This window comes from Ramlibacter sp. (assembly GCF_028291745.1).
Lineage (GTDB): Bacteria > Pseudomonadota > Gammaproteobacteria > Burkholderiales > Burkholderiaceae_C > Ramlibacter.
In genome coordinates this window covers 1-43,552 of sequence record NZ_JAQGNQ010000033.1, presented here as the reverse complement: position 1 = coordinate 43,552, position 43,552 = coordinate 1, and the positions used below count along the sequence as shown (strand labels likewise).

The following is a 43,552-nucleotide window of genomic DNA, read 5'->3' as shown; positions in this document are numbered from 1 at the left end:
CTGAGCCTGTCTCTCTTCGAGCGCACCCCACTGCCCGATCTATTGGCAGCGATCACCCCCGAAGAGGACGAACAAGCGCCGTCGAGCCAGTTTTCACTATTCGAAAAAATCTCCGGACAGTAGTGGGCTTGACCCGCAATCCATGCGGCGGTCGATCGGCCGCCGCGTGGATCCCGGGTCACGGCCGGGATGACATCCTTCCTCAGACCAGCTTGACGACCTGCTTGCCGAAATTGCGGCCCTTGAGCATCCCGAGGAACGCCTCCGGCGCAGCCGCCAGACCCTGCGCCACCGACTCGCGCGGCCGCAGCTTGCCCGTGCCCACGAGCGTGCCCAGTTCCTGCAGCGCCTGCGGCCACACCTCCATGTGCTCGCTGACGATGAAGCCCTGCACCAGCAGGCGGTTGGTCAGGATCAACTGGGGCTGCGCCATCGGGATCGGCTGGCCGTCGTAGCCGGCGATCATTCCGCACACGGCGATGCGGCCGAACGCGTTCATGCGCAGCAGCACGGCGTCCATCACCATGCCGCCCACGTTCTCGAAGTAGCCGTCGATGCCGTCGGGGCAGGCTTCCTTCAGCGCCTTCGACAAGGACTGCGCGTCGCGATGCTGCTTGTAGTCGACGCAGGCATCGAAGCCGAGTTCTTCCGTCACGTAGCGGCACTTGTCCGGCCCCCCGGCAATGCCCACCGCGCGGCAGCCACGCGCCTTCGCCAAGGCGCCGAGCGCGCTGCCCACCGCGCCGCTCGCGGCACTCACCGCGATCGTCTGGCCTGCCTTGGGCTGGATGATTCCGTTCAGCCCGTACCAGGCGGTCACGCCCGGCATGCCGACCGCGCCCAGGTAATGCGACAAGGGCACGTGCGTGGTGTCGACCTTGCGGATGCCGCCCGGCTGGTCGCCGGCGACCACGCTGTACTCCTGCCAGCCGCCCATGCCCACCACCTGGTCGCCCACCGCGAACTTCGGGCTGCGGCTCTCCACCACCTCACCTACCGTGCCGCCCTGCATCACCTGCCCCAGCGGCTGCGGTGTGGCATAGCTCTTGGCGTCGTTCATGCGGCCGCGCATGTAGGGGTCGAGACTGAGGTAGTGGTGGCGCACCAGCACCTCGCCCTCCTTCAAGGGCGGCGTCTCGCTGTCGACCAGCTTGAAGTTGCTGGCCGTCGCTTCGCCTTGCGGGCGGTTGTCCAGCAGGATCTGCTTGTTGGCGGGCATGGGAGTCCTCCTCAGTCGGTAGAGATGGTATTGGCCGGTGCACTGGGCGCCGGCCGCTTGACGTACTTGAAGGTGCCGGTGGCGTGCGCGCACGCGCGGCCCTGTTCATCGTAGACCGTGCCTTCGGTGAAGGCCATCGACTTGGTCCGGTGCATCAGGCGGCCCTTGCCGGTCAGCAATCCCCTGCAGGGCTGCATGAAGCTGGTCTTCATCTCGATGGTGACCACGCCGGTCTCGATCTCCACGCTGCGCGCGGCGGTGGCCATCGTCACGTCCAGCAGCGTCATGATCGCGCCGCCATGCGTCACCAGAAAGGAATTCAGGTGCTCGTGCCCCGGCAGGAATTTCAGTTCCGAGGCGCCGCCTTCCATCATCACCAGCTCGAAACCGAGATGGCTGACAAACGGGATCTCGACGCCGAAGAGAGTGGGAGAACTTGCCACGCGATTCAACCCCCGGTCACCACGGACACACCGCCATCCACCGCGAGCCACTGGCCGGTGATGTGCTTTCCGGCCTCGGAGGCATAGAGCAGCGTCACGCCCTTGAGGTCCTCGTCGTCGCCCAGGCGATGCAGCGGTGCGTTGTTCTTCAGGTTCTCCACGCCGATCTTCTCCAGCGTGCCGCGCGTCATCTTGCTCGGAAAGAAGCCCGGGCAGATCGCGTTGACGTTGATCCCGTACTTGCCCCACTCGCAGGCCAGCGCCTGCGTGAAGGTGATGACCGCGCCCTTCGACGTGTTGTACGCGATGGTCTCGTGCCCCGGCGGATTGCCGCCCAGGCCGGCGATCGAGGCGATGTTGATGATGCGCCCGGACGTGCGCGGGATCATGCTGCGCTTGGCGATCTGCTGCGCCAGCAGGAAGTAGCCGCGGACGTTGAGGTTCATCACCTTGTCCCAGGCCTCCAGCGGATGGTCTTCGGCCGGCGCGCCCCAGGCTGCGCCCGCGTTGTTCACCAGGATGTCGACCTGGCCCATGCGCTGCAGCGTGTCGTCGGCGAGCCGGCGGATGTCGTCTTCCCTGGCGCAATCGGCCGCGACCCAACGGGCGTCGATGCCCACCGCCTGCAGGTCGGCCACCGCCTCCTCCAGGTCGCCCGCCTTGCGGGAACTGAGCATGATCCTGGCGCCCGCCTCGCCGAGGGCATGCGCCATCTGCAGGCCGAGGCCGCGCGAGCCGCCGGTGACCAGGGCCGTCTTGCCCTGGAGGTCGAACAATTGCTGGATGCTGCGTGTCATCGCTATCTCTCCTGTGGGCCGCATCATGCCGAAGTCGCGGCGCGGCCGCCGCCTCCTGAGGGACAGTGGCCGTGTTTTCAATTCCGTGGCAAGGGCCCGAGCAGCACGATGCCGCGCTCCTCGAACAGCCGCGGCCGACCGCCCGCATTGCCGGGTGGCAGGCGATCGACGCGGCTCAACACCATCTCGTCGGGCCGCGGTTCACGGCGCGGCACCAGGCCTTGCAGGTAGACCGAGAAGCTCGGGTAGTGCACGTCCCACTGCACGACCCGGCCGCCGTGCGCCACGGCCACCGCGGCGGCATGCCGGATCGGCGCCTGCAGCGTCGCGCCCAACCAGGGCAACAGCCAGGCCGCGGCAAACAGCGACAGCACGCCGCCCGCCGCTACCAGGCGCAGCGGCGCGCCCTCGATGCGGGTCGGCCAGAAGGCGATCGCGGCGATCACGATGACGGCGATCACCGCCGGCAGCAGCGGCGCCGCGGGCGCCCCGGCGATCAAGGCGTGATAGAGCGGATCGCGCACCTGGTCGGCGAATGCGCCGAGCAGCGAAGGCACGGCCGCGAGCAGGCCCACCCAGACGACGATGACCGCCCCCACCACCAGCACCAGCCGACGCGAAGCCGTGGCCAGCAGCCGCGCCATCAGCAGCACCAGCGGCGGATAGCCGTACAGCATGTAGTGCGGCAGCTTGGTGCCCGACATCGAGAAGAACAGCAGCACGAAGGCCGCCCACAACAGCAGGTAGCGCCCGACCGGTTCCGCCCAGAACTTGCGCGCGCGTGCGACCGCCAGCACCAGCAACGGCGCCCACGGCATCGCCAGCAATGGCAAGACGGCGACGTAATACAGGAAGTTGCCGCGGTGGCCGCCGACCGTGCCGGTGAAGCGCTCCACGTTGTGCTGCAGGAGGAAGCCGTTGACGAAGGCCATGCCATGCCGATGCAGCGCATAGGCATACCAGGGCACTGCGATGACCAGCAGCAAGGCCCACCCGGGCAGGTCGAGCGCCGCCTTGCGCAGCAGCGTCCAGCGCCGCTCGAACAGGCACCAGAGCACGAAGGCCGCGCCGGGCACGAGCGCGGCGACCGGTCCTTTCACCAGCAGGCCCAGGCCGACCCACGCATAGGCGCGCCGCAGCGCGGTGCGCGACTCGCTCTCGGCAAAGCGCCACAGGTCGAGACCGGCCAGTGCCAGCAGCAGATTGAGCAGGCTGTCGGCCGTGGCGCCCCGCCCGATCGCCAGCGGGCCGAGGCTAGTAACCACCAGCGCGCCGGCCAGCATGCCGGCCAGGTCGCCCCAGCGCCGGCGCGCGAAGGCAGCGAGCGCGAGCGCCATCGCCCAGCAACTGAGCACCGAGGGCAGGCGCAGCGCGAATTCGTTCAGCCCGAACAGCGAGGTGCTGATCGCCTGCAGCCAGTAGACGCCGATCGGCTTGTCGAAGCGCGGGGCGCCATTGAGCGTGGTGTGCAGCCAGTCGCCGCTGGTGAGCATCTCGCGCGTGGCTTCCGAGAAGGCGCCCTCGTCGACGTCGAACAGCGGCACGCTGCCCAGCATCCACAAGAGCGGCAGCGCCAGCAGCAGCGCCCAGACAATCCGCCGCACCGCCGGCGTGGCCACCCAGGAGCGGGCGCCCGCGCGCGCCGCCGCATGCTCAGTCATGCCAGCCCGCCTCCTGCGGCAAGTCCTCCGGCGGCAGTTCGGCCGGACGCAGGCGGTAGGGGCGCGCGCGACCGACGTCGTAATAAACCCGCATCAGCAATTCGGCCAGCACTCCGGTGGTGAGCAACTGCACGCCCGCCATCACCAGGAAGAAGCCGAGGAACAGCAGCGGCCGCGTGCCGATCGACTCGCCCAGCATCTTCAGCAGGGTCAGGTAGCCCAGCATGATGAAGCCGACCAGCGAGACCACGAGCCCGATGCCGCCGAAGAAGTGCCCCGGCCGGGTGCCGAAGCGCAGGAAGAAATGCACCGACAGCAGGTCCAGCAGCACGCGCGCCGAGCGCCCCGGGCCGACCTTGGAGACACCGGCCACGCGCGGATGGTGCAGCACCGGCTCCTCCGCCATGCGGCCCGGGCTGGTCACCGTCGCCAGCCACGCCGGGATGAAGCGATGCATCTCGCCGTACAGGCGCACTTGCCGCAGCACCGTGGTGCGAAACACCTTCAGGCTGCAGCCCAGGTCCTGGAACTGCAGGCCGCTCACCTTGCGGATCAGGCGGTTGGCCATGCCCGAGGGCAGCTTGCGCCAGAGGAAGCCGTCCTGCCGCTCGCGGCGCCAACCGGCCACCATGTCGAGGTCTTCGGCCAGCAGGCGCCGCACCATGCGCGGGATGTCGATCGGGTCGTTCTGCAGGTCGCCGTCGAGCGTGGCGATGACGTCGCCGCGGGCCGCGTCGATGCCGGCCTGCATCGCCGCGGTCTGGCGGAAGTTGCGCGAGAGGTGCAGCACGCGAACGTGCGGCCCGACGCTGCGCGCCGCCCGGTCGAGCGCGGGACCGGTGCCGTCGATGCTGCCGTCGTCGACGACGATCAGCTCCCACGGCGCGGGATAGTCGGCCAGTGCGGCCTGGATGCGATCGACCAGCGGGGCGGCGTTGTCGACCTCGTTGTACATGGGCACGACCACCGAGAGGCGATGCGGCGGCAGCGGCGGCTCGCTGATCGGAGTTGCCGGCGTGGTCAGCGGCAGGTCGTCCACGGGGGGATAGGTGGCGGAACTCAAGGACACGGCTCCTGCGTGAAGCGATAGGAAGAAGGAAGGGCGACCTGGGTCAGGCCGGCGGCGACCAGGGCGACCGAGAGACTGAAGGCGTGCACCGCCAGCGCGGCGGCGATCACGCTGGCCTGCCACGACGACGGCAGGCCGGTGGCCAGCCAGATGCCGCCCTCGTAGGTGCCGAGGCCGGCGGGCGGCTGCAGCGGCTGCACGCCGGCCAGTTCGCCGCCGAGGCCGGCGCGCAGGGCGATGTGCAGCGGCAGGCCGGCGAGCGCCGCAAGCAGTCCGCCGTTGGCCAGCACCTTGAAAGTCCAGTTGGCCGCGCTGGCGCCGGCGCCGCTCCAGAAGGCGCGGCCGCCGGGCACGCGGGCACTGCCCTGCCCCATGCGCGCGAGCAGCCAGCGCCACACCGGCGGCAGCAGGAAGAACAGCAATGCGGCAGCAGCGATCCACAGCAACGCGCGCTCGGGCAGCGGCAGCGGCACCAGCAAGGCCACCGCCAGCAGCAGCAGCACCGCGATGTCCTGCAAGCGCCAGCGCATGAGGCCCACGCCGGCGGCGCGCCAGTCGACGCCCCACTGGCGGCGCACGGCCCACAGGTAGCCGGCCTCGCCCGAGCGCAGCGGCAGCATCAGCACCAATGCGTTGTGGCCCAGCACGATCCGCAGGCAATGCAGCCAGGGCACCTGGCCGGCATGACGCCACTCGTGCTGGAGCCGCAGCGCTCGCAGGCCATGGCCCGCGAGCAGGCCGAGGCCGGCGAGCACCCAGGCCCAGGGCGGCAGCCGGCCGACCTGCGCGGACAAGGACTGCAGATCGGCATGCCGCAACAGCCAGGCCCAGACCAGCACGCACACCAGCAGCGTGGCGAGCACCTTGGCGCGGCGCACCCACGGTCGGCGCGGTTTCGCTGGCGCGATCGGTTCCGGCAACTCGGTGGTCGCGGTCACGTCGGCTCCACGGGGGCGGGCTCGTCCGGGCGCGCAGCCTTGCGCAGTCCGCCCGCCGCATGCAAGCGCCACGCCGCACTGGCAAACGCCACGATCGCGAGCAGGATGACCATGGCCCGGCCGTCGGGATAGCCCGTGTGCTCCCGCAACAAGCCGATGGCGGCGACGATTTCAAGGACGCCCACCCAACGCTGGCCCGCACGCGACTGGATGCGCGCGACGAAGCGGTGATGCACGCGCTGCGTCGGACCGAGCGCGGCGGCGATCACGAGGCCGACCGACAACAGGCCCACCCCACTGCCGACCAGCACGTCCGCGGGCCAGTGCGCGCCGACCATCACGCGCGACCACGCGATCAGCGCAGCGGCAAGCAGCAGGAGCGCGCCGCCCACCAAGGCCCGCGAGCGCGGCAAGGCAACGCACAGCAGCGCCGCCATCGCGCCCGCCGCCACCGAATGGCCCGAGGGCATCGACACGGAGCCGCGGAAGGCATCGCCGATCACATGCAGGTGCGGCAGGATGGCCGTGCCTGCCGGACGCGGCGAGGCCAGCAGCACCTTGGGGACGTGCGTCAGGAGGCCGGTGAGGATGAAGGCCGGCGCCAGCAGCGCGGTGACGCGGCCGTCGCCGCGATCCGCCGCCAGCACGAGGATCACCGCGCTCCAGCCGAGGCCGACGATGGTGGCGCTGGACCAGAAGACGCTCGCAAAGGCTCCGCGTGCCTCGGCATGGGCGCGCAGCATCCAGGGCGTGTTGAAGCCGGCGAGTTGCACCACTGCGCCGGCTGCGATCAGCAGCACGGCCAGGGCCAGCAACGGCGGCACGTCGCGCCGGCGCAGCAGGCCGCGGTCGCTTGCGGGGCTTGCACTCACGCGCTGCCTCCCGCCTGGCGCCAGGGCAGGTACCAGTCGACGAAGCGGCGCAGGCCCTCTTCCACCGGCGTTTCAGGCGCGGTGCCGATCCAGTCGTGCAGGCGGTCGGGGCTGGCGCCGGTCGCCAGCACGTCGCCGGCTTGCATCGGCATCAGCGTGCGGCGGGCCTTGCGCCCGAGGATGCGCTCCAGCGTCTCGACGACTTCCAGCAGCGGCAAGGGCCGGCCACCGCCGACGTTGAAGACGCGGAAGGGTGCGTCGCTTTCCACCGGGTCGGGGTTCAGCCGGTCGAACTGCGGCGCGGGCGTGGCCGGTTTGTCGAGCAAGCGCACGATGGCCTCGACCACGTCGTCGACGAAGGTGAAGTCGCGCACCATCTGGCCTTCGTTGTACAGCTCGATCGGCTGGTCTTCGAGGATGGCGCGGGTGAACTTGAAGAGTGCCATGTCGGGCCGGCCCCAGGGGCCATAGACGGTGAAGAAGCGCGCGCCCGTGGTCGGGATGCGGAACAGGTGGCTGTACGCATGGGCCATCAATTCGTTGGCGCGCTTGGTGGCCGCATAGAGGCTCACCGGATGGTCGACCCCATGGTCCTCCACATAAGGCAGCTTCGCGTTGGCGCCATAGACGCTGGAACTGCTGGCGTAGACCAGGTGTTCGACACGCAGGGCGCGGCAGCCTTCCAGGATGTTGACGAAGCCCTGCAGGTTGGAGGCGGCACTGCTCTGCGGTGCGCGCACGGAATGGCGCACCCCGACCTGCGCGGCGAGGTGCACCACGCGCTGCGGGGCTTCGCGCTCGAACAGGGCGGCCATGCCGGCCGTGTCCTCGACCGCCAGCCGCTCGAAGGAAAACGCGGCGTGCGGCCGCAGCTGGGCCAGCCGCGCGTGCTTGAGTGCGGGGTCGTAGTAGTCGTTCAGGTTGTCGATGCCGACGACCTGGTCGCCGCGGGCAAGCAGGCGAGCCGCGACCTGCATGCCGATGAATCCGGCGGCGCCGGTGACGAGGATTTTCATGTCGAGGCTGGAGGCCCCGGGACGTGGTCCGAAGGAACCGCATGACGCCCCTGGAGCTGCAGGCTGGCCCAGCCGGTGCCGGGCTGCCAACCCGCTATTGTGAACCAATGGAAGGCAGGGGCTGTGTCGCGCGGGTATGCGCAAGCGGGCTGGCTCAGGCGGCGAAGGTCAGGACGGGACCCGTTCGCCGAAATAGCTACCGCTTTGTCATCCTCGCCCGCACCACGATCAACACCACACCGGCCACCGCTGCCAACACACCCAGCACCGACAAGCTCCAGCCGCCAATCGCCGTCTGGCCATGCGACGCGATCCCGAGGATCAATGCGAACAGCCCGCCGTAGATCAGGATCCAGGCGATCGTGTCCATTCGCGCCAGAGTGCGCTCAGCCGTCATCAGAAAGCCTCCTCGGGCATCGTGGCGCATGTGGGGTCGCGCGTTTCCACCGGGCGCAGCCAGGCGCCGATCTTCGGCAGTTCGTAGTGGAAGAAGTAACGCGCCGCGCGCACCCTGCCCTCGTCCGCCGGCCGCGTGCTTGCCGCCGGCAGCGCCAGCACCACGTCGAGCCAGGTCCACGCGATCACCAGGTGGCCGAAGGCCTGCATGTAGGGTACCGCGTTGGCCAGCGCCTCGCCGGGATTGGCCGTCGCCCACGCCGCTTTGGTTGCAGCGCCCACCTTCTGCAGCGCCTGGCCCAGTGCATTGGCATCCTCGGCGAACTGCGCTTGCTGGATGGCGCGCTCGATCGTGGCATTGATGCGATGCGCCAGCAGCAGCAGGCCCTTGCCGCCCTCCATCACCACCTTGCGCCCCAGCAGGTCGGCGGCCTGGATGCCATGCGTGCCTTCGTGGATCATGTTCAGGCGGTTGTCGCGCCAGTACTGCTCCACCGGAAAGTCGCGCGTGTAGCCATAGCCACCGTGGATCTGGATCGCCAGCGAATTGGCTTCCAGGCAGAACTCGCTGGGCCAGCTCTTGGCCACCGGCGTCAGCACTTCCAGCAGCACGCGCGCTTCTTCGGCAGCCTCGGGCGTGCCGGTGTGCTGTTCGTCGACCAGCCGCGCGCATTGCAGCAACAGCGCCAGCGCGCCTTCGCAGTACGACTTCTGGGCGAGCAGCATCCGCTTGATGTCGGCGTGCTCGATGATGCGGATCTGCGGCTGGGTCGGGTCCTTACCGGCGGGCCCGACGGGTCGGCCTTGCGGTCGGCTCTTCGCGTAATCCAGCGAGGCGTAATAGCCCGCGAGTCCCAGCGAGGTGGCGGCCAGGCCGATGCCGATGCGCGCCTCGTTCATCATGTGGAACATGCAGCGCAGGCCTTCGTGCGGCTTGCCGACGAGATAGCCGATCGCGCCAGCGCCGCCGCGCACGGGGTACTTGCCCTCGCCGAAATTGAGCAGCGTGTTGGTCGTGCCGCGCCATCCCAGCTTGTGATTGAGACCGGCGAGTGCCACGTCGTTGCGTTCGCCCGTGAGCTGTCCGTCCAGGCCCACCAGCTTCTTGGGCACGATGAACAGCGAGATGCCGCGCGTGCCCGGGATCAGCTTGCCGTCGGGGCCGGGAATCTTGGCGAGCACGAGATGCACGATGTTCTCGGCCAGCTCATGCTCGCCGGCCGAGATCCACATCTTGTTGCCCTTGAGGCGATAGCGCGGCCCGAGCGGATCGCTGTCGAAGTCGGCGCCAGCGGGCGTGGCGCGCGTCGTGATGTCCGACAGCGACGATCCCGCCTGCGGCTCCGACAAGGCCATCGTGCCGGAGAAGCGGCCCGCGAACTCGTTGCGCGCGAAGACTTCCTTCTGCGCCTCGGTACCGTGCACCAGCAGCAGGTTGGCGTTGCCCTTGGTGAGCATCCCGCTGCCTATGCTGACCGACGCAGTGGCGAAGAAAGTGCCGGCCGCCGCCTCGATGGTGTAAGGCAGCTGCATGCCGCCCTCTTCGTAATCCTGTGCGGCGCTGAGCATGCCGGAGGCGACAAAGGCCTCGTGCGCTTCGTGCGTGGCGCGCGGCAGGATCACCTTCTCGCCGTCGAACCGCGGCTCCTCGGTATCGACCAGGCGATTGAAGGGCGCGTACTTGTCGCGGGCGATGCGCTCGCAGGTATCGAACACCGCATCGAAGGTCTCGCGCGAATGATCGGCAAACCGGGCGCGCTCGTTCAGGCGCTCGGCGTGCAGCCACTCGTAGAGGAGGAAGTCGAGCGTGGGGCGGAGGGAGGACATTTGGAACTTCAGGGCGGTAGTGAGCGCCGTGCATGCGACATGCAGATTGAACGCAGAAGTCGCGGAAATGATGCAGAAGTCGCAGAAAAGTCAGAAGGAAAACCTTTGATGAATTCCTTCTGCGATTTCTGCGTCACTTCTGCGTCTTCTGCGTTCAAGACTGTTCGCGAATTCACAGCACTTCGAAAACGCCCGCCGCCCCCATCCCGCCCCCGATGCACATCGTCACCACCACCCGCTTCGCTCCGCGGCGCTTGCCCTCGATCAGCGCATGCCCCGTCAATCGCTGCCCCGACACACCGTACGGGTGGCCGACCGCGATGGCGCCGCCGTTGACGTTCAGGCGGTCGGCGGGGATGCCCAGCTTGTCGCGGCAGTAGAGCACCTGCACCGCAAAGGCTTCGTTCAGTTCCCACAGGTCGATGTCCTGCACCGTCAGCCCCAGGCGCTTCAGAACCTTGGGCACGGCGAACACCGGGCCGATGCCCATTTCGTCGGGCTCGCAGCCGGCGACCGCGAAGCCCAGGAAGCGGCCCATCGGGGTGAGCTTGTTGCGGGCTGCGTACTCCTCGCTCACCACCACGCAGGCGCCCGCGCCATCGGAGAACTGGCTCGCATTGCCGGCGGAGATCACGCCGCCCGGCAGCGCCGGCTTGATGCCGCTGATGCTTTCCTTGGTCGTGCCTTCACGCAGGCCTTCGTCCTTGCTCACCGTCACTTCCTTGGTGATCAGGCCCATCACTGCATCGGCCACGCCGGCCTTGACCGTGATGGGTGCGATCTCGTCCTTGAACTTGCCGGCTTCCTGCGCCGCGCACGCCTTCTGCTGGCTGGCGGCGCCGTATTCGTCCATCTGGTCGCGACCGATGTGGTAGCGCTTGGCCACCTGTTCGGCCGTCTGCAGCATCGACCAGTAGATCTCCGGCTTTTTCCGGTCCAGGGACAGGTCGCGCAGCATGTGCTGGTTCATCTCCTGCTGCACGCAGGAAATGCTCTCGACGCCGCCGGCCACGTACACCTCGCCCTCGCCCGCGATGATGCGTTGCGCAGCCAGCGCGATGGTCTGCAGGCCCGAGGAACAGAAGCGGTTGACCGTCACGCCGGAGACGGTGATCGGCAGGTCCGCCATCAGCGCGATCTGGCGCGCGATGTTGGCGCCGGTGGCGCCCTCGGGATTGGCGCAGCCCATGATCACGTCTTCCACGGCATCGCCGGGGACCTTGGCGCGCTTGAGCGCTTCGCGCACGGCATGGCCGCCCAGCGTGGCGCCGTGCGTCATGTTGAACCCGCCCTTCCAGCTCTTGGTCAGGGGCGTGCGGGCGGTGGAGACGATGACGGCGTTGCTCATGGAAGGCCTTTCAGGTGCTGTCAGGGGGCCGGCGCATTCAGGTTGCGCAGCAGTTGGTGATAGAAGCGAACCAGCTCGCCCAGGTTGGCGGCGCTGATGCGTTCGTTGGTGCCGTGGAAGCGCGGCAGGTCTTCCGGCCTGGCGCGCACCGGCGAGAACCGGTAGACGTGGTCGCTGATCGCCGCGAAGTAGCGCGAGTCGGTCGCGCCGATCATCAGGCCCGGCGCGACGATGGTGCCCGGGAACAACGAGCGCACCGTGCGATTGATCAATTGATAAGAGGCCGATTGCGTGGGCGACACCGGTGACGCTTCGGCGCTTCCGGGTAGCGCGCTCAGGTCGAAGCGCTCGCCGGTGTCGCGGCGCACATGCGCCATCACGGCGTCGCGCGTGTCGCCGGGCAGCAGGCGGAAGTTGACCGTGGCCTGCGCCTCGCCCGGGATCACGTTGTCCTTGTTGCCGGCGTTGACGATGGTCAAGGCAGTGGTCGTGCGCAGCATGGCATTGGTGCTCGCGCCTTTTTCCAGTTGCCTTTGCACCAGCGGCCCGAACAGCCACAGGTTGGACAGCGCCACCCGCTGGAAGCCACCGAGCTCCGGCGCGATGGTCTCGAACATCTCGCGCGCGACGCCGCGGATGGTGCCGGGGAGCTGGTCGTCGTCGAGCCGGCGCAGCGCCGCGCTCATCATGCCGATGGCGCTCTCGCCCGCGAGCGGCGGCATCGACGAATGACCCGGCGTGCCCGACACCTTCATCACCACCGAGAGGAATCCCTTCTCCGCGATGCCGACCAGGGCGGCCGGTTGCTTCAGGCCCGGCATCACGCCCTCGGTGATCAGCAGGCCTTCGTCGATCACGAAGTCGAGCCGCACCTGGCGCTCCTGCAGCAGCTTGACGATCTGCGCGGCTCCGCGCAGGCCGCTCACCTCCTCGTCGGCCCCGAAGGCGAGGTACACCGTCTCGCGCGGCTGGAAGCCGGAGGCCAGCAGCATCTCCACGGCTTCGAGTTCGGAGACCAGGTTGGCCTTGTCGTCCCAGGCGCCGCGGCCCCAGACGAAGCCGTCCTTCTGTTCGCCCGCGAAGGGCTGCGCCTGCCACTTGGCTTCGGTGCCCGGGGCGATGGGCACGACGTCCTGGTGCGCCATCAAGGCAATCGGCTTGGCCGAAGGATCGCTCCCCTGCCACGTATAGAGCAGGCTCAGGCCATTGACCGTTTCGCGCTTGAGTTTCTGGTGCACCAGCGGAAAGCGCTGTTCGAGGTAGGCATGCAATTGCCGGAACTGCTCCGCGTTCTGGTTCGCGTCTTCCAGCGAGGACACGGTCCGGAAGCGGATCGCACCGGCGAGCTTGTCCGCCACCGCCTGGGTGTCGATGGCGAGCGGCGGCGCCGCGGCCACGTCGACCTGCCGCGAGGGCTGGCGCAGGGTGTTGACGGCCAGGGCGGCTGCGAGGAGCAGCAGCAGGGCGAGAAGAACGAGGACGAGGCGCTTGATCATGGGGATCGTGGATCCCGGCTGCGCCGGGATGACATCCTGGAGGGCCCCCGCGCACGGAGGCCCACCGGAGGTCAGTTGAACGTCTTGCCTTCCTGCGCCAGCTTCAGCAGCAGCGGCGCCGGTTCCCAGAACTTCGCGTCGTCGTGGGGGTTGGTGGCGAAGCGCTTCATCGCGTGGACCACGTTGAACAGGCCGACCTGGTCGGCATAGAGCATCGGGCCGCCGCGGTGGATCGGGAAGCCGTAGCCCGTGATGTAGACCATGTCGATGTCGCCGGCACGGGCGGCGATGCCCTCTTCCAGGATGCGCGCACCCTCGTTCACCAGCGCGAACACCAGGCGCTGCACGATCTCTTCGTCGGCGATCTTGCGCGGCGTGATGCCCAGCGATTCGCGGTGCTGCACCACCATGTCTTCCACCAGCTTCGAGGGAATCGCGTCGCGCTTGCCGGCCTGGTAGTCGTACCAGCCGGCGCCCGTCTTCTGGCCGAAGCGGCCCAGTTCGCACAGCTTGTCGGCGGTGCGCGAATACAGCATGTTGGGCCGCTCCTGCGCGCGCCGCTTGCGGATCGCCCAGCCGATGTCGTTGCCGGCCAGGTCGCCCATGCGGAAGGGCCCCATCGCGAAGCCGAACTTCTCGATCGCCTTGTCCACCTGCTGCGGCGTCGCGCCTTCATCGAGCAGGAAGCCGGCCTGGCGGCTGTATTGCTCGATCATGCGGTTGCCGATGAAGCCGTCGGTGACGCCCGAGACCACCGCGGTCTTCTTGATCTTCTTGGCCAGCGACATCACCGTGGCCATCACGTCCTTGCCGGTCTTGTCGCCGCGCACCACCTCCAGCAGCTTCATCACGTTGGCCGGGCTGAAGAAGTGCAGGCCGACGACGTCGCCAGGACGCTTGGTGAAGGCGGCGATCTTGTTCAGGTCCAGCGTGGAGGTGTTGGACGCCAGGATGGCATCCTTCTTCATCAGGCCGTCGAGCGTCTCGAAGACCTTCTGCTTGACCCCCATCTCCTCGAACACGGCCTCGATCACGAGGTCGGCGTCCTTGATCTCTTCGTACGACAACGTGGTCTTCAGCAGCGCCATGCGCTGCTCGTACTTGTCCTGCTTCAGCTTGCCGCGCTTGACCTGCGACTCGTAGTTCTTGCGGATCGTCGCGATGCCGCGGTCCAGCGCCTCCTGCTTCATCTCGAGGATGGTCACCGGGATGCCGGCGTTCAGGAAGTTCATCGAGATGCCGCCCCCCATGGTGCCGGCGCCGATCACGGCCACGTTGCTGATCTGGCGCTGCTTCGTGTCTTCCGGCACGTCGGCGATCTTGGAGGCCGCGCGTTCGGCCATGAACAGGTGGCGCAGCGCGCGCGACTCGGGCGTGAACATCAGCGCGGTGAAGATCTCGCGCTCGTACCCCATGCCTTCGTCGAACTTCTTCTTCGTCGAGGCTTCGACCGCATCGACGCACTTCGCCGGCGCGGGGAAGTTCTTGGCCATGCCCTTGACCATGTTGCGCGCGAACTGGAAGTAGGCGTCGCCCTGCGGGTGCTTGCTGGGCAGGTTGCGCACCAGGGGCAGCGGCCGCACGTCGGCCACCGAGCGGGCGAAGGCGATGGTCTCTTCCAGCAGCGACTCGGGCGAGGACGCCATCTTGTCGAACAGCTTCTGGCCGGGCAGTTGCGCCAGCATCTCGCTCTTGACCGGCTCGCCGCTGACGATCATGTTCAGCGCCGGCTCCACGCCCAGCACGCGCGGCAGGCGCTGCGTGCCGCCGGCCCCGGGGATCAGGCCCAGCTTCACTTCGGGCAGCGCGATGTTGGCGCCCGGCGCCGCAATGCGGTAGTGGCAGCCGAGCGAAAGCTCCAGGCCGCCGCCCATGGCGACCGAGTGGATCGCCGCGACCACTGGCTTGGTCGAGTTTTCGCAGGCGAGGATCAGGGACAGCAGGTTGGGTTCGGCGGTTGCCTTGGGCGAGCCGAATTCCTTGATGTCGGCGCCCCCCGAGAAGGCCTTGCCCGCCCCGGTGATGACGATCGCCTTGACGGCCGGGTCGGCGTTGGCCCGGTCGATGCCCTCCGCGATCGCAACGCGGGTCGCATAGCCCAGCCCGTTGACCGGCGGGTTGTTCAGCGTGATCACGGCGACGTCGCCATGAACCTTGGTTTCAGCCGTCATGCTGCATCCTTTGGGGTGAGGGAAAAGAACGATCGTTCTTTTTTGCGGATTGTAGGCGCGAGCCGAGGCACGGCAACGGGGGCTTGTCGCGGCAGGGACAAACACGATAGGGCTTGCGGGAAGGATGCGCAAATCCCTGGTCGCCGCAACGAGCGCGGCGGTTCGATCGGCCAATCTCGAACGCAGAAGACGCAGAAGTTACGCAGAAAACGCAGAAGGCTTCAAAGACAGATTTGAACTGGTCTTTTCTGCGTCCTCTGCGTATTTCTGCGTCTTCTGCGTTCGAAACTCTCCGGTCACGCACGCAGCGTGATGCTGGACCACCGTCGCTACACCTCCAGCCATTCCTTGCGCACATGCGCGTCCTCGCGCAGCGCCTGCGGGGTCCCGTCGAACACGATCGTCCCATGCCCCATCACCAGCGCCCGGTCGGAGATCTCCAGCGCGATCGTCAGCTTCTGCTCGATCAACAGCACCGAGACACCCGCCAGCTGCAGGGTCTTCAGATACTGCCCCACCAGCTCGACGATCATGGGCGCCAGGCCCTCGGTCGGTTCGTCGATGATGATCAGGTCCGGGTCGCCCATGAGCGTGCGGCACAGCGTCAGCATCTGCTGCTCGCCCCCTGAAAGCACGCCCGCCTCGGTATGCTGCCGTTCGCGCAGGCGCGGGAACATCTCGTAGACGTCGTCGAAGCTCCAGCGCGCCTCCTGCCCCGTGCGCTTCTGGCCGAGCACCAGGTTCTGGTGCACGGTCAGGCGGGGAAAGATGTCGCGGTTCTCCGGCACGTAGCCCACGCCGAGATGCGCAATCTCGTAGGGCTTGCGGCCGCGGATCTGCTGGTCGCGCCAGATCACGTCGCCGGTGCATTCGACCATGCCCATGATGGCCTTGGCAGTGGTCGAGCGGCCCGAGCCGTTGCGCCCCAGCAGCGACACGATCTCGCCCTCGCCCACGTCGAACTGCACGCCGTGCAGCACGTGGCTCTTGCCGTAGTACGCGTGGAGGTTCTCGATGTACAGCACGTCAGTCCTCTTGCGCGGGGGCGGCACCGAGGTAGGCCTCCTGCACGCGCTGGTTGGCGCGGATGCGCTCGGGCGTGTCGAAGGCGATGATCTCGCCGTAGACCACCACCGCAATGCGATCGGCCAGGCCGAACACCACGCTCATGTCGTGTTCGACCGTCAGCAGCGTCTTGCCCACGGTGACATCCTTGATCAGCGCGATGAAGCGGCGGGTCTCCTCGCGGCTCATGCCCGCGGTGGGCTCGTCCAGCAGGATCACGCTGGCGCCGCCGGCAATGGTGATGCCGACCTCCAGTGCCCGCTGCTCCGCGTACGTGAGGTTCACCGCCAGCACGTCGCGCTTGCGATGCAGGTGGATCATCTGCAGCAGGTCCTCGGTGCGCTCATTGGCGTCGCGCAGCTTGTCGAGGAAGCGGATGAAGCTGTACTTGTAGCCCAGCCTCCAGAGCACGCCGCAGCGCAGGTTCTCGAACACCGACAACTTCGGAAAGATGTTGGTGATCTGGAAGCTGCGCGAGAGGCCGAGCCGGTTGATCTCGAAGGGCTTGCGCCCCTCGATGCGCTGGCCGTGCAGCAGCACCTGGCCGCTGCTGGGTGCGAAGCGGCCGCTGATCAGGTTGAACAGCGTCGACTTGCCGGCGCCGTTGGGCCCGATCACGGCCACGCGTTCGCCCGCCATCACCTGCAGGCTGCAGCCGCGGATGATGTCGGTCTTGCCGAAGGACTTGCGCAGGTCGAGCAGTTCCAGAGCGGGCGTGGACGCAGAGGCCGAGGCGCTCACGGCTTTTCCCTTAGCGCCACTTCGCGCGCGATGTAAGCCTGGATCTCGCCCCACTGCCTGCGGTAGTGGCGTCGCACCACCTCGAACAGGCCGATGCCCGTGGCCATCACCAAGATCGCGCCAAACCAGCTGTCGATGCTCTTCGCGTTGAGCGGCACGCCGACGAAATGCAGTTCGGGCCCGAGCGCCGCATTGAGTTGCAGGTGGTAGACCATCTCGATCATGATGCCGGCGCCGAGCAGCGCCACCAGCGCACAGAAGGCCAGCGCCAGGTAGCTGACCCATAGTTCCTTGAAGCGCCCGAAGGCTGCCACCCGCACGTTCATCATGATCAGGCTGGCGATGCCGCCGGGCGCGTACATCACCATGAACATGAACACCAGGCCCAGGTACAGCAGCCAGGCCCTGGTGAGCTCGGACAGCAGCACGCCGGCCAGCACCATCAGCACGCCGCCGATGATCGGCCCGAAGAAATTGGTGGCGCCACCCAGGAAGGTGAAGAGCAGGTACGCCCCCGAGCGCGGGCCGCTCACCACCTCGGAGGTGACGATCTCGAAATTCAGCGCCGCCAGTCCGCCCGAAATGCCGGCAAAGAAGGCGGCGATCACGAAGGAGAGATAGCGCACCTTCTGCGTGTCGTAGCCGACGAATTCCACGCGCTCGGGGTTGTCGCGCACCGCATTGAGCATGCGCCCGAGCGGCGTGCGCGTGAAGGCGTACATCAGCACGGTGCAGACGAAGGTGTAGAGCGCGATCAGGTAATAGAGCTGGATCTGCGGGCCGAAGCTGATGCCCAGCGGGCTGGGCCCGACCACGCGGTTGCCCGAGATGCCACCCTCGCCGCCGAAGAACTCCGGGAACATCAGGGCCGAGGCCCATACGAGCTCGCCGATGCCCAGCGTGATCATCGCGAAAGGCGTCGCCGCCTTCTTGGTGGTGACGTAGCCCAGGACCACCGCGACCAGCATGGCCGCCAGGCCGCCGACGATGGGGATCAGGCTGACCGGGATCGGCCAGCCCGCCTTGCCCACCAGGTTCAGTGCATGGATCGCGAGGAAGGCGCCCATCCCCGAATACACCGCATGGCCGAAACTGAGCATGCCGCCCTGCCCCAGCAGCATGTTGTACGAGAGGCAGACGATGATGGCGATGCCCATCTGCGACAGCATCGTGTGCGCCAGGCTGGTGTTGAACAGCAGCGGCGCGACCAGGAGCACCAGGGCGTAGGCGCCCCAGATGGCGGAGCGGCCGAACCGGAAGCGATGCGCCATTCCCATCAGCCTTCCCGCGTCCCGAGCAGGCCGCGGGGCCGGAAGATCAGCATCAGCACGAGGAAGACGTAGGGCAGGATGGGCGCGATCTGCGAGATCTTGAGTTTCCACAAGGCGTAGCCGAAGCTCTGGGGCGAGACGCTCACGCCGACCGATTGCGCCGCCCCGACCAGCGTGGCATCGACGCCGACCGCGAAGGTCTGGATCAGGCCGATGGCCAGCGAGGCGACGAAGGCGCCGGCCAGCGAGCCCATGCCGCCGACCACCACCACGACGAAGATCACCGAGCCCACCGTCGCCGCCATGCCCGGCTCGGTGACGAAGGCATTGCCGCCGATCACGCCGGCCAGGCCGGCCAGGGCCGCGCCGCCGCCGAACACCAGCATGAACACGCGCGGCACGTTGTGGCCGAGCGCCTCCACCGTGTCCGCATGCGTGAGCGAGGCCTGGATCACCAGCCCCATGCGCGTGCGCGTGAGCAGCAGCCACATGGCCACCAGCATCAGCACGGCCACCAGCATCATGAAGCCGCGGTACAGCGGGAACTGCGTGCCGTAAAGCGTGAAGAGCGGTCCGCTCAGGATCGCCGGCACGCGGTAGTCGACCGAGCTGGTTCCCCAGATGAGCTGGACCATCTCCAGCACGATGAAGGACAGGCCGAACGTGATCAGCAGTTCCGGCACGTGGCCGTACTTGTGCACCCGCCGCAGCGCGTACTTCTCGAACAGCGCCCCGAGCAGGCCGACCAGCAGCGGTGCAACCAGCAGGGCCGGAAAGAAGCCGAGCAGCTGGGTGCTGCTGTACGCCAGGTAGGCGCCCAGCATGTAGAAGCTGGCGTGCGCGAAATTCAGCACGCCCATCATGCTGAAGATCAGCGTCAGCCCGGAACTGAGCATGAACAGCAGCAGGCCGTAGCTGATGCCGTTCAAGAGCGATATGGTGAAGAACTCCATCCGCGGTGTTTCTTTTCTCTTGTTCTTGTGCTGGGCGCATTCTGCCCCGGCGGTGGGCAAAAAGGGGCTGTGCAGAAGCGGGGGAAAACCAAACATCCGGACGCAGAAGGCGCAGAAACTTCGCAGAAGGCGCAGAAGAAAATCCCTGGAAGGATTCTTCTGCGCCTTCTGCGTTACTTCTGCGCCTTCTGCGTCCGGATATTGGTTTTTAAGAGCTTCCCGTTCAGCCCGCGGAAGGCCGCTTCATCTGGCAGCTGGTGGGCGTGCTGGAGACGTACGGGTCCATCTGCTTGACCGGCACGAAGGTGTAGCCGGTGTTCTCGACGCTGTACTGGCCCTTCGTGGCCTTCTGCCAGCGGGTGATGTACATCGTCTGCTGCAGCTGGTGGTCGGAGGTGCGCATGGTCACGTCGCCCGCGAAGCTCTTGACCGAGAGGCCTTCCATGGCCCTGGCCACCTTCACGGGGTTGGTCGATTGCGCTTTCGCCATGGCCGCCGACAGCAGGTTGATGCCGTTGTAGGTGGCGTAGGTGTAATAGTCGTCGTTGAACTTCTTCTTGAAGTCCGAGGCCATCTGGCCCAGCTCGCCGGTGTGGTTCGCATGGCCGTAGCCCACCACGTACACCTCGCTGTCGCCACCGGCGGCCAGCGCCGTGGGCGTGCCGGTGACCGTGGCGTAGTAGGTGTACATCGGGATCTTCAGGCCCGCGTCGTTCAAGGCCTTGACCAGCAGGGTGAGGTCCTGGCCCCAGTTGCCGGTGACGATGGTGTCGGCACCCGACTGCTTGATCTTGGCGACGTAGGGCGAGAAGTCCTTCACCTGCCCGATCGGATGCAGGTCCTCGCCGACGATCTTCACGTCGGGGCGCTTGCGGCCGATCGCTTCCTTGAAGTACTTGGCGACCTGCTGGCCGTGCGAGTAGTTCTGGTTCAGCAGGAAGACCTTGGTGACCTTGGGCTGGTCCTTCATGAAGGAGGTCAGCGCCTCCATCTTCATCGAGGTGTCGGCGTCCAGGCGGAAGTGCCAGTAGTCGCACTTCTCGTTGGTCATCGAAGGGTCGACCGCGGCGTAATTGAGGTAGACCACTTCCTTGCCGGGATTGCGGTCGTTGTGCTTGGCCACCGCGTCCTCGATGGCGAGGCCGGCGCCCGAGCCGTTGCCCTGCACCACGTAATGGAAGCCCTGGTCGATCGCGGCCTTGAGGGTGTTGAGGCTTTCCTGCGGCGAGCCCTTGTTGTCGAAGCCGACCACCTCGAACCTGACGCCGGCCGGATTTCTGGCGGCGAGCTTCTCGGCGGCGAACTGCCAGCTCTTGAGCTGGTTCTGGCCGACGTTGGCAAACGGCCCGGAGAGCGGATCCATGAAGGCGATCTTCACGGTCTCGCCCTTCTGCGCGAAGGCGGCGCCGCCGGCGACGATCAGGGCCGACGCGGCGACGATCTTCAGGGTGGAGTTCACGGGCTGGTCTCCTGGGAATCAACGACAGGCGCAGGGTACTAGGCTTCCCGCTGCGGGCCGGTCAGGGATTGCACCTAAGGTTTGCATGCTCCGGTTATGCCTGAACTCAAGCCGTCGGCAAGCGATAGTCCTTCAGTTGCTCCCGCAATCGCGTCTTCAACATCTTCCCGGTCGCCCCCAGCGGAATCGCCTCCACGAACACCACGTCGTCCGGCACCTGCCACTTCGCGATCTTGCCCTCGTAGAAGCCAAGCAGTTCCTCGCGCGAGAGCTCCGCCCCGGGACGCTTGACCACCGCCACGATCGGCCGCTCGTCCCACTTGGGATGCTTCATCCCGACGCACGCAGCCATCTGCACGCAGGGGTGCGCCATGGCGATGTTCTCGATGTCGATCGAGCTGATCCACTCGCCGCCGGACTTGATCACGTCCTTGCTGCGATCGGTGATCTGCAGGTAGCCCTCGCCGTCGATCGTGCCCACGTCCCCCGTGGGAAACCAGCCCTCGATCAGCGGATCGCCGCCGTCGCCCTTGAAGTACTCGCGCACCACCCACGGCCCCTTCACGTACAGGTCGCCGAAGGTCTTGCCGTCCCACGGAAGTTCCTCGCCGGCATCGCCGATGATCTTCAGGTCGACGCCGAAGATCGCGCGGCCCTGCTTCAGGCGGATCTTCAGCTGCTCGGGCGCCGGCAGACCAGCGTGCCGGTTCTTCAGCGTGCACAGCGTGCCGAGCGGACTCATCTCCGTCATGCCCCAGGCATGCAGCACGTCGACGCCGTAGTCCTCGCGGAAGGCATCGATCATCGCCGGCGGGCAGGCGGAGCCGCCGATCACCGTGCGCTTCAAGGACGAGAAGCGCAGGCCGTTCTGCTTCAGGTGTCCGAGCAGCATCTGCCACACGGTGGGCACGCCGGCCGCGAAGGTGACCTGCTCGGCCTCCATCAGCTCGTACACCGACTTGCCATCGAGATTCGGACCGGGGAACACCAGCTTGCAGCCATTGAGGGCGGCCGCATACGGAATGCCCCACGCATTGACGTGGAACATGGGCACCACGGGCAGCACGGAGTCGCGGGCCGACAGCCCCATCACATCGGGCAGCGACGCGGCATAGGCGTGCAGAATCGTGGAGCGCTGGCTGTAGAGCGCCGCCTTCGGATTGCCCGTGGTACCGCTCGTGTAGCACATCGACGAGGCGGAGTTCTCGTCGAACACCGGCCAGTCGTACCGGTCGCCCTGCGCGCCTATCCACGCCTCGTAGCTCACGAGATGCGGGATGCCGCTGTCGACGGGCAGCCGGTCGGCCTCGCACAGCGCCACGTACTGCCGGATGCCGGGGCAGCGGGCATGGATCGCCTGCACCAGCGGCAGGAAGCTCAGCTCGAAGCACAGCACCTGGTCCTCGGCGTGATTGGCGATCCAGGCGATCTGGTCCGGGTGCAGCCGGGGGTTCAGCGTGTGCAGCACGCGGCCCGAGCCGCTGACGCCGAAGTACAGCTCCAGGTGGCGGTAGCCGTTCCAGGCCAGCGTGGCGATGCGATCGGAGAACAGCAGCTGCATGCCATCCAGCGCATTGGCGACCTGGCGTGCGCGCCGGGCCACGTCGCGCCACTGGTAGCGATGGAGGTCGCCCTCGACCCGGCGCGAGACGATCTCGCCGTCGCCGTGGTGCCGCTCGGCGTGCGTGATCAGCGCCGAAATCAGCAGCGGTTGGTTTTGCATCAGGCCCAGCATCCTTGGTCTCCTCGCATTCGTGATGGTGCGAATGCTAAACCGCCGGGCTCGCGCGCTATCCCGGTGTTGACCCCACGGGCTGGAAGAACAGCGTGACCAGCGTGCCTTCGTCCACGGTGGAATGCACCTCGATGGCGCCGCTCAAGGCCTGCATCACGCGCTGGCAGAACATCAGCCCCATGCCGCTGCCACCGCTGCCGGCACGCGTGGTGACCGGCTCCCGCGTCAGCTTGGCGAGCACCTCGGGCGGAATGCCCGGGCCGTTGTCGCGCACGCGGATCCACGCGCGGCGGCCGGCCGCACCCTGCGCATCGCGATCGACCTCCAGCACCAGCCGCGGCTGCGCGCGCCCGCGCAAGGCGAGCAGCGCGTTCTTGGCCAGAGTGCACAGCACCAGGTACAGCAGGTCGCGCCGGCCCGGCAGGCGAAAGTCCTGCCGCACGTCCAGCACCACCCAGGAACGCTCGTTCTCCTCGAACGGGAATTCGTCCAGCAGCGCCTCGACCAGGCTGCTGGCGGTGATGGACTGCGGCACGGCGTCCGGGTAGGCGTCGCGCGCGGACTGCACGAAGGTCGAGACCAGCGACTGGCAATAGAGGGCGCGCCGCTCGGCCCGCTCCAGCGCCGCCACCAGCTCGCCGGGGTACTCCTCGCGGAACTGCGCCATGCCCGGCGGCGTCTGCGGCCCGGGCGCGATGTGGCGCGCCGCCACCGAGCCGACGTAGCCGCGCACCGTGGCCAGCGGCGTGTTCAACTCGTGCGCGAGAAATCCAAGTGCCTCGCGCAGCGCCGCGACGCGGCCCTCGTTGACCACCCGTTCCACGGCCTGCGTGCGGTGCTGGGCCAGCGCTTCGCGCAAGGCCTCGCGCGTGGCCTCGCCATCGAGCGGCTTCTCCAGGATGCGCAGCACCTTGCCCTGGTTGACGGCGGCGATCGCCACGTCCTTCTCGGCGTAGGCGGTGGCCAGCAGCCGGATCACGTGGCGGAAGTCGCGCTGCACGGTGCGCAGCAGCTTCATGCCGTCGCGCTCGGGCATGCGGTAGTCGGTGACCAGCACGCCGAATTCGCCGCTGCGCGCGCCCAGGATGGCCAGGGCCTCGTCGGCGCCGCCGGCGGTGACCACGCGGAACTCGTCGCCGAACTCCAGCGCGAACCACTTGCGCGAGGCCGGCTCGTCGTCGACGAACAGGATGGCCGGCACCTCGCCGGAAAGATCGTGGACGGCGCTTCCCATGATCAGCCGGCGCCGGAGCGGGACGATTGCATGGCGCAGTAGACCCGCAAGGCCTCCTCGGTGCGCACGCCCAGCGCCTGCAACTGCGGCAGCCAGTTGCTGCCCGCGGGCCACTCGCCCTGTTCCAGCAAGGGCACGTAGAGCTTGCGCACTTCCTGATAGAGCGCCTGCGCGCCGGCCTCGCCGCTCATGCCCAGCAGCGAATGCAGCGCGTCGATGCTGCCCTGCACGTCGCCCCCCTCCACGGCGCATCGCAGTGTCTCGACCAGGCTCGCCATCTCCGGCACGTAGTCGTCGAGCAATTCCTCCAGCATGCCGAGCCGCCGATAGCTCTCCAGCCGCTGCAGATTGAGCAGACCATCATCCTGCGCCGGCGGCACGGCGGGCCGCTCGCCCGTGTCGCTCGCGGCGGGGAGAGAGGCGCCGCCGCCGATCAGGCGACGCAGCGTGTCATAGAGCAGCAGCGCGTCGACCGGCTTGACCAGGAAGCCGTTCATGCCCGCTTCCGTCGCCGCGGTGACGGCGGGCTCGTCCGAACGGGCGGTCATCGCGATCACCGGCACGGCGGACCAGGACTCGTGCGCCGCCCGGATGGCGCGTGCGGTCTCCAGTCCGTCCATGCCCGGCATGTGCAGGTCGACGATCACTGCATCGATGCCGTCCTGCGCCTGCAGCTGTTCCAGCACCGCCCGCCCGTGTTCCACCTCGATCACGATCGCCGCCGCGTTGCGCAGGTAGGCGGCGATGGCCTTGCGGTTGAAGGCGCTGTCGTCGGCAATCAGGATGCGGCGCCCCGCCAGCCGGCCAGCGGCGCTGCCGCCGGTGACCCCCGGCTGCTGCACGACGTGCTGCAGCGCGCCCAGCAAGGGCAGCTGCGAGCAGGGCTTGCTGACGAAGCCGTCCATGCCGCACTTCAGGGCCTTGGCCCGCGCCAGGTGCGCCGGCTCGCTGGTGTAGGCGACGATGTAGACATGGCGGTTGGGCCCTTCGCCGCGCCGGATCTTTTCCGCCACCGCATAGCCGTCCAGGCCGGGCATGTGCAGGTCCAGCAGAACGATGTCGTACTTGCGCGCCGCCAGCAGTTGCAGGGCGACCGCGCCGTCCTCGGCCTCGACCAGCTCGGTGGTGACCGCCAGCGGCCCGAGCTTCTGCCGGGTCGCGATGCGCTGCACCGGGTCGTCCTCGACGATCAGCAGCCGCTTGCCGGCCAGCACCGTGCGGGCCTGGGCGACGGCCGCGAGCCGATGCTGCTCGCGCTCCTGCTCGCTGACGACCGGGAAGCGCATGGTAAATTCGGTGAATTCACCGGGCACGGAGTCGCAGGCAATCGCGCCGCCAAAGGCGCGCATCACCCGCTGGCAGTAAGCCAGGCCGAGGCCCGTGCCGCCCGACTTGGCCACCGAGCGAAAGGGCTCGAACAGGCCGGCGAGCGCTTCCGGCGCAATGCCCGGCCCGGTGTCGCGCACCTTCACCTGCTGCTCGCCGACCATGATGGTGACCCGCGTGCGCGGATACGCGGCCACATAGTAGAGGGCGTTCTTGATCAGGTTGAACAGCACGAACAGGTAGGCGGTCTCGTCGCCGCGGAAGGTGAAGTCCTCCTTCACCTGCACGCTCACGCAGTCGCGCGCTTCCTCGGGGTCGTAGCTGTATTCCTCCACGGCCTGCTGCACGACCTCGGCGGCCGAGAGGTAGCGGAAGGTCGAAGCATCGATCGGCCGCGCGCTCACCTCGTCGAGCGTCATCGAGATCACCTGCAGCCCGCGCTGCACGGCCTGCTCGCCGCGCGCCAGGTGGCGATAGAGCGCCTGCACCTGCTGCGGCGAAAGTCGCGCCGGCTCGCGCCCGGTGCCGGGTGGCGGCAGCACTTCCTCCATGCTTTCGAGGCTGTGTTTGAGCTGCGCCAGGGGATGCCGCATCTCGTGCGCGATCGAGCCCGCCAGCGCCTGGGTGGCCCGCAGCTTGCGCTCGGCATCGATCTTGTCGGTGTTGGACTTGAACAGCTGGCCGCCGATCAGGATCAGCGCGAAGGCGGGCAATTGCGCCACCAGGTCCATGGGCACGTGCGGGTGCGGCGTGATCAGCACGTAGACGAGCGCGGCGATGGCCGTCCCGGCCAGCACCATCACGATGGTGTTGCGCCAGTCGGTCAGCAGCACCAGGAAGCACAGGATGATGAAGGCGTTGGAGATGTTCGGCACGCCGCCGCCCCGCTCCAGCGCCACCAGCACGGTGAAGCAGGGCAGCGAATAGAGCAGGACGAAATACGAGACCCGGATGTAGTAGGGCTTGAGCTTCACCGGCCACCGGTCGCGCAGCCCCAGCAGCGCGAACAGCAGCACGGCCAGCGCGCGTTCCGCCAGGTCCGCGGTCAGCGAGGCATGAGGCCGCGTGAAGCGCAGGAAGTAGAACAGCACATAGGTGATCGCGCCCAGCACGCCGATGGCCTTCAGGCGCGCCGGACCATAGGAGTGATACTCCTCGTAGTGCTGGAACAGGCGGCGCGCGAACCTGGTCAGCATGGCAGCGCCTCGATCCGCTCACGGCCGGCAAGCAGCCGTTCGACCTGGGCGCGCTCCTCGCGGCTGGCCGCCAGCGCGCGCAGCACCTCGGGGACCTGGCCTTGAATGAGCGAGTAGCTGCCCTGCGCATCTTGGCTCGCGTCCTTCACCAGGACGGAAAAGCCGAAGCGCCGGTACAGGCGGCTCAGCAAGGGCGTGCAGGAAGCGAACAGTTTGTCCACGGGATCTTCTTCGAGCAGGTCCACCAGGGTCAGGAACAGGAAGCGTTTGAGTGAATCCGGCCCGCTGCGAAACCGCGGCGCCAGCACGAGCCGGCCGACTTCCCAGCTGGTTTCCTGCGGGTCGAGGGCGATGCGATGGCGCCGCAGCAGCGCCTCGCAGGGCGCCAGGCCTTGGTCCATCGGCAGGTAGCGGATGGTACCTATGTACTCGCCGAAACGCACCAGGGCGCCGACGACGCCCACCTCGTCTCTTTTTTTTCGCGCAGCGCGAAAGCGGGGTCGTCCAGGGCCGCTGCCGGCAACGCGATCTGCTGTCGCAGCGGCACGACGCGCGCAATCTCGCGCGCACCGCGCAGGCGCCGGAAGCCGACTTCGTGCGGCTGGACATCGGTCGCGGCGGCGGCCACGGTGGTTTCTTCCGCCAGCGACGCACCGGCTTGCGACGGCAGTGCAAACGACTGCTCCGTCGCGGAAAAATCGCTCATTGGTGTTATCCCTCCCAAAGCCGCTTGCGCGGCCTGCGAATTATCCCGTGGGGTCGCGCTACCGGGACAATAAGCGATTCCCCTACTCGGCTCCGGCGGGGCCGCCGGGCGGACAATGCAAACGTCCACGCCAGCCGGCTCGCACACTCCAAGGCGCAGCCGACCCACGAGCCACAGGGCGGGTACCCGGGCATGCTGCGAAGCGAAACGGAACTTGCGTGGCCCGACCGTTTCTCAACCAGATGACCTTCTGCTCTCCATGACCTATCCGATCGCCAAATCCGACGCCGAATGGAAGGCCCTGCTGGCCGAGAAAGGCGCCGAGCCCGGCGCCTTCAACGTCACGCGGCACGCCGCCACCGAGCGGCCCTATACCGGCAAGTACGAGCGCGTCTGGGCCGACGGCAGCTATCACTGCATCTGCTGCGGCGCCCAGCTGTTCGACTCGGGCACCAAGTTCGATGCCGGCTGCGGCTGGCCCAGCTTCTCGCAGGCGCTGCCCGGCGCCATCAAGGAAATCCGCGACGTCAGCCATGGCATGGCGCGCACCGAGACCGTGTGTGCACAATGCGGCGCCCACCTCGGCCACGTCTTTCCGGACGGACCTGAGCCGACCGGCCTGCGCTATTGCATGAACTCCGCCTCGCTGGACTTCCAGCCGGAAGACAAGACCTGATGAAACTCCTGCTCGACTTCTTCCCGATCGCCGTCTTCTTCCTGGCGTTCAAGCTGGGCGGCATCTACATCGCCACCGGCATCGCCATCGCGGCCACCATCGCCCAGATCGCGTGGGTGCGTTATTCGACGGGCAAGATCGAGCCGATGCAGTGGCTCAGCCTGGGGATCATCGTGGTCTTCGGCGGCGCCACCATCCTGCTGCACGACGAGAGCTTCATCAAATGGAAGCCGACCGCGCTGTACTGGATGATGGCCATCGCGCTCGCCTCGGGCCTGCTGTTCTTCCGCAAGAACTTCCTCAAGACCTTGATGGGCTCGCAGCTCGATCTGCCCGAGCCGGCGTGGCGGGCCATGAACTGGAGCTGGGTCGGCTTCTTCACGGTGATGGGCTTCGTCAATCTGTGGGTCGCCTTCCACTACGACACCAACACCTGGGTCAACTTCAAGCTGTTCGGAGGCCTGGGCCTGATGGCGCTGTTCGTGGTCGGCCAGGCGATGTACCTGAGCCGGCACGTGAAGGACGGCAAGGAAGCCGGGGCGGGCGAGCAGTGAACACGCCCGTCGGCACCGGCATCACCGCCGAAGCGCTGAGCGCGCGCCTGGCCGAACGCCTGGGGCCCACGCGCCTGGAGGTGCTGGACGAAAGCGCCGCCCACCTGGGCCATGCGGGCCAGGACGGCAGCGGCTCGGGCACCCATTTCCGCGTGCGCATCGCCTCTCCGCAGTTTGCGGGACTCCGCATGGTTGAGCAGCATCGCCTTGTGTATGATGCCTTGCGCGACTATATCGATCGTGATCGGGGCGTCCATGCGCTGGCGATCGAGACGCTCTGAAACCCTGATTCCTCCAAGGTAGATCCCATGAAGAAAGCCTTCCTGACCGCGGTCGCCGCGGCCGCCATCGGCATCGCCCTGCCCGTCATGGCGCAGAACATCGCCATCGTCAACGGCAAGCCGGTGCCCAAGGCGCGCGTCGACATGCTGCAGCAGCAGCTGACGAAGGCCGGCCGTCCGGTCTCGGAGGAGCAGGCCGGCCAGCTGAAGGATGAAGTGATCGCGCGCGAGATCTTCATGCAGGAAGCAAGCAAGCGCGGCCTGGATGCCACCGACGACTTCAAGGCGCAGATGGAACTGGCCCGCCAGACCATCCTGATCCGCGAACTGTTCGCCGATTACCAGAAGGCCAACCCCGTCACCGACGCCGACATCAAGGCCGAATACGACAAGTTCGTCGCCAGCAACGGCGGCAAGGAATACAAGGCGAGCCACATCCTGGTGGAGAACGAGGACCAGGCCAAGAAGATCATCGTCGACCTGAAGAAGGGCGCGAAGTTCGAGGACCTGGCCAAGAAGATGTCCAAGGACCCGGGCTCCGGCCAGAACGGCGGCGACCTGGACTGGGCCACCCCGAGCAGCTACGTGCCCGAGTTCGCCGAGGCCATGACCAAGCTGAAGAAGGGCGAGACCACGCAGGTGCCGGTCAAGTCGCAATTCGGCTGGCACGTGATCCGCGTCACCGACGTCCGCGATGCGAAGCTGCCGAACTTCGAGGAAGTGAAGCCGCAGATCGCGCAGCAACTGCAGCAGCAGAAGCTGGCGCAGTTCCAGGACACCCTGCGCAAGAGCGCGAAGGTGGAATGAGTGCGGCGCGCATCGCGCGCTGTTCGTGAGAAAGCGGCCTGCGGGCCGCTTTCCTCTTTCACGTGATCGTCACGCAAGCTGCCCCTGCAGCTCCCCCTGCCGCTCCTTCAGCTTCCCGCCAAGCTCCACCAGGTCCAGCCCGCTCACCGAGCGTGCCTTGGTGAACAGCACATCCCGCTCCTCCTTCACGTGCTGCTCGATCGCCCGGGCCAGCAGCGCAACGAGGTCGTCCATCTGCGGCCCGGCCGCACCCACCGCCTGGATCTGCGCGATCAGCTCCTTCGCCTGCTGGTGTTCGGCCTCGGCTTCGTCGATCAGGTCGTCGGCGCCCAGCGCCTGGCGCAGGGCCGGATAGAAGATCTCCTCCTCGATCTGCGCGTGCACGGTGAGCTCGCTGCAGATTTTTTCCGCCAGGGCCTGGCGCTCGCCAGCGGATTCGGCCGGCGCGGCCATCGCCAGCCGCGCGTATTCGACGAACAGATGCTTGACCGCGATGTGGTCCGCATCCAGCAGTTCGCAAGCGTCCTTGTCAGTGGTCATGATGTTTCCTTGGATCGTTGGCTGCTTCAAACCAGCGGCGGGTCCATCTCGCGGCCGAAGTGCCGGTGCTTGCCCAGCGCTTGCAGGAAGGCGGCGATGCCCGCCTCCTCCTTGCCGGCATCGACCACGATCAGCCCGGTGCCACCCTGCGCCAGGCTCTTGTCCAGCGAAGCCGGCAAGCCGGCCTGCGCCAGCAGGCGCCGCGACTCGCCGAGGGCAAGGATGGTCTTGCAATGGCGGAACTGGTCCTTGATGAATTCCGCCGTGTGGCCGTCCTGGGCGAGCGCGGCGACGGCTTCGGCGCCGTCGGGCAGCACCAGGGCATCGAACAGGAAACCGGGCTCGTTCTCGAGCGAGGCATCGGCCTGCACGGTATCGCCGTCGGTGGTCGGGAACGGCCCGATGCGCAGGCCGACGAAGCGGCCGATCGCCCCCTGTTCCAGCAGTGCCGCCTGCAGTTGCAGCAGCGGCCGCGCGGCAACGCCGGGCGCGACCAGCAACGCGATCTTGCGGCCCTTGAGCGGCTCGGTGCCGGGGCGCGCCAGCAGCGACAGCGGCGGCGACTTGGTCACCTCCGGCGTCGCCGGGTTCGGCAGCGCCAGCGGCAGCGGCGCCGGCATCGAGTCCATGCCCAGGCCGTCGGCGACCTTCTGCGCCAGTTCCTCGGACGCATTGCGCAGCATGGCCACGACGCGCTCGCGCACGGCGGGCACCGTCACCTTGCTCAACTCGAAGCGGAAGGCATTGGCGATGTGGGACTGCTCCACCGGCGTCTGGCTCTCGTAGAACAGCCGCGCCTGGGTGTAGTGGTCGGCGAATTTCTCGGGCTTGGCGCGCACCTTGCCCTGCTCCTCGTCGGCGCGGATGCGGGCCGGCACCGAGACGAAGCCCTGCTCCGCGCCCGCCTGGAACGGGCAGCCGCCGGCCAGCGAGTTCGGCTCGTAGCTCACGCGGCCGCGGAAGATCGCCTGCCGATGGAAGCCGTCACGCTGGTTGTTGTGCACCTGGACGACCGGCGCGTTGATCGGGATCTCATGGAAGTTCGGGCCACCCAGGCGCGTGATCTGCGTGTCCACGTACGAATGGATGCGGCCGGCCAGCAGCGGGTCGTTGGAGAAGTCGATGCCGGGCACCACGTGCGCCGTGCAGAACGCGACCTGCTCGGTCTCGGAGAAGAAGTTGTCCGGATTGCGATTGAGCACCATGCGCCCCACCGGCGTGATCGGCACCATCTCCTCGGGGATGATCTTGGTCGCATCGAGGATGTCGAAGCTGAATTGCTCGGCCTGCTCCTCGGTGAAGATCTGGAAGCCCAGCTCGTATTCGGGATAGTTGCCCGATTCGATGCGTTCCCACAGGTCGCGCCGGTGGAAATCCGGGTCGGCGCCGGAGATCTTCACCGCCTCGTCCCACACCAGCGAATGGGTGCCCGCCATCGGCGTCCAGTGGAACTTGACGAACACCGACTCGCCGGCTTCGTTGACCAACCGATAGCTGTGCACGCCGAAGCCCTGCATGGTGGCGTAGCTGCGCGGAATGGCGCGGTCGCTCATCACCCACATCAGCATGTGCGTGGACTCCGGCATCAGCGAGACGAAGTCCCAGAAGGTGTCGTGCGCGCTGGCGGCCTGCGGCATCTGGTGGTGCGGCTCGGGCTTGACCGCATGCACCAGGTCGGGAAACTTCATCGCGTCCTGGATGAAGAACACCGGGATGTTGTTGCCCACCAGGTCCCAGTTGCCCTCGTCCGTGTAGAACTTGGTCGCGAAGCCGCGCACGTCGCGCGCCGTGTCCTTGGAGCCGCGCTCGCCCGCGACGGTGGAAAAGCGCACGAACACCGGCGTGATCTTGCCGGCCGCCTGGAACGGCGCCGCCTTCGTGACCTGCGTCATCGGCTCGTAGCACTCGAAGAAGCCGTGCGCACCGGAGCCGCGCGCGTGCACGATGCGCTCCGGGATGCGCTCGTGGTCGAAGTGCGTGATCTTCTCGCGCAGGATGAAGTCTTCCAGCAGCGCCGGGCCGCGCACGCCGTACTTCAACGAGTTCTGGTTGTCGGCGACGGCCACGCCCTGGTTCGTGGTGAGCACGCGCCCGGTGGAGTCGACCCGCACGCGATCGAGCGTGTCGATGGTGGCGTTCAGGCCGTCGAGGGCGGCCGTGCCGACCTTCTCGGAGCTGTTCTCTTCGCTCAGCGTGCTGGCGGTGGGCAGGCGCGAAGCCGGCTCGGCCGCCTGGCCGGGCGGCGGCTTCAGGCCGTTGGCGAAGCCGTGCTCGGAGGGCTTGTTGTCGTTGTTCGGCAGGGCGGCGGCCAGCGCCTCGGTCTCCGCCTTCTGGCGGGCAGCCGCGTCGCTGCCGGCGTCGGGCGCAAGGCGCGCCGGGCCGCTGTCGGAATTACGGGCGGCGGCCTTCGCGGCCGTCTTCTTCGCAGGCGGGGCTGCCTTGGGGGTCTTGGGCATGGATCAGGTCGGGAAGTCCGGCGACAGTGCCGTCGGCCACCGTAAGTGGCCCGCCTCCGGTGCCTTGTAGGCGCAAGCCGACGAAGTCATGCCCGGTGGCTATCGAGGCGATAGTCACGAGCCGATGAGCAACCGAGCGTCCTAGTCCGTAGGGTGGATGCGCACAGCGCAATCCACCATCGGCCGCGGTGGATTGCGCTGCGCGCCATCCACCCTACGAATGCAAAAGCATCAGCAAGCCGATCAGTACCGGCTGGTGCACCAGGTACCAGCTCAGGCTCCAGCGGCCCAACCATGCCAGCGGCGTGAAGGCGCGCGGGATCGGCCCCTGCACCACAGCGGGTCGCGCGCGCAGCAGCCACTGGCCCGCGGCCATGCCCCACCACATGACGCCGAGCCACGGCAACAGGGGCACGTAGTCCTGCGTGACCGGCTTGCTGGAGATGAAGCCGATCCAGTTCAACCAGCGGCCATTCAAGACCGCGAGATCGCCGAAGTGCATGTGCACCGGCACCGCGGCCAACGGCAGCAGCAGCGCGAGCGCACCGGCCAGCCACAGCCAGCGGCCCCAACGCGCGGTGAGGCGCACGATCACCAGCATCAGCGCGATGCCGTGCAGCACCCCGAAGTAGATGAAGCTGTCCGGGAACATGAAGGCCGAACCGACCGTCACCAGCAGCGCGCACCCGGCGATCTGCGCCCAGCGCCGCCAGAAGCGGGGCCAGCCCTGCCCTTGCACGAAGGCGACGGCCTGCCCCAGTCCGGCGCAGAACAGGAACAGGGTGACGATCGCGGTGCGTTGCCGCGTCCAGAACGGGTCGGAGAGCAAGTTCTGCCGGATCCAGCCGAAGTGGTCCAGGTCGAAGCAGAAGTGGAAGGCCGTCATCCAGACGATCGCGACGCCGCGCAAGGCGTCGATGCGGTCGAAGCGGCGGTGGGTGGAAGTCGCGCTCACCGCTTCGAGTGTAGTGGCCGGCCCGATTGACGCCCGCCGGCGCCGACGTTCCAATCCCGCGATGGCGGCCAGCCTGGTCGGCATGCCAACAACGAGGAGAAGACCCCCATGAAGAAACTCCACTCGGTCCTGCTCACGGCCGCTGGCCTCGTGCTGGCCGGCTGCAGCACCGGCCCGATGACGAGCACCATGCAGTCCGCGCCCATGGTGCAGGCCATGCCCGGCGACGCGCCGCACACGGTGGGCAAGACCGAGGTGCTGTGGCTCGGGCAGGCCAGCACGCGCATCACCACGCCGGGCGGCAAGGTGATCATGATCGACCCGTGGCTCACCTCGAACCCGAAGACGCCCGCGCAATGGAAACAGCTCTCGGCGCTGGGCCACATCGACCTGATCCTGGTCACGCACGGGCACTTCGACCACTTCGCCGACGCGCCGGCACTGGCCAAGATGCACAACGTGCCGATGTGGGGGCCGGCCGGGATGAACCAGAGCGTCGTCACCTACGGCATCCTGCCAGCCGAACTGGCGCCGCGCTTCGGCAAGGGCGGGACCCTCCTGCCCTGGGGGCCGACCGGTCCGAAGATCACCGCGGTGCACGCCGAGCACTCGTCCGAGCTGGCCTTCAAGGATGCCGCCGGCCACGAGCAGGTGCTGCCCGGCGGCGAGCCGGTGGGCTTCATCATCGAGATGGAGAACGGCTTCAAGGTCTGGCACATGGGCGATACCGCCGTCTTCGGTGACATGCGCCTGATCGGCGAGATGTACCACCCCGACGTCGTGCTCATGCCCATCGGCAACCACTTCGTGATGAGCCCGCAGGACGCCGCGATGGCCGTGCGCGACATGATCCATCCGCGCTACGCGATCCCGATCCACTACGGCACCACGCCGCAGCTGCGCGGCACGCCGGCCGAACTGATCCAGGCGATGGGCAACGCGACCTCGCCCCGCATCCTGGTGCCCGAGCCGGGCCAGAAGTACGACTTCTGATGACTAGCCGTCGCCTCTTCTGCGCCGCAACGGCCAGCCTGCTGGCCGGCTGCGCGGCCGGCCCGCAAGCGCCGTCGTCCGCGGCCGCGCGCGCCGAACTCGGTGGCACCGGCAAGCTGCGCGCCGCCATCAACTTCGGCAATCCCATCCTCGCCGTGCGCGGTGCCGACGGGCAACCGGCCGGCGTGTCGGTCGACCTCGCGCGCGAGGCCGGCCGCCGCCTGGACCTGCCGGTGGAACTGGTCACCTTCACTTCGGCGGGCAACACCGTCGAAGCGGTGAAGGCACGCCAGGTCGACCTGGCCTTCGTCGCGATCGACCCGGTCCGCGCGGCCGACATGGAATACACCGCGCCTTACGTGATCATCGAAGGCGCCTACCTGGTGCGCAACGCCTCGCCGCTGCAGCGCAACGAGGAGGTCGACCGCGCCGGCACCCGCGTGGTGGTCGGCCGCGGCAGCGCCTACGACCTGTTCCTCACCCGCGAGCTGAAGGCGGCCACGCTGGTGCGCGCCCCGAGCTCGCCCGAGGTCACCGAGGTGCTCCTGCGGCAGAATTACGAGGTGGCCGCCGGCGTGCGGCAGCAGCTCGAGGCGGACATGAAGCGGATCGGCGGCCTGCGCCTGCTGCCCGGCCGCTTCATGGTGATCCAGCAGGCCATGGGCGTGCCCAAGGGCCGCACCGCGGCGCAGGCCTGGCTCTCGGGCTTCATCGAGGAGATGAAGGCCAGCGGCTTCGTCGCCTCCGCCCTGCAGCGGCACGGCATCGAGGGGGCGGCCGTCGCACCCCGCGCGTAAGGCACGGAGATTGCACGCCAGGCGTCATCACATTCAAGGAGTCCGCGATGCAATCTTCCCTGCTGCGTGCCGGCGCTGCCCTGCTGCTGGCGCTGGCCGCTGCTGCCGCCCATGCCGAGTGGCCCGAGCGCCCCGTGCAGATGGTGCTGTCCTTCCCGCCTGGCGGCGCCACCGACATCCTGGCCCGGTCGCTGGCGCAGAAGATGTCGGAGACGCTCAAGCAGCCGGTGGTGATCGACAACCGCCCGGGCGCCGGCGGCAACATCGGCCTGCTGAACGCGGGGCGTGCGGCGCCCGACGGCTACACCGTCTACATGGCGGCGGTCACCAATGCGGCGATCGCCGCAGCCGCCTACCCGCCGCAGCCGGTGCACCTGCAGAGGGACTTCGTCTCGGTCGCCGGCGTGGGCATCGTGCCGCACATGCTGGTGGTACCGGCTGCGCTGCCGGCGCAGAACGTGCGCCAGTTGATCGCGCTGTTCAAGGCCGCGCCCGGCAAGCACAACTTCGCCTCGCAGGGCGCGGGCACGCTGTCGCACCTGGAGTCGGAGATGTTCAAGTCCGCGGCCGGCCTGGATCTCGTGCACATCCCCTACAAAGGAAGCTCGCAGGCCTTGCCTGACCTGATGGCCGGCAGCGCCAGCATGATGTTCGACAGCATCCCCGCCTCGATGCCGCATGTGAAGTCGGGACGGCTACGCGTGCTGGCCGTTGCCTCCAGCCACCGGCTGGCCATGCTGCCCGACGTGCCCACGGTGGCGGAGAGCGGCCTGCAAGGCTTCGGTGCCGATAACGTCTATGGCGTGATGGTCCCCAAGGGCACGCCGCCGCAAGTCATCGCCGTGCTGAACCGCGCCGTGCGGGCCGCGGTCGATGCGCCCGACGTGCGCCAGCGCCTGCAGGAGCAAGGCGTGGAACTGCGCTACACCCCTGCGGACGAGTTCGCGAAAGTCGTCGACCAGGAGTTCCGTACCTGGGGCAAGGTGGTGGAGCAAGCCAAGGTGAAGCTGGAATAATCGGCCGGATGAGCGACACCGCCCCTGGCTTCTGGGACTTCCCCTATCCGTCGCAGCGTATGCCGCTGCTGGCCCGCAACGTGGTCAGCACCTCGCAGCCGCTCGCGTCCGCCGCCGGCGCGCTGACGCTGGCACGCGGCGGCAACGCCGTCGATGCCGCGCTGGCCACGGCGATCACGCTCACCGTGGTCGAGCCCTGCATGAACGGCATCGGCGGGGATGCCTTCTGCATCCTGTGGGACGGCCAGCGGCTGCACGGCCTGAACGCCTCGGGCCGGGCGCCGCGCCGCTGGACGCCCGAACACTTCGCGCGCTACCCGGCGATGCCGCAGCGTGGCTGGGACTCGGTCACGGTGCCGGGCACGGTGTCGGCTTGGCGCGCGTTGTCCGATCGCTTCGGCGTTCTACCCTTTGCCGAACTCTTCGAGCCGGCGCTCCGCCATGCACGCGAGGGCTTCCTGGTCTCGCCGACGGTGCGCCGGCAGTGGCAGCTGCAGGTGCCCGAACTGCTCGCACAGCCGGGCTTTCGCGAGGCCTTTGCGCCGCGCGGCGAGGCGCCGCAGGTGGGCGAGCTGTTCCGGTGTCCCGGCCAGGCGCAGACGCTGGAACGGATCGCCGCGACCAAGGGCGAGGCTTTCTATCGCGGCGAACTGGCCCGTGCCATCGCCGACCATGCCCGCGCCACCGGCGGCTTGCTCGACGAGCAAGACCTGGCGGCGCACGAATGCGATTGGGTCGCGCCGCTGTCGGTGCGCTATCGCGGCGTCGACTTGCACGAGATCGGCCCCAGCGGCCAAGGCATCGCGGCGCTGATGGCGCTTGGCATGCTGGAGCAACTGGACCTGCCGTCCGCAGGGGCCGACACCGCCTTGTGGCACCACCTGCAGATCGAGGCGATGAAGCTGGCCTTCGCGGACCTGCAAGCCTACGTGGCCGACCCGGACGCGATGCGCCTGGTCACGCCCGAACACCTGCTGAACCCCGCTTACCTGGCCAGTCGCGCGCGCCTGATCGACCGTGACCGGGCGGCGCCGGCACGCGCCGGTGCGCCGCAGTCCGGCGGCACCGTGTACCTCACGGCCGCCGACCAGAGCGGGATGATGGTGTCCTTCATCCAGTCCAACTTCAAGGGCTTCGGCTCCGGCGTGGTGGTGCCCGGCACCGGCATCGCGCTGCAGAACCGCGGCTGGGGCTTCACGCTCAAGCGCGGTCATCCCAACGAAGTGGCACCGGGCAAGCGGCCCTTCCACACGATCATCCCCGGCTTCCTGATGCAGGATGGCCAACCGTTGATGAGCCTCGGGGTGATGGGCGGATCCATGCAGGCGCAGGGCCATGTGCAGGTGGTGATCCGTTTCGCCGACCAGGGGCTGAATCCGCAGGCGGCCAGCGACGCGCCGCGCTGGCGCATCCTGGACGACAACAGCACCGTGGCGGTGGAATGGAACTTCCCGCCGGCGGCGATCGAGGGATTGAGGGCGCGCGGCCACGAACTGCGCGTGGCCCCGCGCTTCGACCTGGAGTTCGGATCAGCGCAATTGGCGATGAAGACGGAGCACGGCTACATCGCCGCGTCGGACCATCGCAAGGATGGGTATCCGGTGGGGTTCTGAACGGCATGTCATTGCCGGCTTGACCCGCAATCCATGCAGCGCTGATGCAAGCGCCGTCGTGGATCCCGGGTCGAGCCCGGGATGACATCCTCGTGCCGGGGATGACATCCTGGGGGATGGCATCCTTCACCCGCTGATGGCGGTCGCGCTGCCGCCCGCGGCGATCAGTACGCCCTGCGTGCCGAGCCGGTGTGGCTCTCGTAAGCCAGCAGTGCCTGGCGGCCGGACATCAAATCGGCCTTGACCTCCGCGCGGCTCCTGACGCTTTCGAAGCCGATCAGCGGGTTGTACGAAGTGGACCAGACGTTCTTGGTGGCCCAGCTCGGACGTACGAAGCTCTTGCCTTGGGCTTGCGCCTGTTGCGGCGTGCCGCCCACATCGCCATGGGTGCCGACCTCCGCGTTGGCGGCAAAGGCAGCGGCCGTGACCACGGCGGCGAACAGGATGCGGGAGTACTTCATCTTTGTTCCTTTCGAAGGGATTGCTTCACAGGAACTCTTTTTGGTCCCGCAACGCGTTGGCCGCCGTCAGGTTGGAGGTGCGAGATGATGTAGGAGCGGCCTTGCCGGCGCGTAGGTAGCGCGCGGATGCGGAGCGGGCGTACCGGGATCCGTGAACAGGCCCTAGCCGACCCACCTGCGCGCGTTGTGCCAGATCTGCATCCAGGGGCTGAAGCCCGACGGGTCGCCCGAAGTCCAGGACATCTGGATGTTGCGGAAGACGCGCTCCGGGTGCGGCATCAGCGCGGTGAAGCGGCCATCGGCGGTGGTCACCCCGGTCAGGCCACCCGCCCCGCCGTTCGGGTTGAAGGGATACCGCTCCGTCGGCGCGCCATGGTTGTCGACGTAGCGCATGGCGGCGATCACCTGGGCCTGGTCGCCGCGGCGGGCGAAATTGGGGAAGCCCTCGCCGTGCGCCACCGCGATCGGCAGGCGCGCGCCCGCCATGCCCTGGAGGAACAGGCTGGGCGAATCCAGCACTTCGACCAGCGCCAGCCGCGCCTCGAAGCGCTCGCTGCGATTGGTGGTGAAGCGCGGCCAGGCCTGCGCGCCCGGGATGATGTCGGCCAGCTCGGCGAACATCTGGCAGCCGTTGCACACACCGAGGCCGAAGGTGTCGCTGCGCGCGAAGAAGTCGCGGAATTGGCTAGCGAGTACCGGATTGAAGGTGATGCTGCGCGCCCAGCCGATGCCGGCGCCCAGCGTGTCGCCGTAGCTGAAGCCGCCACACGCCACCACGCCGCGGAAGGCGGAGAGGTCATGGCGGCCGGACTGCAGGTCGGTCATGTGCACGTCGACCGCTTCGAAGCCGGCCTTGGTGAAGGCGTAGGCCATCTCGATGTGGGAGTTGACGCCTTGTTCTCTGAGGATTGCGACGCGGGGTTTGGCGAGATTGAGCGCCGGAGCGCCCCCACCCCAGCCCTCCCCCAGAGGGGGAGGGGGTAATGCAGAACTCCCTCCCCTCCCGGGGGAGGGTTGGGGTGGGGGCACCCCCGGCACAAAAACATGCAAGCCCGGGTCATTCGCATCCCCCACCGCCCCATGCTCGCCATCCGCACACACCGGGTTGTCCCGCTGCTGGCAGATCTTCCAGCTCACGCTGTCCCACACCTGGTGCAGGTCCGCAAGCTTGGCGCTGAACACCGCCTTGGTATCGCGCCACACCTGCACCTCGCCCTTGCCCACGTCGATCGCATCGGCCGCCGGCCGGGTCTTGCCGACGAAGTGGCTGTGCTTGGAGAGGCCGTGGGCGCGCAGCACCTGCATCACCTCGTTGCGTTCGCCCGTGCGCACCTGCAGCAGCACGCCGAGTTCCTCGTTGAACAGCGCCTTGAGCGTCAGCTCCTCGCGGCGGGCACCGACCTGGCTCGCCCAGTTCTTGGCGTCGCCGTAATCGGCGCGGCTGTCGCTGATGCCGTCGCCTTCGGTGACCAGCAGGTCGACGTTCAGCGCGACGCCCACGTGGCCCGCAAAAGCCATCTCGCAGGCCGCGGCAAACAGGCCGCCATCGCTGCGATCGTGATAGGCCAGGAGGCGGCCCTGCGCGCGCAGCTCGTTGACGGCAGCGACGAGTTTCACCAGGTCCTGCGCCTCGTCCAGGTCCGGCACCTCGCCACCGGGCTGGCCCAGCGTCTGCGCCAGGATGCTGCCGCCCATGCGCTGGCGTCCGTGCCCCAGGTCCACCAGCACCAGCGTCGTGTCTTCGCTTGCCTGCAACTGCGGCGTGAGCGTGCCGCGCACGTCGGCCACGCTGGCGAAGGCGGTGACGATCAGGCTGACCGGCGAGGTGACCTTCTTCGTGGCGCCGCCTTCGGTCCATTGCGTGCGCATCGAAAGGCTGTCCTTGCCGACCGGAATCGCGACGCCGATCTGCGGGCACAGCTCCATGCCGACGGCGCGCACGGTGTCGTACAGCGCCGCGTCTTCGCCCGGCTCGCCGCACGCGGCCATCCAGTTGGCCGAGAGCTTCACGCGCGCGAGTTCGATCGGGGCGGCCAACAGGTTGGTGATGGCCTCGGCCACGGCCATGCGGCCGGAAGCCGGTCCGTCGACCGCGGCCAGCGGCGTGCGCTCGCCCATGCTCATGGCCTCGCCGGCAAAGCCGCGGTAGTCGGCCAGCGTGACGGCGCAATCGGCCACCGGGACCTGCCACGGACCGACCATCTGGTCGCGGTGCGTGAGCCCGCCGACGGTGCGGTCACCGATGGTGATGAGGAAGCGCTTGGAGGCGACGGTGGGGTGGCTCAGGACGTCGATCGCGGCCTGCTGCAGGGTCACGCCGGTGAGGTCGATGGCGGGCACCTCGCGGGCGATGCGCTGGACGTCGCGGTGCATCTTCGGGGGTTTGCCGAAGAGGACGTCAAGGGGCATGTCGACGGGCTGGGGGGAGTCAGCGCCGTCGCCCTCACCCCCGCCCTCTCCCGCAAGCGGGAGAGGGAGTCCTGCAGATCTCTCCTTGGAGAGAGGGAGTTCGGTCTTGCTCCCTCTCCCTTCCGGGGAGAGGGTTGGGGTGAGGGGCGTTCCCGCCACCACCAGCTGTCGTTCTTCCGTAGCGACGCCCACCACCGCGAAGGGACACCGCTCCCGCTCACAGAAGCCCCGGAACAGCTCCAGCGATTCCGGTGCGATCGCCAGCACGTAGCGTTCCTGGCTTTCATTGCTCCAGATCTCGCGCGGCGCGAGACCGGACTCCTCCAGCGGCACCCGGCTCAGATCGAAACGCGCCCCCCGACCGGCATCGTTGGTCAGCTCGGGAAAGGCGTTCGACAACCCGCCCGCCCCGACGTCGTGAATCGCCAAAATCGGGTTGTCCGCCGCCAGTTCCCAGCAGCGGTTGATCACCTCCTGCGCGCGGCGCTCGATCTCCGGGTTGCCGCGCTGCACGGAATCGAAATCGAGTTCCGCCGTATTGGTGCCGCTGGCCATCGACGAGGCCGCGCCTCCGCCCATGCCGATGCGCATGCCGGGGCCGCCCAGTTGCACCAGCAGCGTGCCGGGCGGGAACGGGATCTTGTGCGTGAGCCCGGCGTCTATGAAGCCCAGCCCGCCGGCGATCATGATCGGCTTGTGGTAGCCGCGGGCCACGCCCGCCACCTCCTGCTCATACTCGCGGAAATAGCCCAGCAAATTGGGCCGGCCGAATTCGTTGTTGAAGGCCGCGCCACCGAGCGGACCCTCGGTCATGATCTGCAGCGGACTCGCGATGTGCTCCGGCTTGCCGAACTGCGCGCCCCACAGCCTGGACACCGTGAAGCCGGTGAGGCCCGCCTTGGGCCGCGCGCCGCGACCGGTGGCGCCCTCGTCGCGGATCTCGCCGCCGGCGCCGGTGGAGGCGCCCGGGAAAGGCGAGATCGCGGTAGGGTGGTTGTGCGTCTCCACCTTCATCAGCACGTGATGGGTCGCCTCGCTCTTGGCGTAGACCCCGCCCGCAGCCGGCACGAAACGCTCCACCGCGTGGCCTTCCATCACCGCGGCGTTGTCCGCATAGGCGACGATGGTGTGCTCGGGGTGCGCCTGGTGCGTGTTGCGGATCATGCCGAACAGGCTCTGGTCCTGCGGCTGGCCGTCGATGGTGAAGGTGGCGTTGAAGATCTTGTGCCGGCAGTGCTCGCTGTTGGCCTGCGCGAACATCATCAGCTCGACGTCCGTCGGATTGCGCTCGAGCGCGGTGAAGGCCTGCACGAGGTAGTCGATCTCGTCTTCGGCCAGCGCCAGGCCGAAGCGGCGATTGGCGTCCTCCAGGGCAGCGCGGCCCCCGGCCAGAACGTCGACGTGCTCCATCGGCGGCGCCTGCAGTTCGGTGAACAGGCGCGCGGCTTCGGAGCGCTCGGTCACCACGCTTTCGGTCATGCGGTCGTGCAGCAGCGCGGCGACCGCGGCGAGTTCTTGCGGCTCGATGCTCTTGGCCTTGCCCAGCCAGCCCGACGCCATCTGCACGCGGTATTCGACCACCCGCTCGATCCGCCGGATCGCCAGCCCGCAGTTGTGCGCGATGTCGGTTGCCTTCGAGGCCCAGGGCGACACGGTGCCGAGCCGCGGCGTGACGATCAGCAAGGGACCGGCGTCCGCACCGTCGTGGGGATCGCCATAAGTCAGCAGGGCAGCGAGCTGCTCGCGTTCCTGAGCATCGGGGGCGTGGTCGCTGGCCACCAGGTGCACGTAGCGCGCCGAGATGCCGGCGATCTTGGCGTGCACGGCTTGCAGTCGCGGCAGGAGTTGCTGGATCCGGAAGTCGCTGAGGGCCTGTCCGCCCTCGAACTCGGTGATGTGCAGGGACACTGTGGAAAACCTGTCTGGGGAGTGGGCCCCGCCGGCCGCTGACTGGGGACGCGGGGAACCCGGGATTCTACCTGCGCGGTGCGCCCCCTCTCGCAGGTCTGGCTGCGCAGTCCGCGCCCCTCTGGGATAATCCCGGGATGGGCAGCATCACGACCAAAGACGAACAAGGCATCGAGGCGATGCGCACGGCCTGTCGGCTGGCGGCCGAGGTGCTCGACCACCTCACGGCGCACATCAAGCCCGGAATCACCACGCGTGAAATCGACCGGCTGGCGGCCGAGTTCATGAAGAAGCAGGGCACCACCTCCGCGACGCTGGGCTACCAGCCCTCGGGCTACCCGCCCTACCCGGCATCCCTGTGCACCTCGGTAAACAACGTGGTGTGCCACGGCATTCCCAACGACAAGCCGCTGAAGAAGGGCGACATCGTCAACGTCGACGTCACCGTCATCAAGGACGGCTGGTTCGGCGACACCAGCCGCATGTTCATCATCGGCGACGCGTCGATCGCCGCCAGGCGGCTGGTGCAGGTCACCTACGAGGCGATGTGGCACGGCATCGTGCAGGTCAAGCCGGGCGTGCGCCTGGGCGACATCGGCTGGGCGATCCAGAAATTCGCCGAAAGCCAGGGCTTCTCGGTGGTGCGCGAGTTCTGCGGCCACGGCATCGGCCGCAACTTCCACGAGGAGCCGCAGGTGCTGCACTACGGCAAGCCCGGCACCCTGGAGGAACTGGTGCCCGGCATGACCTTCACGATCGAGCCGATGATCAACGCCGGCCGCCGCGAGGTGAAGGAGTTCGGCAACGACGGCTGGACCATCGTCACCAAGGACCGCAGCCTGTCGGCCCAGTGGGAACACACGGTGCTGGTCACCGACACCGGCTACGAGGTGCTGACGCTGTCGGCCGGCAGCCCACCCGTGCCGGCGTTCGTCACGCAAGCCCGCGAGTCCGCGACGGCCTGATTCCCCCCCTGCCAGCCTCCCCTCCCATGACCGACCTGTCCGCTCCCTTCGACCTGCCGGCCCTGCGGGAGGGCTACCGGCAGAAAAAGGCGTCCCTGCTCGAAGCGGCGGGCACCGGCAGCACGGCACGCGGCACGCAGGCGCTGCTGCGGCAGTTCAGCAAGCTGGCCGACGAACTGCTG

The 43,552-nt window shown here is 67.9% G+C and carries 37 protein-coding genes; 9 read left to right on the top strand and 28 right to left on the bottom strand.

Annotation, left to right across the window (positions count from 1 at the left end):
- Nucleotides 1–202: 202 nt before the first annotated feature.
- The 23 genes from JWP60_RS05435 to JWP60_RS05325 form a co-directional block, all read right to left on the bottom strand.
- On the bottom strand, nucleotides 203–1,219 hold the full coding sequence (locus JWP60_RS05435; RefSeq protein WP_299787436.1) for an NADP-dependent oxidoreductase: 1,017 nt from the start codon (nucleotides 1,217–1,219) through the stop codon (nucleotides 203–205).
- An 11-nt stretch (nucleotides 1,220–1,230) separates the two neighbouring features.
- A complete protein-coding gene (locus JWP60_RS05430) occupies nucleotides 1,231–1,662 on the bottom strand; it encodes a PaaI family thioesterase (protein WP_299787432.1) in 432 nt (143 codons plus the stop codon).
- Nucleotides 1,663–1,667: 5 nt separating this feature from the next.
- On the bottom strand, nucleotides 1,668–2,459 hold the full coding sequence (locus JWP60_RS05425; RefSeq protein ID WP_299787429.1) for an SDR family oxidoreductase: 792 nt from the start codon (nucleotides 2,457–2,459) through the stop codon (nucleotides 1,668–1,670).
- Nucleotides 2,460–2,536: 77 nt separating this feature from the next.
- A complete protein-coding gene (locus JWP60_RS05420) occupies nucleotides 2,537–4,120 on the bottom strand; it encodes a glycosyltransferase family 39 protein (RefSeq protein ID WP_299787426.1) in 1,584 nt (527 codons plus the stop codon).
- Nucleotides 4,113–5,183: a glycosyltransferase family 2 protein gene (locus tag JWP60_RS05415; protein WP_299787424.1), complete on the bottom strand. Its 1,071-nt coding sequence runs from the start codon at nucleotides 5,181–5,183 to the stop codon at nucleotides 4,113–4,115. Before JWP60_RS05415 ends, JWP60_RS05420 begins: the two co-directional genes overlap by 8 nt.
- Complete coding sequence (locus JWP60_RS05410; protein WP_299787421.1) at nucleotides 5,180–6,127, bottom strand: lysylphosphatidylglycerol synthase domain-containing protein; 948 nt, start codon at nucleotides 6,125–6,127, stop codon at nucleotides 5,180–5,182. Before JWP60_RS05410 ends, JWP60_RS05415 begins: the two co-directional genes overlap by 4 nt.
- Complete coding sequence (locus JWP60_RS05405; protein WP_299787418.1) at nucleotides 6,124–6,999, bottom strand: phosphatase PAP2 family protein; 876 nt, start codon at nucleotides 6,997–6,999, stop codon at nucleotides 6,124–6,126. The genes JWP60_RS05410 and JWP60_RS05405 overlap by 4 nt, the downstream gene beginning before the upstream one ends.
- Nucleotides 6,996–8,015, bottom strand: a complete 1,020-nt coding sequence (locus JWP60_RS05400; protein WP_299787415.1) for an NAD-dependent epimerase — start codon at nucleotides 8,013–8,015, stop codon at nucleotides 6,996–6,998. Before JWP60_RS05400 ends, JWP60_RS05405 begins: the two co-directional genes overlap by 4 nt.
- 196 nt (nucleotides 8,016–8,211) lie before the next feature.
- Nucleotides 8,212–8,412, bottom strand: coding sequence for a hypothetical protein (locus JWP60_RS05395; RefSeq protein ID WP_299787413.1), 201 nt, complete (start codon nucleotides 8,410–8,412; stop codon nucleotides 8,212–8,214).
- The gene (locus tag JWP60_RS05390; protein ID WP_299787410.1) at nucleotides 8,412–10,238 is read right to left on the bottom strand and encodes an acyl-CoA dehydrogenase; all 1,827 of its coding nucleotides are present in this window, start codon (nucleotides 10,236–10,238) and stop codon (nucleotides 8,412–8,414) included. Before JWP60_RS05390 ends, JWP60_RS05395 begins: the two co-directional genes overlap by 1 nt.
- Nucleotides 10,239–10,410: 172 nt before the next feature.
- A complete protein-coding gene (locus JWP60_RS05385) occupies nucleotides 10,411–11,586 on the bottom strand; it encodes an acetyl-CoA C-acyltransferase (RefSeq protein ID WP_299787407.1) in 1,176 nt (391 codons plus the stop codon).
- A gap of 20 nt (nucleotides 11,587–11,606) precedes the next feature.
- Nucleotides 11,607–13,112: a M20 family peptidase gene (locus JWP60_RS05380; RefSeq protein WP_299787439.1), complete on the bottom strand. Its 1,506-nt coding sequence runs from the start codon at nucleotides 13,110–13,112 to the stop codon at nucleotides 11,607–11,609.
- A 41-nt stretch (nucleotides 13,113–13,153) separates the two neighbouring features.
- The gene (locus JWP60_RS05375; protein WP_299787404.1) at nucleotides 13,154–15,253 is read right to left on the bottom strand and encodes a 3-hydroxyacyl-CoA dehydrogenase NAD-binding domain-containing protein; all 2,100 of its coding nucleotides are present in this window, start codon (nucleotides 15,251–15,253) and stop codon (nucleotides 13,154–13,156) included.
- A 329-nt stretch (nucleotides 15,254–15,582) separates the two neighbouring features.
- Nucleotides 15,583–16,278 carry an ABC transporter ATP-binding protein gene (locus JWP60_RS05370; RefSeq protein WP_299787401.1) on the bottom strand — a complete coding sequence of 232 codons (696 nt, stop codon included), beginning with the start codon at nucleotides 16,276–16,278 and terminating at the stop codon, nucleotides 15,583–15,585.
- A gap of 1 nt (nucleotide 16,279) precedes the next feature.
- Nucleotides 16,280–17,059: an ABC transporter ATP-binding protein gene (locus JWP60_RS05365; RefSeq protein WP_299787398.1), complete on the bottom strand. Its 780-nt coding sequence runs from the start codon at nucleotides 17,057–17,059 to the stop codon at nucleotides 16,280–16,282.
- The gene (locus JWP60_RS05360; protein ID WP_299787395.1) at nucleotides 17,056–18,336 is read right to left on the bottom strand and encodes a branched-chain amino acid ABC transporter permease; all 1,281 of its coding nucleotides are present in this window, start codon (nucleotides 18,334–18,336) and stop codon (nucleotides 17,056–17,058) included. Before JWP60_RS05360 ends, JWP60_RS05365 begins: the two co-directional genes overlap by 4 nt.
- Nucleotides 18,336–19,283, bottom strand: coding sequence for a branched-chain amino acid ABC transporter permease (locus tag JWP60_RS05355; protein WP_299787392.1), 948 nt, complete (start codon nucleotides 19,281–19,283; stop codon nucleotides 18,336–18,338). The genes JWP60_RS05360 and JWP60_RS05355 overlap by 1 nt, the downstream gene beginning before the upstream one ends.
- A gap of 223 nt (nucleotides 19,284–19,506) precedes the next feature.
- Nucleotides 19,507–20,742: a branched-chain amino acid ABC transporter substrate-binding protein gene (locus JWP60_RS05350; protein WP_299787389.1), complete on the bottom strand. Its 1,236-nt coding sequence runs from the start codon at nucleotides 20,740–20,742 to the stop codon at nucleotides 19,507–19,509.
- A 106-nt stretch (nucleotides 20,743–20,848) separates the two neighbouring features.
- Nucleotides 20,849–22,477 carry a 3-(methylthio)propionyl-CoA ligase gene (locus JWP60_RS05345; protein WP_299787386.1) on the bottom strand — a complete coding sequence of 543 codons (1,629 nt, stop codon included), beginning with the start codon at nucleotides 22,475–22,477 and terminating at the stop codon, nucleotides 20,849–20,851.
- A 55-nt stretch (nucleotides 22,478–22,532) separates the two neighbouring features.
- Nucleotides 22,533–23,711 (bottom strand): hybrid sensor histidine kinase/response regulator, encoded by a 1,179-nt coding sequence (locus tag JWP60_RS05340; RefSeq protein WP_299787383.1) that lies wholly within the window; start codon nucleotides 23,709–23,711, stop codon nucleotides 22,533–22,535.
- Nucleotides 23,712–23,713: 2 nt separating this feature from the next.
- Nucleotides 23,714–26,233, bottom strand: a complete 2,520-nt coding sequence (locus JWP60_RS05335) for a hybrid sensor histidine kinase/response regulator (RefSeq protein WP_299787380.1) — start codon at nucleotides 26,231–26,233, stop codon at nucleotides 23,714–23,716.
- On the bottom strand, nucleotides 26,227–26,697 hold the full coding sequence (locus JWP60_RS05330) for an N-acetyltransferase (protein ID WP_299787377.1): 471 nt from the start codon (nucleotides 26,695–26,697) through the stop codon (nucleotides 26,227–26,229). The genes JWP60_RS05335 and JWP60_RS05330 overlap by 7 nt, the downstream gene beginning before the upstream one ends.
- The gene (locus JWP60_RS05325; protein WP_299787374.1) at nucleotides 26,655–26,939 is read right to left on the bottom strand and encodes a hypothetical protein; all 285 of its coding nucleotides are present in this window, start codon (nucleotides 26,937–26,939) and stop codon (nucleotides 26,655–26,657) included. Before JWP60_RS05325 ends, JWP60_RS05330 begins: the two co-directional genes overlap by 43 nt.
- Before the next feature lie 259 nt (nucleotides 26,940–27,198).
- Between JWP60_RS05325 and msrB the strand changes: the two genes are divergently transcribed.
- Genes msrB through JWP60_RS05305 form a run of 4 tightly spaced genes read left to right on the top strand, consistent with a single transcriptional unit; the run spans nucleotide 27,199 to nucleotide 29,257 of the window.
- Nucleotides 27,199–27,615: a peptide-methionine (R)-S-oxide reductase MsrB gene (gene msrB, locus JWP60_RS05320; protein ID WP_299787371.1), complete on the top strand. Its 417-nt coding sequence runs from the start codon at nucleotides 27,199–27,201 to the stop codon at nucleotides 27,613–27,615.
- Nucleotides 27,615–28,169 (top strand): septation protein A, encoded by a 555-nt coding sequence (locus JWP60_RS05315; RefSeq protein ID WP_299787368.1) that lies wholly within the window; start codon nucleotides 27,615–27,617, stop codon nucleotides 28,167–28,169. The genes msrB and JWP60_RS05315 overlap by 1 nt, the downstream gene beginning before the upstream one ends.
- Entirely contained in the window at nucleotides 28,166–28,450 is a 285-nt protein-coding gene (locus JWP60_RS05310) for a BolA family protein (protein ID WP_299787365.1), read from the top strand. The genes JWP60_RS05315 and JWP60_RS05310 overlap by 4 nt, the downstream gene beginning before the upstream one ends.
- A 27-nt stretch (nucleotides 28,451–28,477) precedes the next feature.
- Nucleotides 28,478–29,257: a peptidylprolyl isomerase gene (locus tag JWP60_RS05305; protein ID WP_299787362.1), complete on the top strand. Its 780-nt coding sequence runs from the start codon at nucleotides 28,478–28,480 to the stop codon at nucleotides 29,255–29,257.
- Between the two features lie 69 nt (nucleotides 29,258–29,326).
- Here the strand turns inward: JWP60_RS05305 and JWP60_RS05300 are convergent, their stop codons facing one another.
- The 3 genes from JWP60_RS05300 to JWP60_RS05290 form a co-directional block, all read right to left on the bottom strand.
- Nucleotides 29,327–29,797: a hemerythrin domain-containing protein gene (locus JWP60_RS05300; protein WP_299787359.1), complete on the bottom strand. Its 471-nt coding sequence runs from the start codon at nucleotides 29,795–29,797 to the stop codon at nucleotides 29,327–29,329.
- Between the two features lie 26 nt (nucleotides 29,798–29,823).
- Nucleotides 29,824–32,253, bottom strand: coding sequence for a catalase (locus JWP60_RS05295; RefSeq protein WP_299787356.1), 2,430 nt, complete (start codon nucleotides 32,251–32,253; stop codon nucleotides 29,824–29,826).
- Nucleotides 32,254–32,467: 214 nt separating this feature from the next.
- Nucleotides 32,468–33,208 carry a heparan-alpha-glucosaminide N-acetyltransferase gene (locus JWP60_RS05290; RefSeq protein WP_299787353.1) on the bottom strand — a complete coding sequence of 247 codons (741 nt, stop codon included), beginning with the start codon at nucleotides 33,206–33,208 and terminating at the stop codon, nucleotides 32,468–32,470.
- A 108-nt stretch (nucleotides 33,209–33,316) separates the two neighbouring features.
- Between JWP60_RS05290 and JWP60_RS05285 the strand changes: the two genes are divergently transcribed.
- From JWP60_RS05285 to JWP60_RS05270, 4 genes are read left to right on the top strand one after another with little or no spacing between them, the layout of a single operon-like run.
- Entirely contained in the window at nucleotides 33,317–34,201 is an 885-nt protein-coding gene (locus tag JWP60_RS05285) for a metal-dependent hydrolase (RefSeq protein ID WP_299787351.1), read from the top strand.
- Nucleotides 34,201–34,998, top strand: a complete 798-nt coding sequence (locus tag JWP60_RS05280) for an ABC transporter substrate-binding protein (protein ID WP_299787348.1) — start codon at nucleotides 34,201–34,203, stop codon at nucleotides 34,996–34,998. Before JWP60_RS05285 ends, JWP60_RS05280 begins: the two co-directional genes overlap by 1 nt.
- A 47-nt stretch (nucleotides 34,999–35,045) precedes the next feature.
- Nucleotides 35,046–36,014, top strand: a complete 969-nt coding sequence (locus tag JWP60_RS05275) for a tripartite tricarboxylate transporter substrate binding protein (protein WP_299787345.1) — start codon at nucleotides 35,046–35,048, stop codon at nucleotides 36,012–36,014.
- 8 nt (nucleotides 36,015–36,022) lie between these two features.
- Nucleotides 36,023–37,627: a gamma-glutamyltransferase family protein gene (locus JWP60_RS05270; RefSeq protein ID WP_299787342.1), complete on the top strand. Its 1,605-nt coding sequence runs from the start codon at nucleotides 36,023–36,025 to the stop codon at nucleotides 37,625–37,627.
- 164 nt (nucleotides 37,628–37,791) lie between these two features.
- On the opposite strand, the gene JWP60_RS05265 is transcribed toward JWP60_RS05270, so the two are convergent.
- Entirely contained in the window at nucleotides 37,792–38,088 is a 297-nt protein-coding gene (locus tag JWP60_RS05265) for a hypothetical protein (protein ID WP_299787339.1), read from the bottom strand.
- 162 nt (nucleotides 38,089–38,250) lie between these two features.
- Complete coding sequence (purL, locus tag JWP60_RS05260) at nucleotides 38,251–42,405, bottom strand: phosphoribosylformylglycinamidine synthase (protein WP_299787336.1); 4,155 nt, start codon at nucleotides 42,403–42,405, stop codon at nucleotides 38,251–38,253.
- 137 nt (nucleotides 42,406–42,542) lie between these two features.
- On the opposite strand from purL, the gene map reads away from it, so the two are divergent.
- Nucleotides 42,543–43,370, top strand: coding sequence for a type I methionyl aminopeptidase (map, locus tag JWP60_RS05255; protein WP_299787333.1), 828 nt, complete (start codon nucleotides 42,543–42,545; stop codon nucleotides 43,368–43,370).
- Nucleotides 43,371–43,552: the final 182 nt, after the last annotated feature.

Coding starts and splice junctions, on each gene's coding strand:
- msrB (WP_299787371.1), top strand. CDS start 27,199: ATGACCTATCCGATCGCCAAATCCGACGCCGAATGGAAGGCCCTGCTG.
- JWP60_RS05275 (WP_299787345.1), top strand. CDS start 35,046: ATGCAATCTTCCCTGCTGCGTGCCGGCGCTGCCCTGCTGCTGGCGCTG.
- JWP60_RS05265 (WP_299787339.1), bottom strand. CDS start 38,088: ATGAAGTACTCCCGCATCCTGTTCGCCGCCGTGGTCACGGCCGCTGCC.
- JWP60_RS05385 (WP_299787407.1), bottom strand. CDS start 11,586: ATGAGCAACGCCGTCATCGTCTCCACCGCCCGCACGCCCCTGACCAAG.
- JWP60_RS05270 (WP_299787342.1), top strand. CDS start 36,023: ATGAGCGACACCGCCCCTGGCTTCTGGGACTTCCCCTATCCGTCGCAG.
- JWP60_RS05335 (WP_299787380.1), bottom strand. CDS start 26,233: ATGCTGACCAGGTTCGCGCGCCGCCTGTTCCAGCACTACGAGGAGTAT.
- JWP60_RS05280 (WP_299787348.1), top strand. CDS start 34,201: ATGACTAGCCGTCGCCTCTTCTGCGCCGCAACGGCCAGCCTGCTGGCC.
- JWP60_RS05355 (WP_299787392.1), bottom strand. CDS start 19,283: ATGGAGTTCTTCACCATATCGCTCTTGAACGGCATCAGCTACGGCCTG.
- JWP60_RS05360 (WP_299787395.1), bottom strand. CDS start 18,336: ATGGGAATGGCGCATCGCTTCCGGTTCGGCCGCTCCGCCATCTGGGGC.
- JWP60_RS05345 (WP_299787386.1), bottom strand. CDS start 22,477: ATGCTGGGCCTGATGCAAAACCAACCGCTGCTGATTTCGGCGCTGATC.
- JWP60_RS05395 (WP_299787413.1), bottom strand. CDS start 8,412: ATGACGGCTGAGCGCACTCTGGCGCGAATGGACACGATCGCCTGGATC.
- JWP60_RS05400 (WP_299787415.1), bottom strand. CDS start 8,015: ATGAAAATCCTCGTCACCGGCGCCGCCGGATTCATCGGCATGCAGGTC.
- JWP60_RS05420 (WP_299787426.1), bottom strand. CDS start 4,120: ATGACTGAGCATGCGGCGGCGCGCGCGGGCGCCCGCTCCTGGGTGGCC.
- JWP60_RS05300 (WP_299787359.1), bottom strand. CDS start 29,797: ATGACCACTGACAAGGACGCTTGCGAACTGCTGGATGCGGACCACATC.
- JWP60_RS05425 (WP_299787429.1), bottom strand. CDS start 2,459: ATGACACGCAGCATCCAGCAATTGTTCGACCTCCAGGGCAAGACGGCC.
- JWP60_RS05375 (WP_299787404.1), bottom strand. CDS start 15,253: ATGACGGCTGAAACCAAGGTTCATGGCGACGTCGCCGTGATCACGCTG.
- JWP60_RS05305 (WP_299787362.1), top strand. CDS start 28,478: ATGAAGAAAGCCTTCCTGACCGCGGTCGCCGCGGCCGCCATCGGCATC.
- JWP60_RS05315 (WP_299787368.1), top strand. CDS start 27,615: ATGAAACTCCTGCTCGACTTCTTCCCGATCGCCGTCTTCTTCCTGGCG.
- map (WP_299787333.1), top strand. CDS start 42,543: ATGGGCAGCATCACGACCAAAGACGAACAAGGCATCGAGGCGATGCGC.
- JWP60_RS05295 (WP_299787356.1), bottom strand. CDS start 32,253: ATGCCCAAGACCCCCAAGGCAGCCCCGCCTGCGAAGAAGACGGCCGCG.
- JWP60_RS05340 (WP_299787383.1), bottom strand. CDS start 23,711: ATGGGAAGCGCCGTCCACGATCTTTCCGGCGAGGTGCCGGCCATCCTG.
- JWP60_RS05435 (WP_299787436.1), bottom strand. CDS start 1,219: ATGCCCGCCAACAAGCAGATCCTGCTGGACAACCGCCCGCAAGGCGAA.
- JWP60_RS05325 (WP_299787374.1), bottom strand. CDS start 26,939: ATGAGCGATTTTTCCGCGACGGAGCAGTCGTTTGCACTGCCGTCGCAA.
- JWP60_RS05390 (WP_299787410.1), bottom strand. CDS start 10,238: ATGTCCTCCCTCCGCCCCACGCTCGACTTCCTCCTCTACGAGTGGCTG.
- JWP60_RS05285 (WP_299787351.1), top strand. CDS start 33,317: ATGAAGAAACTCCACTCGGTCCTGCTCACGGCCGCTGGCCTCGTGCTG.